Source organism: Ensifer sp. NPDC090286 (assembly GCF_044769565.1).
GTDB lineage: Bacteria > Pseudomonadota > Alphaproteobacteria > Rhizobiales > Rhizobiaceae > Ensifer.
The window spans coordinates 386,749-441,315 of record NZ_JBIVYF010000001.1; the positions used below are offsets into that span (position 1 = coordinate 386,749).

Below are 54,567 nucleotides of genomic sequence, written 5' to 3' on the forward strand. Positions count from 1 at the left end.
CGCGTGCCGGACCACGGCAAGCTCGCGCCCTGGCGCTTCATCGTCTATCGCGGCGAGGAGAGGGTGCGCATCAGCGCGAAGCTGAAGGCGATGGCGCTCGAGCTGAAGCCAGACCTGTCAGAAGAGATGATCAAGGTCGAGGAAACCCGCCTGTCGCGCGCGCCTGTGGTCGTCGCCGTCGTCAGCACCGCCGCGCCGCATTTCAAGATCCCGGAATGGGAGCAGGTCATGTCGGCGGGCGCCGTCTGCCTCAACCTGTTGATGGCCGCCAACGCTCTCGGTTATGCCTCCAACTGGCTGACCGAGTGGTATGCGTTCGACGAGCGCGCCTATCCGTTGTTGGGCGTGAAGCCGGGCGAGAAAATTGCCGGCTTCATCCACATCGGCACCGCCATGGTGCCGCCGACGGAGCGGCCGCGGCCGGAGCTTGCCGAGATCGTCACCTGGGTCGGCGAGGAAGCCTGATGTTTTACGATACGACCTCGAACAGTCACGGTCTGCCGCATGATCCCTTCAAGGCGATCGTTTCGCCGCGGCCGATCGGTTGGATTGGCACGCGGTCGGCCGAGGGCGCGCTGAACCTCGCGCCCTATTCCTTCTTCAACGCGATCAGCGACCGGCCAAAGCTCGTGATGTTTTCGTCCAGCGGCTACAAGGACTCGGTTCGCAATATCGAGGCGACCGGCGAGTTCACGGCGAGCTTCGCCAGTCGTGATCTGGCTGATGCCGTCAACAAGACCTCGATCCCCGCGCCGCATGGCGAGAGCGAATTCGAGATTGCCGGACTGACGCCGGTCGATGGCGCGCTGGTTGGCGCGCCTTTCGTCGGCGAAGCCTACGCCGCGCTCGAATGCCGGATGACCGAGATGTTCCAGCCGAAGGATCTGGACGGCGCATTGTCCGACAACTACGTCGTGATCGGCCAGGTCGTCGGGATCCACATTCGCGAGGATGCGATCCGCGAAGGCCGTTTCGACATGTCGACGGTCAAGCCGCTCGCCCGCCTCGGCTACATGGATTACTGCGACGGCGGCGACGTCTTTCAGATGACCCGCCCGACGCGCTGACGATTGCAGTGCAGGCTCGGCGTCATGCGCCGCCGGCGATGACTGCCTGCTCGGGCGAGCGGCAGACGACCGAAGCGAACCCGTCGTTCGTGCTTTGCGAAAGTGCCCAGCGCGTGGCCGCCGCGTCGGCCGTGGGCGGCAGCACCTCATAGGCGCGGACGCCAGCCTCATGGGCCCTCAGCACCACATTGGCGCGGCCGACGAGGATAGGCGCCGCCACGCCCTGATGCGGAGCGCTCGCCGGCTCCTTGCAGCCGACCGCCTTTGCCAGCGCCGAACCGTTGAAGATCAGGCCTTCCAATCTCTGCGAACATCCCGCCAGCGTGTGCGGCGACAGCAGGCCTTCGGGCGATGCGCCATATTCGGCGTAGATCCTGGTGCGGCCGGCCGGAAGGCCATTCCTTGCTTCGGCAACCCGCAGCATCATGTCGAGCCTCTGTATGTCCGCGCGGCCGCGGCATCCGATAAGCACGGCGCCCTCGATACCGCCGCCAAGCAGTCGGTTTAGTTCGTCTTCATGGAGCAGTTCGATCGGTTCGACGCGGGCGAGCAGCGCGAACGCGCGTCTCTCCATCTGGGAGAGGGCGGCGGTACGTGTTTCGTGACCGGAGCCGGCATCCAGGATGAGCCCGGCCAATGTGTTGAGGACACTCACGTCCAGGCTAAGCGCGTCGCCGTCGGCAAGCAGCAGCGGCCTTATGGTTTGGAGGCGGTTAACAGACATGGTGAACCAATCTTAAACCTTTGCTCGCTAGGCTCAGAACATCGGTGGCATTGGCGTGGTCTAGTGGGGCGTAGGTGATCATACAAGCATTTCTTCGCTGGGTGGAAACGGCGAGAACGGGTGAGCGAATTCGCGCCGCCAGCGCGCTCGGCCGCGCCTATGTTGATGCGCAGTTGAATGGCCTCGATCGTCGCGCCGCCGAAATGGCGATGACATTCCTGTTGGACGATCCGTCGCCGAAAGTTCGCCTTGCCTTGGCCGAAGCCCTTTGCAGTTGTTCCTCGGTGCCGCGCGCCATCATTCTTGGCCTCGCCGGCGATCAGCCTGAAATTGCCTATCTCGTCGTTTCGCATTCTCCTGTCCTGACCGACGACGACTTGGTCGACCTTGCCGCGCGCGGAACGCTGGAGACCCGCGCGCTGATTGCGGCGCGCAGTTTCGTTTCGCGCGGGGTCGCCGCTGCGATCGCCGAAATTGGCGACGAAGACGAAATGCTGATCCTGTTGGAAAACCCCGGCGCGCTTCTGTCGCGCCGATCGCTGAAGCGCATTGCCGAGCGCCTTGGCCATTCGGCTTCCGTTCGTGATCTGCTTCTTGCGCGCAACGACCTGCCGAGTGCCGCCCGCCACGCGCTTGTCGAAGAAGTCGGCGCAGCACTTGCCGCCTTTGGCCTCGTACAGGTAACGATTGGCGAAGCCCGCGTGCAGCGGGTCACCCGTGAGGCCTGCGATATCGCCGCCGTCGGCATGATTGGAGCGACAGCCGTCGAGGAACTGCCGGACCTCGTCACGCACCTGCGCGAGACCGGCCGACTGACACCGGCTTTTCTACTGCATGCGCTGGTGACCGGCCGCGCAGAGTTTTTCTCGGCGGTCATCGTCGACCTCTCGGGCGTTAGCGAAAAACGCGTGCGCTCCATTCTGTCCGGCGGACGCATCCACTCGATCCGTGCCTTGTTCGAAAGCGCCGGACTTGGACGCGACGTCAGCGAAACTTTTGCAACAGCCGTCCTCCTGTGGCGTCAGGACGGGCCGGCGGCAGTTGACGGCCATGCGACGGTCTCGGCAGAACTGCTCGCGCGCCTTCGACGCGGTGGCGCCAAGTCGCCGGCCGACGCCGCGATGATCGATCTGCTCGAGCGCCTGGCGTTTGCCGAGGAGCGCCAGTCGGCCCGCCACTACGCGGAGCTTGCCGCACGCCAGGCCGCCTGAGCGTCACCCGTTCCAGCGAGGTATGCACATATGAACGCGAGGACCGCGACCGTTGCCGTGACCGGAATTGGCGGTTTCGTCGGACGACACGTCGCGCTCGCCTTGCTGCGCGAGGGCTATCCCGTGCATGGCACGGTCCGAACGCTCGGGCGCGCCGGGGAGATCGAGCAATCCATTCGATCAGCCGGAGGAACCGATGCCGCGCGCCTGACGTTTGGTGAGGCGGATCTCCTGGAGGAGCGGGGCTGGGCCAAGGCCTTTGCCGATGTTTCTTACGTCGTCCACACCGCCTCGCCATTTCCGGCTCGCTTGCCCGCCAATGAAGGTGATCTGATCGGGCCGGCCCGTGACGGCACGCTGCGGGTGCTCAAGGCTGCCCATGCGGCCGGTGCCAAACGCGTCGTGCTCACGTCGTCGGTCGCCGCGGTCATCTACGGGTTAGGGCGAGCGCCGTTTACGGAGGAGGACTGGAGCGATCCGCAGTCTCCGCTTGCGACGCCCTATTACCGCTCCAAGACCTTTGCCGAACGCGCAGCCTGGGACTATGCGGCAGAAAGCGGCCTGCAGCTTGCGGTCGTCAATCCCGGCATGGTGCTCGGGCCGGTGCTTGGCCACGATATTGGCACATCCGTCGCCGTGGTGCGCAACCTGCTCAAGGGGAATTACCCAGCCTTGCCGAAGTTCGCCGTGCCTATTGTCGATGTGCGCGACGTGGCGGATGCGCATGTGCGGGCCCTGACCGTCGCCGCGGCAGCGGGCGAGCGCTTCTTGATCGCGGGAGAGACGCTTTCCCTTGCAGATATCACGGCTATCCTCCGGCGCCGGTTCCCTGAACACGCGGGCAGGCTTCCAAGGTTCGTCCTGCCCAATTGGCTGGCGGGACTTGCCGCACCTTTCGATGCGGGCTTGCGTCTCATCGTGCGCGAACTCGTGCATGACTCACGCATTTCCAACGAAAAGGCGCGACGCGTGCTCGGGTGGCGGCCACGCGCGGCGGAGGACGCGGTCGTCGCCTCGGCGAACAGCCTGATCTCGGCCGGCCTCGTCTGAGGCATGCAGGCGCGTCAGTCGGTAAAGCGGCGCGCGACCCAGGAATAGCCATCTTCGACATAGCGCACCGGCTTCGTCACGATGTTTTTCAGCTTTTCCCGATCGGGGATCGCGCCCGACAGGAAAGCCAGCGTGCGTTTCGGTAATCCTTGCTCGGGTTCTGCCTCCGTCGCCGGAACGGGCAGCGTCTGGTTCTGCTGGGCGCCCGGCGGCGGCGCGGGCATTTCGGCCACACTTGGCGCCGAGCTCTCGCAAACTGCGACGACAACCGGGTAGTTCGCATTGGAAAACTTCGGCAGTTGCGCGTTCGAATCCGTGTCGCACTGCGCGATCGATGGCCAGCTGCCGTTGACCGTCGAGATATACTGGCATTGGCTGACGTCGTGGTCGCAGCCGAGAATGGTCATGACTATCAGCGCCGCTTGCATCGCGTTCCCATCGTCTTTGCAGGTTGTGGTGGATCAACCTATGCCTGCATGATTCTCCTCGAAATAGGGCGATGTTGCCGGCAGCGCGGAACAAATTGTTTCAACCTGTTAGGCGGATTGATGGAGCGGCATGGGGACCTGCGCCATTTGACGTATTGGTCCGGGCGTGTGCCGGCAGTAGTTTGGCGCAAAGCAATTGAATGAAAAGGAAGAACCGATTGCCTGCCGTAACCATAGCCCTGGAGACGCCGCGCCAAGCTGACGTCCTGCGTCTCCTGGAACTCTCCGACGCTTACGCCGCCTCGCTCTATCCCGCCGAGAGCAATCACATGGTCGATCTGTCAAGCCTGGAAAAGCCGGAGGTATCGTTCTTCGTTGCAAGGCGTGACGGCGATATCGTCGGCTGCTGCGCCCTGGTACATGCCGGTGACGGGACGGCGGAGATCAAGCGCATGTTCGTCGATCCCGAGGCGAGGGGGCTCAGGGTCGGCAAGCTGTTGCTGCAGGCGCTGGAGGCGCGCGCAGAGCAAGTTGGATTATCGGCAATCCGTCTTGAAACCGGCATCTATCAGCCGGAAGCGATCGGCCTTTACAAGGCGGCCGGCTATGTCGAACGCCCGCCGTTCGGTGAATATCAGCCGGATCCGCTGAGCCTCTTCATGGAAAAATCCGTTCGCCCGACGGCATAAGGTCAGGCTGCCAACAATCCCAGTAAACGAAAACGGCGGCCGTTGGGCCGCCGTTTTGATTTGGACTGTTGTGATCCGAAAGGCTGGCTAAAGGCCGGCTCAGATGTCCAGGTTGTCCGCAAAGACGGCGCGTTCCTGGATGAAGCGGAAGCGCGCATCCGCCTTCGTGCCCATCAGGTTGTCGACCGCCTCGCGCGTGCCCTCGAAATCGACATCGTCGATCTCGACCTTGAGCAGCGTGCGGAACTTCGGATCCATCGTCGTTTCCTTGAGCTGCGCCGGCAGCATCTCGCCGAGACCTTTGAAACGGCCGATCTCGACCTTGCCGCGGCCGGCAAACTCGGTGCGCATCAGTTCTTCGCGGTGTGCGTCGTCGCGGGCATAGAGCGTCCTTGCGCCCTGGCTGATGCGATAGAGCGGCGGCACGGCGAGATAGAGATGACCGCCGCGGATCAGCTCGGGCATCTCCTGATAGAAGAAGGTGATCAGCAGCGAGGCGATATGCGCGCCGTCGACGTCGGCGTCGGTCATGACGACGATGCGCTCATAGCGCAGGTCCTCTTCGCGGTACTTGCTGCGGGTGCCGCAGCCAAGCGCCTGGATGAGGTCGGCGATCTGCTGGTTGGCGCCGAGCTTCTCGCGACCGGCGCTTGCGACGTTCAGGATCTTGCCGCGCAAGGGCAGGATTGCCTGGTTGGCGCGGTTGCGCGCCTGCTTCGCCGAGCCGCCTGCCGAGTCCCCTTCGACGATAAAGAGTTCGGCGCCTTCGGCGGTGTTCTGCGAGCAGTCGGCAAGCTTGCCGGGAAGGCGCAGCTTGCGCACGGCGGTCTTGCGGTTGACTTCCTTTTCCTTGCGCCGGCGCACGCGCTCCTCGGCGCGTTCGACCACCCAGTCGAGCAGTTTGTCGGCCTCTGCCGGATTGTCGGTCAGGTAGTGGTCGAAGGGATCGCGCAGCGCATTTTCGACGATGCGTTGCGCCTCGACGGTGGCGAGCTTGTCCTTGGTCTGGCCGACGAACTCCGGTTCGCGGATGAACACCGACAGCATGCCGGCGGCCGAGATCATCACGTCATCGGTGGTGATGAGCGCCGCGCGCTTGTTCTGCTTCAGTTCGGCATAGTTCTTCAGGCCCTTGGTCAGCGCGATGCGGAAACCCGCCTCGTGCGTACCGCCTTCAGGCGTCGGAATGGTGTTGCAGTAGGAATGAACCTGCTGGTCGCCGCCATACCAGGTGACCGCCCATTCGAGCGAGCCGTGGCCGTTGGCCTTCTCCGACTTGCCCGCGAAGATCTCGCGGGTGACGGTGAATTCCTTGCCGAGCGTTGCCGCCAGGTAATCCTTCAGGCCGCCCGGGAAATGGAAGACCGCCTTGTCCGGGATCTCCGAACCTTCCTGCAGCAATGACGGATCGCAGGACCAACGGATCTCGACGCCACCGAAGAGGTAGGCCTTCGAGCGAGCCATGCGGAAAAGCCGGCCGGGTTCGAAATGCGCGTGCGGTCCGAAAATGTCCGGGTCCGGATGGAAGCGGACGCGCGTGCCGCGGCGATTGTGCACGTCGCCGAGTTCCTCGAGCCCGCCCTGCGGAATGCCGCGGGAGAAGCGCTGGCGGTAGAGCTTGCGATTGCGGGCGACCTCGACTTCGAGCGCGTCGGAAAGCGCGTTGACGACGGAAACGCCGACGCCGTGCAGACCGCCCGAGGTTTCATAGGCCTTGCCGTCGAACTTGCCGCCGGCATGCAGCACCGTCATGACGACTTCGAGCGTCGATTTGCCGGGGAATTTCGGATGGTTTTCAACCGGGATGCCGCGGCCGTTGTCGGTGACGGTCAGGAACCCCTCGGCATCGAGATGGACCTCGATGAAGTTCGCATGGCCGGCGACGGCTTCGTCCATCGAGTTGTCGATGACTTCGGCAAAGAGATGGTGCAGCGCCTTCTCGTCGGTGCCGCCGATATACATGCCCGGACGACGGCGTACGGGCTCAAGGCCCTCGAGCACCTCGATCGCCGACGCATCGTAATCGCTGCCATCGCTGCCCTTCGGGGCAGGGCGCGGTTCTTCGCGCGCGATGGGGGCTGCAGCCACGGCCGGCTTGGCGCTCGGCTGAACGGGCTTCGGTTGCTCGGGCATTGAGAAGAGGTCGCTGTTGTCGTCCATGGGGCCGTTCGGATCGTTCCTGTCGTTCGGGAATGCCAGAGGCCTTAGCAAGCCCCAGGCTTTGCCGCCATCCCCCGGCGGTCGAATCACCTGAATTCTGCCAGACTCTCACAGGATACGCGAACAAAAGGAGAATTTCTGGCGCCGGCCGCCGGCGATTTTTCGCACGAACGGCCGTGTTTCTGGCCAAGTGTTGCTTTGCGGTGCGGCCAATGGCAAGGCTTGCGGCCAAAGAGGGAGCCCGTCATTTGGCCGTGTCCACAGTTGTTTTTCCGTTTCGCGCCTGCCTGTTCGCCCTGGCCCTGGCAATTGCCGCTTCGCCGGCAAAGGCTCAGACGCTCAAGCCCTACAAGGACGAACTGTTCTCCTATGCCAAAGTGCTCGGCCAGGAGGATGGCGGCGACGACATGACGGTCGACTACCAGGAACTGCGGGACATCAACGAGCGCGACGAAATCCCGGAGCGCCGGGTGAAGCGCGCCTATGTGTCGCTTGGCGTCAAGAGCGAGCAGGTCAACGAAACGCTCGATATCGGCGGCCGCGGGCTGGACGTGACCCGTGTCGGCCCCGATCGCGGCGCCGGGTTTTCGGTCATCTTCATCCATGGGCGCGGCGGCGACCGCCGGCTGGGCGCCAACGACTTTTCCTTCGGAGGAAACTTCAATCGGCTGAAGAATCTCGCCGTCGCCAATGGCGGCGTCTATTACGCCCCGAGCGTCCGGTCCTTCGATACGGCAGGGGCCGCCGATATCGCCGGCCTGGTCCGATACGCGTCCGAACGTTCCGGCGGCCGTCCGGTCGTGCTCGCCTGCGCGTCGATGGGAAGCTTCATCTGCTGGGGTGTCTCGCGCGACGCCTCCGCCGTCGCGGCACTCTCCGGCATGATGGTGATGGGCGGCGTCAGTGATCCGGACTTCACGAAAAGCGCCGCCTACAAGGCGAAGCTGCCGATGTTCTTCAGCCATGGCAGCCGCGACAGCGTCTATCCGGCCGAGGGCCAGAAGGCGCTCTATCGGTCGCTGAAAGCCAAGGGTTATCCGACGCGCCTCGTGCTTTTCGAAAGCGGCTCGCACGGAACGCCGGTGCGCATGACCGACTGGCGCGATGCGCTGAACTGGATCGGTGGTCATTAGGCGTCGCCCTGCTGCTGCGGATTTGTTAACCAGCCCGCCAATTTGCGAGCGAAACAGGGCCGCGCGTTTCCACTCTGGAAAGTTGAAGTCGTGATGATACCGGCAACTATGGCTGGGATAGACTTCATGGACGCGCGCACCGAGACACGGCACATTCCGCTGTGTGTGGATCTTGACGGCACTTTGCTGGCCGCCGACACCCTTTGGGAAGGGGCGGCGATCATCCTACTGCGCAATCCGCTGATGCTGTTTCCGATGCTGTTCTGGCTGGCAAAGGGCAAAGCACGGCTGAAGCATGAAGTGGCGCTTAGATCCGGCCGCCGGGCGGAAGACTGGCCTTACCGGCAAGCCGTCATCGACCGGCTCGCGGAGGAAAAGAAGAACGGGCGCGAACTTGTGCTCGTGACCGGCGCGGCACCGTCCGTGGCAAACGACATCGCCGCCCATGTCGGCATGTTCTCCTCGGTCATGCATTCGACCGACGCGCTCAACCTGACGAGCAGCAACAAGCGCCGGGCGCTGGTCGAGCGGTTCGGCGATGGCGCCTTCGACTACATGGGCAACAGCCGTGACGATATCGCCGTCTTCGAAGTGGCGCGCCGCGCAATCGTGGTCTCGCCCGACGCGGCCGCGGAAAAATGGCGTCGCAACCATGATGCCGAGCGGCTCGATACCGGCAAGGTCAGCGCGCTTGCACCGCTGAAGTCGATCCGCGTGCATCAATGGGCGAAGAACGTGCTCATCGGCGTGCCGATGATCCTCAACCACGAGGTGCTGCACTTCGATGCGATCGTCAGCGTCATCATCGCCTTCTTCGCCTTCAGTTTCCTTGCTTCCGCCGTCTACGTCATCAACGATCTCTCGGACCTTGCCAATGATCGCCGCCACGCAAAGAAGCGCTACCGGCCGCTCGCGAGCGGCCAGATGTCCGTGCCGACGGCGCTGGTTCTCGCCGGTTGCCTGATCGTCGCGTCGGTGGCGCTGACCCTTCTGTTGCCCTGGAAGTTTGCCGGGGTGCTGGCCTTCTACGCCTGCGCGACGACGGCCTATACCTTCGTGCTGAAGCGCAAGCTGCTCGTCGACGTGTTCACGCTTGCCGGCCTCTACACCACGCGCATCGTCGCCGGTGCAGCCGCGACCGGCACCGAACTCTCCTTCTGGCTGGTCTCCTTCGCGATCTTTTTCTTCCTCAGCCTCGCGCTGGTGAAGCGTTACGTCGAACTGCACGAGTTCGAGGACAAGGACGGCGGCAACGTGCCGGGACGTGGCTATCTGGCCGTCGACTTCGAGATGGTCGGTCAGGCCGGCGTTGCCTCGGCCTTCACCTCGGCCCTGGTTCTGGCGCTTTACGTGCACAGCAAGGAGCTGCAGGAGATGTACACCACGCCCTGGGCGTTGTGGCCGCTCTGCCCGTTGGTGCTCTATATGTTGCTGCGCATCTGGATGCTTGCGCGCCGCGGTATGCTGCATGAGGATCCGGTCGTCTTCATCATGCGCGACTGGCGCAGCCAACTGACCATGCTGATCGGCGCGCTGCTGATCCTATTTGGAGCCATCGGGCCGCAATGACCCTGCAAGACCATGAAAGCTGGGGCCGCATCGACAATCGCGTGCGGCCTGGAATTTCGCCTGACGACTATGAAGACCGGCTGGGCAGCCTTGAGGCCGATGGCTATCTGCCCTTCGGCAACGGACGCAGCTACGGCGACAGTTGCCACAACGATCGCGGAACGCTGATCGAAAGCAACCTTTACGGCCGCATCCTCGCCTTCGATCCCGGCACCGGCATGATGACCTGCGAGGCCGGCGTGACGCTGCGCCAGGTGCTGGAACGGGCGATCGAACATCGCTTCTTCCTGCCGGTGACGCCTGGCACGGCCTTTGTGACCGTCGGCGGCGCGGTCGCCAACGACGTACATGGCAAGAACCATCACGCGCGCGGCACCTTCGGCAATCACGTGACGCGTTTTACGTTGCTGCGTTCGACCGGCGAGCGGCTGACCTGCACGCCAGTCGAAAACCCGGAACTCTTCGCCGCGACCATCGGCGGCATGGGGCTGACCGGACTGATCCTGACCGTCGATATCCGGCTGATGAAGGTGCCGTCGCCGCATGTCCAGCAGCACGCGATCCGCTTCGAAAACCTGGACCGGTACTTTGCCCTCGTCGACGGCGTCGATGCCGAGCATGAATACTCCGTCGCCTGGATCGACCAGCTCGCCAGGGGATCTCGTATGGGCAGGGGGGTGCTGCTTGCCGGCGATCATGCCGATGGTTCCTGCGAACTGCCCGACATCCCCAAGGGATTGAAGCTGTCGGTGCCGTTTTCGCCGCCGTTCAACCTGCTCAACCGGGCAACGCTCAAAGGCTTCAACGAGTATTATTTCCGCAAGGTGAAGCCGGGCGAGACGGTGACGACCGTTCCCTGGACGTCCTATTTCTATCCGCTGGATGCGATCGGCGCCTGGAACCGGCTCTACGGTCCGCGCGGGCTTTACCAGCATCAGAGCGTCTATCCCGCAGAAAACGCGCCGGAGATCACGGCCAAGCTCATGGAAACCGCCCGTCAGGCCGGCCATGCGTCGTTTCTGACGATCCTGAAGCGGTTCGGCGATATCGGCTCCCGGGGCGTCCTGTCCTTCCCGCGTCCTGGTTTTACTTTGACGCTGGACTTCGCCAATCAAGGTGAACGAACAGTAAAGCTGCTCGATGCGCTCGATCGCATCGTGATCGAGGCAGGCGGTGCGATCAATCCGTACAAGGATGCTCGCATGACCCCGCAAGTCTTTGAAAAGTCTTTTCCTTTCTGGAGGAATCTCGAAACGTTGCGCGATCCGGCGCTGGTTTCGAACTTCTGGATGCGCACCGCTCTGGCTTTGCCAGAATGAGAATGCAGACAATTTTATTCAATTAAATGCGCAAACTTCACGGAATATCCGTCTCTTGCCCGTAAGTAGATTTTCGGGACTGGGAGTAAAACTATGAAATATATTCCATTCATTCTCTTTACCGTGCTCACCAATGCCGCCGCGCAGCTGATGCTGAAGCAGGGCATGATGACGCTCGGACCGATTTCGATGACGGCCGAAACCGCGATCGTCCGGTTGTTTCAGATCGTCTTCAACCCTTGGGTCTTTGCCGGTCTTGCGACCTTCGTCATCTCGATGGCGTCGCATCTCTACGTGCTGTCGAAGGTCGAGCTTTCCTTTGCCTATCCGTTCCTGAGCCTGGCTTACGTTCTCGTTGCCGTCTTCGCCTATTTCGTCTTTCGCGAAGACCTCAACGCCTGGCGCATCGCCGGCATCGCGCTGATCTGCGCCGGAACCGTTCTTATCGCCCAGTCGGGCATTTCATCCCATGCCGAAGACAAGCCGACTGAGGCCGCCGGGGTGAGCACCGCAGAATTCGGGAGCAAGTCATGAAACATATCATCTTTGGTGGCGATGGCTTTGTTGGCCGTCATCTGGCGGAACGCCTCGTCAAGGAAGGCGAGGAGGTCGTCGTCGCCGATATCGTCAAGTCCGACCTCCCGCATTACGGCCGCGTGCGCTTCGTCCATTGCGACGTCACCGATCTGGAGGCCGTCCAAAAGGTCGGCATCGGCGCCGACGACATGATCTACAACATGGCGGCCAAGATGCTGTCGCCGTTGCAGGTCCGCGCCAAGCGCTGGGAGTTCTTCTGGCCCGTCAACTATTACGGTGCCGAAAACATCATGAAGGCGATGGATGCCGCCGGCGCGTCGCGCCTGGTGCAGTTCACCACCGACATGATCTATGGCCACACGGTACAGTCGCCGCAGACCGAAGACCATCCGGCAAAGCCGCTCGGCGAATACGGCAAGTCGAAATGGGCGACCGAGCAGCTGGCCATGCAGTGGCGCAAGCAGGGCATGAACATTTCGATCTTCCGCCCGCGCCTGATCATCGGACCCGGCCGCCTCGGTATCTTGGAGAAACTGTTCAAGCTGATCGATTTGAACCTGCCGGTGCCGATGATCGGCTCGGGCAAGGTGCCCTACCAGTTCATCTCGGTGTTCGATTGCGCCGAAGCCGCGCGGCTTGCCTGGAAGGGCGGCGTTCCGAACGAAGCCTACAACCTCGGTTCCGACAATCCGCCGTCGGTGCGCGAGCTGCTCGGCAACCTGGTCAAGCATGCCGGCTCGAAGTCCATTCTGCTGCCGACGCCCGCCTTCGCGGTCAAGCAGACGCTCGCCTTCTTCGACCTGATCAACAAGCCGATCATGGACCCGGAACAGTATCTGATCGCCGACGAGATGTGCGTGCGCGAGACCGGCAAGCTCAAGCGCGAGCTTGGCTGGCGCGCGGAATACAACGATGGCGACATGCTGATTGCCGCCTATGACGAATATCGGGCCAAGAAGACGGGCGCCGTTTCGGCCGCTTCCGTCGTCGTGCCGGCCGAATGAGGGGACAGACCATGCTGGATAGACCGAACCGTATCGCCGTTTCCGCTCCGTCACTCGACGGCGGCGTTGCCAAGCCCAATCTCGTCACCGTTGAACAGGCGAAAGCCATGTCGATCGGCGACATCACCACGGCCTTCAAGGATCACCTGAACCCCGGCCAGCTGCATTTCATGAAGCTTCTCGGCTTTCACAAGGTGAAGATCGAGAGCGCCGAGGGCATGTTCTACACCGACCAGAACGGCCGCAAGATTCTCGATTTCTTCGGCGGCTTCGGCTCGCTCGCCTTCGGCCATAACCATCCGCGCATTCTCGACGCCCGCCAGAAGTTCCAGGACGAAAAGCGCCACGAGATCGCCATCGCCTTCATGTCGCAATATGCGGCAGCACTGGCGAAGAACATTGCGGCCTGCTCGCCGGGCGACCTTGACATGGTCTTCCTCGGCTCATCCGGCTCGGAGGCGATGGAAGCGGCGGTCAAGCTCGCCGAGCGTGCCGCCGGTCCGAAGCGGCCGAAGGTCGTCTATGCCGAGAACTCCTTCCACGGCAAGACCAAGGGCGTGCTCGCGATCACCGACGGCCAGCTTTACCGCGCCGATTTCAAGATCACCGACAACACGGTGCGGGTGCCTTTCGCCGACATCGACGCGGTCGAGAATGTCTTCAAGTCCGACCCGGAAATCGGTGTCATCGTGCTCGAAACCATCCAGGGCGGCGGCGGCATCATCCAGGCGCCGGCCGAATACTGGCAGAAACTGCGTGCGCTCTGCGACAAGTACGGCGTGCTCTGGGTCGCCGACGAAGTGCAGTGCGGCTATGGCCGCTCGGGCCGCTTCTATGCCTTCGAACATTACGGCGTCGTTCCTGACGTGACGGCGCTCGCAAAATCGCTCGGCGCCGGCAAGGCCGCCGTCGGCGCGATGATTGCCCGCCGCGACGTCTACATGAAGGCCTATGGCACCCCGAAGACGGCGATGATCCACGCGATGGCGACGTTTGGCGGCATGGGCGAGGCCTGCGTGACGGCGATCGAAGGCATCAACGTGCTTTACGACGAGCACCTGATCGATCGTGCCGCAGACAGTGGCGACTATCTGCTCGAACGCCTGCAGGCGCTGAAGGAGAAGTATCCGAAGATCATCAAGGACGTGCGCGGCAAGGGCCTGATGGTCGGGCTGGAATTCCAGGACTTCAGCCAGACGCTGCCGATGGTGCTGCGTCCTGTCGTCTCGATGCTGGACGACAAGCTCAAGGGCTCGCTCTCCGGCTTCATCGGCGCGCTGCTCTTGCGGGACTACGACGTGCTGGTGGCCTTCACCGAATACAATCGCAACGTCATCCGGCTCGAGCCGCCGCTGATCTGCGAGCGCGCCCATGTCGACCAGTTCATTGCAGCCCTCGACGACCTGCTCGGCCGCGGCATCGTGCGGATCGTCAAGGATTTCGTCGGAAGCCAGATCGGCTGACCGAGACGCCTATCGACTTGCAAGGGGCAGGGGCGTTCAGCGCCTCTGCCCTTTGATGTTCATGTCGAACTCGACGACGTTGGAATAGATCGGCGTGCCGACATCCATGCCGTAGGGTGACCGGTGGATATTGCCGCGGATGTTGAAGGCGATCGAGCCGCGGTTCCAGTCAAGCAGCGTCACCGAGAAGCGCTCCTTGCGCGACATGCCGCGCGCCGTCAGCGTTCCCTCGACCGCGGCTGTATCCGGCCCGGTCTGTTTCACGGTCGTCGAATGGAAGGTGACTGTGCTGAAGTTGGCGGTGTCGAAGACGGCGCTCGACTTCAGAAAGTCCTCGATCCGCTTTTCTCCGGTTTTCACGCTCTCGGGGTAAAGCGTGAACTCGACCGTCGAGTGGCCGACATCATTTCGGTCGATGCGGAAATTGCCGGAAAACTTGGCGAAGTCGCCGACAATGCCGCCGCCACCGGCTTGCGCCACGGTGAAATGGATACGCGAAGCTGGCGTGATGCCGTAGTTGCCGGCAGCATCGGCAAGGTCCGGTGCGGCTGCCGCAGCGGGCGACGGAATGCTCCCGAGCGCCAGCAGCAGCGTCAGGGAAATGGCCTTTGTTGGTGATTGCGAGTGCGGTGTCATGGTTTCTTCCTTCCGGCGATAACCGGATCCGAACCAGCCGCTTGGGAGGAAGCGCGTTGGCGTGAGCCGGTCTGAAGCATGCGGACGAGGACGTCGTCGCGGCGTGCGAAGTGGTGGTAGAGGGCGGCCAGGACGTGAAGCGCGACGAAGCAGAAGAGCAGATAGGCAAGCGTCATGTGGACGAGCGTCCATAGGTCTTCGGCCGCTTCCGATTTCGCCATCGGCAGATGGGGGATGACGATCCAGTTGAAATAGAAGCTCGGTATGTTCAGCGTCGATGTCGAGGCCACCGCCCAGCCGGCAAGCGGAACGGCAAGCGCGAGCATCATGAGCACGACATGGGTGGCGCTGGCCGCTCGGCGCTCAAGCGCGCTGAGGCCCGCGGGCGGACGCGGCCGAACCTCGACGAGGTGCCACAGGGCGCGGACCGTCGCCAGCCCGAGTGCGGTGAAGCCGAGCGACTTGTGCCACTGATAGAGCGAAAACTGCAGCGCCGGATCGACGGGCGTTCGCCGCATGACGAAGCCGAGGCCGAGCAGGGTAAGGATCAACGCCGCAATCGCCCAGTGAAGGACGATGGTGATCCACCCAAATCCGGTTTTGGCGTTGCGCAGCATGTCCGACCCCATGGTCGTTCGCCCGGCCATAATCGGCTCGGCGACTGCGGTAAGACTCATGAGCTTGCGCTTTTATTCGCCTAGAATACCATAAAATTGCACTGAGATCTTGTTGATCTCGGCAAGCTATGGTCCATTTGCTCGTGGAGGGGACACGGAGGGGTTGTTCCCGGGAGCATGTGGACTGGCGTACATGACAAAGAAGAAAACCACACCAATGAGCCCGCACGAGCGGGAAGCCTATGAACACGGCCGCACGGGCATCCGGCTTGGAACAGAAGGCAATTATGGCGAAGCGGTCGACGCTTGGCGTCTGGCATCGAACGTCGCCGATGTGCATCTTGCGCTCACGGATATGTATTATTGGGTCAAGAGTGGCTACGGCGCCGCCCTTTGCGATGCCGGGCACCATCGCGAGAGCATTGCCGTCTCCCTGCTCGCCCGTGAGTGGACGCTCGCGCGGCGCCAACCGCTCTCGTCGCTTTCGATCGCGCGCGCTTATCTGGCGCTCGGCGACGGCGAGGCGGCGGCACCCTATCTGCGCGAGGTTCACGCCCTGATCGGCGATGCGATCTTCGAGCAGTTCGACGAGGATGCGGAAGCCGACGTCCACGCGGCGATCGCCGGCTTGGAGAACGGCGGCAACCAGCCGACCGCCGGCCGCCCCAAGTAAGGGCGCGCGGATATCCTTGGTAATAGCGCTGCCGGAATCTGGCGGGATCTCGGCAATTCTGGCGTTGGCGTTTTCTCGCCATGATTTCATTTTATCGGCCGATTGCCCCTTTAGCGGGTGATTCGAGGTCCGCCGTTCTGGTTCGGGCCCTTTTTTAACATTTTGATTTTTCTAAGGAGTTTCCCATGAGTGAAACCGTATTGCCGTCTGATGCCGAAATTACCCTTCGGCGCATCTCAGCCCTGACCGTCTGCGACGTCTGCGAGCTCAGCGAAACGCTGAGCGAGGAACAGCGCAACATGGTGGCGGACAACGGCACCTCGATCGCCGAGGCGCATTTTTCCGAGAATGCCTGGTTCCGTGCGGTCTATGCCGATGAGACGCTCATTGGCTTCATCATGCTGCACGAAGGATCCGACTGGGACGACGGCATCGATTGCCCGGGTGTCTATCTCTGGCGCTTCATGATCGCCCGGCCGTTCCAGGGCAAGGGATATGGCAAGCAGGCGATCGCCCTTGTCGTGCGCGATCTGAAGGCTAGGGGCCTGCATGAGCTCTACACGAGCTACGGACAGGGCCCTGGCAGCCCCGAAGGCTTTTACCAAGGGCTGGGCTTCAAGCCGACGGGCGAGCACTATGACGATGAACTCGAAGCGGTGCTGAAATTCTAAGCGCACCAGGGGCACGGGAAAAACCTCCCGTGTCTCTCTCAGATGTTTAAGAGTGAAACATGAGTATTGATCTTCACGAGGCCAATCGCCTCTCCTGGAATGCCGCGACCGTCGCGCACAACAGCCATAAGGGCGACCAGGCCGCCTACTTCCGCGCCGGCGGCTCAACGCTTTATCCGGAAGAGATCGAGCTGCTCGGCGATATCGCCGGGCTCGACGTTCTCCATCTGCAATGCAATTCCGGCCAGGACAGCCTGAGTCTCGCGCGTCGCGGTGCGAACGTGACCGGCGTCGATATCTCAGACGAGGCGATAGCCTTTGCCACGCGGCTTTCGACGGAAAGCGGCATCGCCGCCACCTTCGAGCGGTCCGACCTTTTCGGCTGGTTCGACGATGCCCGTGCGAGCGGTCGGCGTTTCGATCGCGTCTTTGCGTCCTATGGCACCATTTGCTGGCTGTCGGACCTCGGGATCTGGGCGCGCGGCATCGCCGATGTGCTGAAGCCCGGCGGGAGTTTCGCCTTCGTCGAATTCCATCCCTTTGCGATGGTCTTCGATCCGGGTTGGAAGCTGCATTACGATTACGCCCCCAAGGAGCCGGTCGCGGAGGCAGGCGTCGGTGACTATGTCGCCGACTCGGGCGCAGGCCTTGCCCATGGCGGCTACCAGGAGGGCGTCGTGGGGTTCACCAATCCGCACCCTTCCTTCGAGTTCAACTGGGGTATCGCAGATGTCGTGCAGGCCCTGATCGACACTGGGCTCCGGATTGAAGTCCTGAAAGAATATCCCTATGCCAATGGCTGGGTGGCGTTCGAAGGCATGCGCGACCTTGGCGGCGGGCGGATGGCGCCGCCTGCGGGCATGCCGAGCCTGCCGCTGATGTATGCGATTGCGGCCGCAAAGGCTGGGCCGGCGGCGGAAGATGGCGAAAAGGCAAGGCGTCCTTCGGCATGATGCTGGCGACGCGCTGGGCTTGACGATCCTTGCGGCGGGCCGGGGCAACCGGCCCCGCCCATGAATAATCGCCGGCGGTGCTTTTATTTGCCGGCTGCATTTGCTAGGCCGCTTCCGGAGAAAAGTACCCGGAGGAAATTGCATGACGCCCGATATCCGCCCGCTCGTCGCCGGCAACTGGAAGATGAACGGAACCCGCGCTTCGCTCGATCAGATCAAGGCGATGGCCGAAGGGGTCAAGGGCGAACTCTCCGCCAAGGTCGAAACGCTGATCTGCCCGCCGGCAACGCTGCTCTACGTGGCGACGGCGCTTTGCGACGACAGCCCGCTCCTGATCGGCGCGCAGGATTGCCATCAAAAGCAGTCAGGCGCCCATACCGGCGACCTTTCCGCCGAGATGATCGCCGATTGCTTCGGCACCCACGTCATTGTCGGCCATTCCGAGCGCCGCACCGACCACGCCGAAAGCGATGCGCTGGTACGCGCAAAGACGGAAGCGGCGCATGCCGCCGAACTCGTCGCTATCGTCTGCATCGGCGAGACCGGCGACGAGCGCAAGGCGGGCAAGACGCTCGATGTTTTGAAGCGTCAGCTCGCCGAAAGCCTGCCGGATGCAGCAACTGCGGAAAACACCGTGATTGCCTATGAGCCCGTCTGGGCGATCGGCACCGGCCTGACGCCGACGGCTACTGACGTCGAGGAAGCCCATGCCTTCATGCGCAAGGAGCTGGTCGCGCGCTTTGCCGACGCCGGCGCCAAGATGCGCATCCTCTATGGCGGCTCGGTCAAGCCGTCCAATGCGAAGGAATTGATGGGCGTCGCCAATGTCGACGGCGCCCTGATCGGTGGCGCAAGCTTGAAAGCCGAAGACTTCCTCGCCATCTACCGGGCTTATGAAGAATTGACGGCCTGATCGCCCGGGTTACCGGGCAGGGGCTTGGAATGGCGCACGGCATGGTATAAAGAGGCGCGAAAATTGCGCCCGGCCATGCCGAGTTTGCGCAGGGTTTGATTCGTGTGCCCCAAGGGCAGGACTGGAAGCTGATGCAGACCGTACTACTCGTCATCTATCTCATGGTCGTCGTCGCCCTGATCGGCGTCGTACTCATTCAGCGTTCCGAAGGCGGTGGTCTCGGCATCGGCGGCGGCTCGGGCTTCATGTCCGCGCGCGGCACGGCCAATGCGCTGACCCGCACGACGGCGATCCTTGCAGCGCTGTTCTTCGTCCTGGCACTCGGCATGGGCATTCTCGCGCGTTACCAGCCGCAGGCGACCGACATCCTCGACCGTATCCCGGGCACCAGCTCGAACGGTGGTGGCGTTCTCAATTCGCTCGGTGGCGGCGCTCCGGCTCCGGCTGGCGGCGCGACTGGACAGCAGCCGGCAACCGGCAACCCCGCTCCCGCCGACAACGGCGTTCCGTCGACCGCCGCACCGGCAACGACGGGCGAAGCCCCGGCCGGCGGCGCAACGACTCCGGCGCCCGCCGCTGGCGCCAACAGCAATACGGGATCGCAAGTTCCCAGCGGCCAGTAAGGTCGCAATTCTGAAGAACCCGCCGGCGGATGTTTCATCCGCCGGTTTTGTTTTGTGTGAAATCTGCCTCCATCCCAAGACGAAAAGTTCTGGAACATGAATTTTTCGGTGGCGGAATCATTTGTTAAAAGGTATCCGGTGACTCCCATGGCGCGATATGTATTCATCACAGGCGGCGTGGTTTCCTCCCTCGGAAAAGGCATCGCTGCAGCGGCTCTCGGAGCACTGCTGCAGGCGCGTGGCTACCGGGTGAGACTGCGCAAGCTCGACCCCTATCTCAACGTTGACCCGGGCACCATGAGCCCGACCCAGCACGGTGAGGTTTTCGTAACCGACGATGGCGCGGAGACCGATCTCGATCTCGGCCACTATGAACGCTTCACGGGGCGTTCGGCGACGAAGACCGACAACATCACCACGGGCCGGATCTACAAGAACATCATCGACAAGGAACGTCGCGGCGACTATCTCGGCGCAACCGTTCAGGTGATCCCGCACGTTACCAACGAAATCAAGAACTTCGTCACCGAAGGCAATGACGACTACGACTTCGTCCTCTGCGAAATCGGCGGCACCGTCGGCGACATCGAGGCGATGCCGTTCATGGAGGCGATCCGCCAGCTCGGCAACGACCTGCCGCGCGGCACCGCCGTCTACGTCCATCTCACCCTGATGCCCTATATCCCGGCGGCCGGCGAACTGAAGACCAAGCCGACGCAGCATTCTGTCAAGGAACTGCAGGCCCTCGGCATCCACCCCGATATCCTGCTCGTTCGCGCCGACCGCGAAATTCCGGAAGCCGAGCGTCGCAAGCTCTCGCTCTTCTGCAACGTCCGCCAGTCGGCGGTCATCCAGGCGCTCGACGTGGCATCGATCTACGACGTTCCGATCGCCTACCACAAGGAAGGCCTCGACAACGAAGTGCTGGCAGCCTTCGGCATCGAGCCGGCGCCGAAGCCGCGCATGGACGCCTGGGAACGGGTTGCCGATCGCATCCGCACGCCGGAAGGCGAAGTCACGATCGCGATCGTCGGCAAGTACACCGGCCTCAAGGATGCCTACAAGTCGCTGATCGAAGCGCTTTACCATGGCGGCATCGCCAACCGGGTGAAGGTCAAGCTCGAGTGGATCGAATCGGAGGTCTTCGAGAAGGAAGACGCAGCACCCTACCTCGAGAAGGTGCACGGCATTCTCGTTCCCGGCGGTTTCGGCGAACGTGGTTCCGAGGGCAAGATCAACGCGGCGCGCTTTGCCCGCGAACGCAAGGTGCCTTACTTCGGTATCTGCTTCGGCATGCAGATGGCGGTCGTTGAAGCGGCCCGCAACCTCGCCGGCATCGAGAAGGCGTCCTCCACCGAGTTCGGCCCGACCAAGGAACCGGTCGTTGGTCTGATGACGGAATGGGTGAAGGGCAACGAGCTCGAGAAGCGCTCTGCATCGGGTGATCTCGGCGGCACGATGCGCCTCGGCGCCTATCGCGCAGCCCTGAAGGCCGACACCAAGATTGCCGAGATCTACGGTTCGACCGAGATTTTCGAGCGTCACCGGCACCGCTACGAGGTCAACGTCGACTACAAGGATCGCCTCGAGTCCTGCGGCCTCGTCTTCTCGGGCATGTCGCCGGACGGCATCCTGCCGGAAACGGTCGAGTACCCGGATCATCCGTGGTTCATCGGCGTTCAGTACCATCCGGAACTGAAGTCGCGTCCGCTCGATCCGCACCCGCTGTTTGCAAGCTTCATCGAAGCGGCGCTTGAACAATCCCGCCTCGTCTGAGGCGCACAGGAAAGACAAACGAAAAAGGCCGGTCGCAAGACCGGCCTTTTTTTGTACTTTCCGTCGAGGCGTGACTCACGTTCCGCGAAATCAACCACGCGTCAGTCGGCGGTAGCTCTCGACTGCGGCGCCGTGGTGTGCCGAATTGAAAGCCGCGCGCCTTGCGAGTTACGAGAGCGTTGAAGCGGTAAACGGTATGCTCGATGCGTTGCTGACGCGACCCGTGCCGTCGGATGTCCGCGCTGGTGATCACCGGCACCAGGGATGTGGTAGATTCGGAGCCAGCGCTTCGCCGTGAGCTTGGCGGGCGTCTGCCTCAGGTGCGTTTCGTCGTGTTCGAGGGCGTCGGCCATTTCTCGCCGATCGAAGCACCGGCCGAGGTCGCCGCGGCAATCGCGACCTTCCTGGCGACGCTCGACCTCTAAGCGGATTGAGGCGCCGTCGGACAAGATGGCGCCTCCGATCCCAACGGACCGAGTGATGCGAAATCGATGCCCTTCAGCGCGCCTCGGCCGGCCGGCGCCATTGCGGCATGCGGCCGATGGTGATGAAGCGCAGAATCCACTCGAGCGGTCCATAGGCGAAGCGGGCCATCCACCAGCGGCTGATGACGACCTGAGCGGCAAAGATCGCAAGCGCGATCAGCATGGTTGCCAGCGGCGACACCTGGCCGATGAGAGCAAGGCCGTAGCCATGAAAGATCAGGGCCATGAGCAAGGACTGCATCAGGTAGTTGGAAAGGGCCATGCGGCCGGCAGGCGCCAGCAGGTTGCGCAGCCCGTGGCCGGCTTTGGATCCGAAAAGCAGCATCATGCCGCCGACATAGGCGCCGGTGAGAAGCGGGCCGGTGGCGAGGCCGATCGAAAGTGCGATGACCGCGATCGGCGATTCGGGCATCTCGACGCTGACATAGGCATAGATGACGGCACCAGGCAGGCCGCCCCAGAGGCCGGTGCGAACGAGGCGCTGGAACAATGCCGTGTTCTCCTCCGGCCGCGCCAGGGTCTTGCGACGTCCGGCGATCAGGCCGAGCAGGAACATCGCCAGCGCGCACGGCGCTTGCAGCAGGACGAGGATGATCCAGACCGAGTTGAGCTCCGTCAGGTGCTGACCGATGATGGCCTGCCAGTCGCCGCGGAAAGCAAGCTCGGCCGCCCCCGCAGCGGAGAGAATGGTGGACCGATCGAGCGGCACCGGATCCAGCGTGATGAGGATGCCGAGTGCGCCCCAGACGAGTGCAAGGAGAAGGACCAGCCATTTGGCTAGCCGGAAGAGGCCTGCATCGCTGCGGTTTCTGAGGATCAGGAGGGCGATGCCAAGCACCGCGTAGGTGGTGAGAATATCGCCATGGAAAAGCAGAACCGCATGGGCAAGCCCGATCAGCCAGAGGCCCATCTGTCGGCGCAAAAGCCTGGGCACGAAGGCCTCGCCGGATTTTTCCGCCGAGCGCATTTGCAGGGTGAAGCTGTAGCCGAACAGGAACGAGAAGAGCAGGTAGAATTTCATCTCGAAGAACAGCGCGATCACGAAATGCACGCTGCGATCGAGGACGCCGCCGAAGGCTGGGTCGGCGATTTCCAGTCCGTAGAAGGCAGAAGCGAAAGCCATGATGTTGACCAGGAGGATGCCGAGCAAGGCAAAGCCGCGCAATGCGTCGACGTCGTCGATGCGGTCCAGGGTAGTCATTCGTGTTCTCCGTAACGGGAGGCGCTGTAGTTTTGCGCCGTAACCGATTGAAAAAGTTCGCTTTCAGGAGGCGGCGATCACGGGTCTGATCGCCGCCGATCTCGGCGCGCGCGAGCATTCGTTCATCGGTGGCGCTCGCGGCGTTTAATAAATAGACTAATCTATCTAATAATTGACGTAGGTACACGTCAAGGGGGCGGCGCCATGTTGCGGCGGCCTTGTTCACGATGCGTGAAGAGGGTGTTTAGCCTTTGTTGGGCGCGTTTTTCCGAAGCCAGGCAATCTGGCGACGGGCGCGCAGGCCGGCCGTCAGCGCTGCCCCGATCGAAATCGCAAGAAGCGCGATCCACAGCACTTCGCCATCGCCGAGCCAGAGGCCTTCAAAGGCCGAAAGAACGGCGGCGAGCGTCATCGCCGCCATGCGGTGCTGTTTGGCCATCGGGCCGGAGAAGTCGCTCGGCGCACCGTTGGCACGGCCGAGTTCGCGCACATAGGCAGTCAGCACGCCGAAGGTGGCTGCAGCAAAACCGAGAGCCGGCACGCCGATGGCGAAACCTGCGCCGACGAAGATGAAGACGTCGGCGATGCGGTCGGGAAATTCGTTCCAGAAGGGACCGTCGGCCTCGCCCTTGCCGCCCTCGACGGCGACCATGCCGTCGAAGAGGTTGCAGAGCAGACGCAACTGGCAAAAGAGGGCGGCAGTGATGAACAGGCTCGCCCTTGCGCCATCCTCGCTTTCGCCCGCGAGCCAGAAGGCAAGGCCGGCAAGGGCGGCCGCCAGCATGCTCGCCTGCGAGATCCGGTTCGGCGTGAGGTTCATCGATGCCAGGCGGCGTGCGATGGCCTGCGCCCAGCGGGTGTTGCGACTTGCGAGCGGCCTGCGGTCACCGGTCTCGGTCATGTTCGCCTCGGCTGATGGAATAGTTGTAGATGGCGGCGTAGGTGGTCGAAACCGTAAGCGGCAGCGCGATCGTTTTCAGGATCTCGGGCGTGCCGCTGGCCGCGTGGATCGCGACAAGTACAGCCGAGGAGCCAAGGCAGGCGATAAGTGGTGGCAGGACCAGGCGCCAGGCGCCGCTGAACCGCTTGGAAAGCGCGTCGATCGCCGTCTTGAGGTAGAGCGTCAGCAGCGCCGAAAGCGTCCCCTGGACGAGCCCGGCAACAAGCGGCTTCGGCATCGGGTGATGGCGGTTGGCGAAAAGCGCCCAGCCGCCCATGGCGAAAAAGGCGAAGGCCACATGAACGACGCCGCTTGATGCCAGCCCCTTCAGTTTGGCGCTCATGTCAGCGACCACCAGTAGCGCGTCAGATGGAAGAAGATCGGGGCGGAAAAGACGACGGAATCGAGCCGGTCGATGAGCCCGCCATGGCCTTCGATCAGATGGCCCCAGTCCTTGACGCCGCGATCCCGCTTGATTGCCGACATGACGAGGCCGCCGAAGAAGCCCATCAGGGTGATGATGAGTGACATCAGCGCCGCCTGCGCCGGCGTGAACGGGGTAATCCACCAGAGCGAGGCGCCGATCAGGGTAGCGCTCGCAACGCCGCCGACGAAGCCCTCGACCGTCTTCGACGGCGAAAGGGTGGGCGCGATCTTGGTTTTGCCGAAGAGCTTGCCCCAGACATATTGCAGCACGTCGCTCGACTGAACGACGATGACGAGGAAGGCGATGAGGAGCACGTTGCGTCCCTCATAGCCTGGGATTTGCAGCGTGAGCAGCGCCGGCACGTGCGAGGCGCAGAAGACGCAGATCATCAGCGCCCATTGCACCTCGGAGATCCGGACCAGGAAGTCGCGGGTGTCGCCGCGAAGGACCGCGACGATCGGCATCAGCAGGAAGGCATAGACCGGCACGAAGATCGAATAGATTCCGTATTGCTCGGCCCAGAGCAGGAAGTAGTTGATCGGCAGGACGACGAAGAAGGCGGCGGCGATCGCCCAGTGGTCGCCGCGGCGCGTGTTGATGAGCGTGATGAATTCGCGCAACGCTGCAAACGAGCAGAAGGCAAAGAGCAGCAACACGCCGACCCGGCCGGCAACGAAGGCGATGGCGATCAGGACCACCATCGCCCACCACGCCTTGATGCGGGCGTTGAGGTTCTCGATCGCGCCGTTCGACCCGTCAGGCGAAAGCTTCTGCTTAAGCACGTAGCCGACGCTCGACGCCAGCACGAGAACGCCGCCGACGCCGGAGAGCAGCTTGAGCATGTCCAGGCTGGCTGTGCTCATACGCGGTCATCCGTCGATGACGGCGCGAGCGAAAGCAGCGCGGCTTCGGCACGGGCGATGAATTCTTCCTTCGTCTCCTGCGCCTTGAGGCGCATCGGTTCGCCGAAATTGACGGTGCAGATGAGCGGGATCGGCACGAACTCCCCCTTGGGCATGACGCGATTGAGATTGTTGATCCATACGGGCACCAGCGCCACGTCCGGGCGCTTGCAGGCGAGGTGGAAGAGCCCGCTCTTGAACGGCAAAAGGCGTGCTTCGGTCTGGTTGCGCGTTCCCTCGGGAAAGAGAATGAGCGACGATCCGTCGTTGAGCACGGCCGCCATCTGCTCGACCGGATCCTGCGTGCGCGCTTCCGGGTCGCGCTCGATCAGCAGCGCATCGAACACGTCACGGCCGATGAAGCTCGAAAGCTTCGATTTCAGCCAGTACTCGGCGCCCGCGACCGGCCGGGCGCGTTCCCTGAGCCAGGGCGGCAGGACCGCCCAGATCAGCACGAAATCGCCGTGGCTGGAATGGTTGGCGAAGTAGATGCTCTGCTTTGGCGGCAGGCCGGTCTCATGCCAGATGGCACGCGCCGCCGTCAGCGCCCGCGCGAACATCATGATGGCGATGGAAGCCAGCTTGGCCATCATCTCGCGCATCATGTGAATGCGTGCCCGATTGGAAGCCAGGCCAGCGTCCTGGTGCGCCGTTTGGCGTCCCTCGGCCATGCCCGGATGCGTTGCTTGTCCTGCAAGTCGATAATCAAATGCTGCCCCTCAGCCTGCTGCCCGGCATAACTCCAGGCTGCATTGGTGAATTTTACGCAATTGTGACGGCTTCTCAAGCGGTTGAAATCATAGGCAACATGATAACGTGCAGACCGTGCCGGATATTCGTTGGCCGGGGCGATTGGACAAAACCCTTGCGGCCGCAAGCCGCACGGCATGGACCTCTGTTTGCGTTGACCACCCGCAACCCGGCCGCTAGCGTGCGGCTTCCAGCAAGAGGAGCGTCGTCCAATGCGCCAGTAATGCCCGGTGAAAACCGAATCGCCTCAACTTCGCTTGCGAAGGGGATGGACGATGGCATTGCTGCGATCCGCATCGACGGACGAACGCCACGGCATATCTGCCTGCGATCTCCATTCGCCTTCATGAGCGGTCACATCAGGACAAAGTTTCCAGGGACCGAACATGCAAGATATTTCCTCCTCCAATCTCGATATCATCGATCACAATCGCCGGGCGTGGGACCGGCAGGCAAGCCAGGACTGCGAATGGTCGCGCCCGGTCACGCCGGAGATGATCGCCGATGCCCGCAAGGGTCAGTGGCAGGCGCGGCTGACGCCCGGCGACTTGCCTGAGGGGTGGTTGCCCGACGTCAAGGGTAAGAGCATCCTCTGCCTGGCTTCCGCCGGTGGGCAGCAGGCGCCGATTCTGGCTGCGGCCGGTGCCGACGTAACGGTCTTCGACATCTCCGAGGGACAGCTCGAACAGGATCGGCGCGTCGCCAAACGCGAAGGGTTGCCGCTTTTGGCCGTGCAGGGCGACATGCGCGACCTCTCTGTCTTTGCCGACGAAACCTTCGATATCGTCTTTCACCCCATCTCGAACCTCTACGTTCCGGATATCCGACCGGTCTGGCGGGAGAGCCACCGGGTGCTGAAAACCGGCGGTCGGCTGCTTTCGAGCTTCTACAATCCGATCGTTTTCGTCGGCGACCGCGATCCGGCCCATGCGGAAAAGGGTCTTATCCGCCCGGCCTACCGGCTCCCCTTTGCCGAAGCGGAGCATCTCCCTCCCGATGTCGTGCAGGCCAAGGTCGGGCGCGGCGAGGCCCTGGTGTTCGGGCATAGCCTTTCTCAGCAAATCGAGGGGCAATTGCAGGCCGGTTTCCGGTTGGCCGGCTTTCACGAGGATTGGCAGCCGTCGGCTCGTTTCCTGATCGACAGGTTTGTGCCGACCTTCATCGCCACCTTCGCCATCAAGAGCGATCGTCGCCCCTGATGGAGTGAGCCCGGCGTCCCGGCCGGGCCGAAGGCTTACGCGCAACAAGAGCAACCGCAGCGGCCGGTAGGGGGCTGCGGTTGTCGAACCCGGCTTCGTCGTCGCCTTTTTACCTCGCGTTACTGTTACGTACTCGCCAAAGCATCGGTTTCGTACTTTCCTGTTCGTCAGCGAAACTGGAAAGGGGTCAATCCGTATGCGCTTCATCGCTTTGTTGTTCGTGCCTTTGGCGGTCGCCGTGCTGGGGCTCTCGGGTTGTGCCTCGACGTCCTCGACCAACACGTCCTACACGCAGCCCCAGACGTTCGCCCCCGGTCTCGGTGCGGGGAACACGGCCAACGCCACGACGGCGCCGGGCTACTACTGACCTTCCGGCCGTTCTTCTGCTGGCGACAGGCATAATCCGCGGCGGGTGCAGCCGGCCGCGGATGGTTCGCGTTTGTGGCAACGGCCCGAGACCGGACCGTCGATCCGCTCCCTGGCGGTGACCGGCTTGCATTCGCCGGCCAAAAGTTGCAAACAGCGGCGAACCATCAGGGAACACGCCATGAGCCTCTCCAAGCGCACCACCCGCCCGCTCGATCACCTCGTGCTGCCGGTGGATACGCTTACCCAGGCGCGGCGTCGGCTTTCCGATCTCGGCTTTACCGTCGCCGACGATGCCCGCCATCCCTTCGGCACCGAAAATGCCTGCGTCTTCTTTGCCGACGGCACCTATCTCGAGCCGCTCGCCATAGCGTCCCGCGAGGAATGCGAGGCGGCCGCACTCGACGGCAATGCCTTTGTCGCGCGCGATCAGGCTTTCCGGTTTCGCCAAGGCCCGGAAGGTCTCTCGGCGCTGGTCTTCGGCACCGAGGATGCGGCGAGCGACCACATCCGTTTCCGGGCGAGGGGCATCTCCGGCGGCGACATGCTGGAATTTTCCCGGCCGATGAAGCTGCCCGATGGCCGTGAAGGACTGGGCTCGTTCCGTCTTTCCTTTGCCGCGGATCTTCGCGCGCCGGATCTCTTTCTTTTCAACTGTCAGCGCGTCCGTGCGCTCCCCACCGATCGGGCGCCGCTGGAGCGGCACGAAAACGGCGTGGTCGGCATCAGCGAAGTGGTGCTGTCGGAAGCCAATCCGACCGATTTCCAGTATCTGCTGCAGGAAGCGGTCGATGAGCGCGAGGTTTCGGCGCATTCCTTCGGCATGGATGTCGCGACCACCAACGCCAAGATCTCGGTGCTGAACGCCGCCGGGATGGAGGCCTTCTTCGGTCGCTCGGTGCGCAATGCCGAACGGGGCTTGCGCGGACGGGCAATCGTCTTCCGGGTTGCCGATCTCGAAGCGACGCGGGCGCTGTTTGCCGACAACGATATCGAATTTGCAGAAATGGGCGGGCGCCTCATTGTTCCCGAAATGCCGGGGCAAGGGGTGATCTTCGCGTTTGGAGCTTGATGATGAAAACCAATGCCAGAGTCGTGGTCGGGGAGGGTGCCCGCCAGGTCGCCTTCGCACAGACCGAGAAGTTGTCGCTGATCGCCGGCCCCTGCCAGATGGAGAGCCGTGAACACGCCTTCATGATGGCGGGCGCGCTCTCGGAACTCTGCGACGAGCTCGGGCTCGGCCTCGTCTACAAGTCCTCCTTCGACAAGGCCAACCGCACGTCGCTTTCGGGCAAGCGTGGCATCGGCCTCGAAAAGGCGATGGAAATCTTCGCCGACCTCAAGAAGGAATTCGGCTTCCCGGTCCTGACCGACATCCACACCGAAGAGCAATGCGCGCTGGTCGCCCCGACGGTCGACATTCTGCAGATCCCGGCCTTCCTGTCGCGGCAAACCGATCTTCTGGTCGCGGCCGCCAAGACCGGCCGCGCGATCAACGTCAAGAAGGGCCAGTTCCTGGCGCCCTGGGACATGAAGAACGTGCTGGCGAAGTTCACCGAGAGTGGCAACCCCAATGTCATGCTCTGTGAGCGCGGCGCCTCCTTCGGCTATAACACGCTGGTCTCCGACATGCGCTCGCTGCCGATCATGGCTTCACTCGGCGCGCCCGTCGTTTTCGATGCGACTCATTCGGTTCAGCAGCCGGGCGGGCAGGGCGGTTCGACCGGCGGCCAGCGTGAATTCGTCGAGACGCTGGCGCGTGCGGCCGTTGCCGTTGGCGTCGCCGGTCTGTTCGTCGAGACGCACGAAGATCCGGACAATGCTCCGTCCGATGGCCCGAACATGGTGCATCTGAAGGACATGCCGCGTCTGCTCGAAAAGCTGCTGGCTTTCGACGCGATCGCCAAGGGCTGAGCCCGGCGACGCTTCGTGAAATTTTCATGAACCGCAATGGCGCAGTTGTTTTTGCATATTGCGCGCCATTGTAATTTCGAGGCCTTGGCGTATGACAGGCCCCGACCACCCACCGTCCTCAACAGGGAAGAGATCATGACTGCAATCATCGACATCATCGGCCGAGAAATTCTGGACAGCCGCGGCAACCCGACCGTCGAGGTCGACGTGTACCTGGAAGACGGAAGCTTCGGTCGCGCGGCAGTCCCGTCGGGCGCCTCGACCGGTGCGCATGAGGCTGTCGAGCTGCGCGATGGTGGAACGCGTTACCTCGGCAAGGGCGTCGAGCGCGCCGTCGAAGCCGTCAACGGCGAGATCTTCGAAGCGATCGGCGGCCTCGATGCCGAGAACCAGATCCAGATCGACAAGACCATGATCGAGCTCGACGGCACGGCGAACAAGTCGCGCCTCGGCGCCAACGCCATTCTCGGCGTTTCGCTTGCCGTTTCCAAGGCCGCCGCTGAAGCTGCTGGCCTGCCGCTCTACCGTTACGTCGGCGGCCCGAACGCCCACGTGCTGCCGGTTCCGATGATGAACATCATCAACGGCGGCGCGCATGCCGACAACCCGATCGACTTCCAGGAATTCATGATCGTTCCGGTTGGCGCCGACACGATGCGTGATGCCGTGCGCATGGGCTCGGAAGTGTTCCACACCCTGAAGAAGCAGCTCGCAGCCGACGGCCACAATACCAATGTCGGCGACGAAGGCGGCTTCGCGCCGGGTCTCGCCTCTGCTCCGGCAGCCCTCGACTTCATCATGAAGTCGATCGAAAAGGCTGGCTACAAGCCGGGCGAAGACATGTTCATCGCGCTCGATTGCGCAGCGACGGAATTCTTCAAGGACGGCAAGTACGTTCTCGAAGGTGAAGGCCGCACGCTCGAGCCGGGCGCCATGGCTGAATACCTGGCGGAACTCGCTGCCAAGTACCCGATCTTCTCGATCGAAGACGGTATGGCCGAAGACGACTGGGATGGCTGGAAGGCCGTGACCGACCTCATCGGCAACAAGTGCCAGCTCGTCGGCGACGACCTGTTCGTCACCAACTCGGCCCGCCTGCGCGACGGCATCAAGATGGGCGTCGCCAACTCAATCCTCGTCAAGGTCAACCAGATCGGCTCGCTGTCGGAAACGCTCGACGCCGTCGAGACCGCGCACAAGGCACGCTACACCGCCGTCATGTCGCACCGCTCGGGCGAAACCGAAGACGCGACGATCGCCGATCTCGCGGTCGCCACCAACTGCGGCCAGATCAAGACCGGCTCGCTCGCCCGTTCGGACCGGCTCGCAAAGTACAACCAGCTGATCCGCATCGAAGAGCAGCTCGGCCTGCAGGCGAAGTACGCCGGCCGTTCGATCCTGCGCGGCTGATCGCTGCCTGATATTCGTGTGAAAAACGAACCCGCCCACACGGCCCCGTGTGGGCGGGTTTCTATTTTCCTGCCGTTCATGGTCAACGGTCGGTTAATCAATCGCCGCTAATCTGATTGCCGTACTGCGTATCAGGGCGTGAATGCATGTGGACACGGCATCATAAGAAACGGAAACTGGGACGGCTGGTGATGCCGCTGATCGCGGTCGCCTTTCTCTCCTACTTCGGCTATCATTCCATTCACGGCGGCTATGGCCTGAAGGCGACCGAGCAATTCGATCGCCAGATTGTCGAGCGGCAGGCGCGGCTGGATAAGCTCACGAAACAGCGGTTGATCCTTGAAAAGGAGGTTCAGCTGATGAGTGATGGGTCGCTGGAAAGGGACATGCTGGATGAAAAGGCTCGCCTCGCGCTCAACATGTCGCGAAGTGACGAGATCGTTATTTTTCACCGCGCCGCAAATTAACCTGAATTCAGTTAATTGAAATTTGTAAAGTAAAATCAATTGTTTGCATGGAATGTGAGCCATGCAAATATGGCATTGCTGTGTCTGCTTTCTTTCCCTATGGTAACCGCAAAAGGCTAACCATTGGGAGGAACGAATGGCTCCGCGAAAATCCGCGTCCGTTTCCAGCCGCAAGAGTGCCGCAAAGCCGGCGAAGAAAGACTTCAATGGCGGCACGTTCGCCGAATTCTCCAAACAGGAAGATCTGAGCGCCTACCGCGAAATGCTGCTGATCCGGCGTTTCGAGGAGAAGGCCGGCCAGCTCTATGGCATGGGCTTCATCGGCGGCTTCTGTCACCTCTACATCGGCCAGGAAGCTGTCGTCGTCGGCATGCAGATGGCGCTGAAAGAAGGCGACCAGGTCATCACAGCCTACCGTGACCATGGCCACATGCTGGCCTGCGGCATGAGCGCCCGCGGCGTCATGGCCGAACTCACCGGTCGTCGCAGCGGTCTTTCCAAGGGGAAGGGCGGCTCGATGCACATGTTCTCCAAGGAAAAGCACTTCTACGGCGGTCACGGCATCGTCGGCGCCCAGGTGTCGCTCGGCACCGGTCTTGCTTTCGCCAACCGCTATCGCGGCAACGACAACGTGTCCGTTGCCTATTTCGGTGACGGTGCTGCCAACCAGGGCCAGGTCTACGAAAGCTTCAACATGGCGCAGCTCTGGAAGCTGCCGGTGATCTACGTGATCGAGAACAACCGCTACGCCATGGGTACGTCCGTTTCGCGCGCTTCGGCGCAGACCGACTTCTCGCAGCGCGGTGTCTCCTTCAACATTCCCGGCTTCCAGGTCGACGGCATGGACGTGCGTGCGGTCAAGGCCGCCGGCGACGAGGCTGTTGAGCATTGCCGTTCGGGCAAGGGTCCGATCATCCTCGAGATGCAGACCTATCGCTATCGCGGTCACTCGATGTCCGACCCGGCGAAGTATCGCTCGAAGGACGAAGTGCAGAAGATGCGCTCTGAGCATGACCCGATCGAGCAGGTGAAGGCGCGTCTGACCGAAAAGGGTTGGGCGAACGAGGACGAACTGAAGCAGATCGACAAGGAAGTCCGCGACATCGTTGCCGACAGCGCCGATTTTGCCCAGGCCGATCCGGAGCCGGATGCATCCGAGCTCTACACCGACATCCTGCTTTGATCCGGGGAGGGACAAACATGCCAGTAGAAATTCTTATGCCTGCCCTTTCCCCGACCATGGAGGAAGGCACGCTCTCGAAATGGCTGAAAAACGAAGGCGACAAGGTCACCTCCGGTGACGTCATTGCCGAGATCGAGACCGACAAGGCGACGATGGAAGTCGAAGCCGTTGACGAAGGCACGATCGGCAAGCTCCTGATCGCTGCCGGCACCGAAGGCGTCAAGGTCAATACCCCGATCGCCGTGCTGCTGCAGGACGGCGAAGGCGCAGGCGATATCGCCGCTCCGAAGGCCGAAGCACCGAAGGCAGCTGCTGCCGAAGCGCCCGCCGCTTCCGCGCCGGCTCCGGTTGCAGCCCAGCCGAAGGTCGAAGTTGCCGCTGATCCGGCGATCCCGGCCGGCACCGAAATGGTCACCATGACCGTTCGTGAAGCGCTTCGTGACGCCATGGCCGAAGAAATGCGCGCCAGCGACGACGTCTTCGTCATGGGCGAAGAAGTCGCCGAATACCAGGGCGCCTACAAGATCACCCAGGGCCTCTTGCAGGAATTCGGTGCACGTCGCGTCATCGATACCCCGATCACCGAGCACGGCTTTGCCGGCGTCGGCGTCGGCGCTGCCATGACCGGTCTGCGCCCGATCGTCGAGTTCATGACCTTCAACTTCGCCATGCAGGCGATCGACCAGATCATCAACTCCGCTGCCAAGACGCTCTACATGTCCGGTGGCCAGATGGGCGCGCCGATCGTCTTCCGTGGCCCGAGCGGTGCCGCTGCCCGCGTGGCCGCCCAGCACTCGCAGTGCTACGCCGCCTGGTACAGCCATATCCCGGGTCTGAAAGTCGTCATGCCCTACACGGCTGCCGACGCCAAGGGCCTGCTCAAGGCTGCGATCCGCGATCCGAACCCGGTCATCTTCCTCGAAAACGAAATCCTCTACGGTCACTCGTTCGAAGTGCCGAAGCTTGACGATTTCGTTCTGCCGATCGGCAAGGCTCGTATCCACAAGGTCGGCAAGGACGCGACGATCGTCTCCTTCGGCATCGGCATGACCTACGCCGTCAAGGCAGTTGCCGAACTCGAAGCGCAAGGCATCGACGTCGAACTGATCGACCTGCGCACGATCCGTCCGATGGACCTGCCGACGGTCATCGAATCCGTCAAGAAGACCGGCCGTCTCGTCACCGTTGAAGAAGGCTACCCGCAGTCGTCCGTCGGCACCGAAATCGCGACCCGCGTCATGCAGCAGGCCTTCGACTACCTTGACGCCCCGATCCTGACGATCGCCGGCAAGGACGTGCCGATGCCTTACGCCGCGAACCTCGAGAAGCTGGCGCTTCCGAACGTCGCAGAGGTTGTCGATGCGGTGAAAGCCGTTTGCTACAAATAAGGGGAGGGCCCTTCGATGCCTATCAACATCACAATGCCTGCCCTCTCCCCGACGATGGAAGAAGGCAATCTGGCCAAGTGGCTGGTCAAGGAAGGCGATAAGGTCAAGTCCGGCGACGTGATCGCCGAGATCGAGACCGACAAGGCGACGATGGAAGTCGAAGCCGTCGACGAAGGCACCGTTGCCAAGCTCGTCGTCCCCGCCGGCACCGAAGGCGTCAAGGTCAACGCGCTGATCGCCGTTCTCGCCGCCGATGGCGAGGATGTCGCTGCTGCCGCCAAGGGCGGCAACGGCGCGGCAGCACCGGCACCTGCCGCCAAGGCTGAAGCGCCTGCACCGGCAGCGCCGAGCGCTCCGGCTGCGGCGCCAGCCGCTGCACCAGCTGCAGCCCAGCCGGCCAAGGCTGAGGGCGGCGCCCGCGTCTTCTCTTCGCCGCTCGCTCGTCGTCTGGCCAAGGACGCCGGTATCGACCTTTCGGCGATCGCCGGTTCGGGTCCGCATGGCCGCGTCATCAAGAAGGACGTCGAAGCTGCCGTCTCCGGTGGCACTGCCAAGCCCGCCGCCGCACCGGCCGCCGGCGCTGCTGCTCCTGCAGCCGCTCCGCTCGCCAAGGGCCCGTCGGACGAAGCCGTTCTCAAGCTGTTCGAGCCGGGTTCCTACGAACTCGTGCCGCATGACGGCATGCGCAAGACGATCGCCAAGCGTCTCGTCGAATCCAAGCAGACGATCCCGCACTTCTACGTGTCGGTCGATTGCGAACTCGACGCGCTGCTGGCGCTGCGTGCACAGCTCAATGCCGCTGCTCCCGAGCAGGGCGGCAAGCCTGTCTACAAGCTCTCCGTCAACGACATGGTCATCAAGGCCCTGGCGCTGGCACTGCGCGACGTTCCGAACGCGAACGTTTCCTGGACCGAAAGCAACATGGTCAAGCACAAGCACGCCGACGTCGGTGTTGCCGTGTCGATCCCCGGCGGCCTGATCACCCCGATCGTGCGCCAGGCGGACCTGAAGAGCCTGTCGGCCATCTCCAACGAGATGAAGGACCTCGGCCAGCGCGCCAAGGACCGCAAGCTGAAGCCCGAGGAATACCAGGGCGGCACCACTGCCGTCTCGAACATGGGCATGATGGGCGTCAAGAACTTCGCCGCCGTCGTCAACCCGCCGCACGCCACGATCCTCGCGATCGGTGCCGGCGAGGAACGCGTCGTCGTGAAGAACAAGCAGATGGTCATCGCCAATGTCATGACCGTCACGCTCTCGACCGACCATCGCGCCGTCGATGGCGCGCTCGGTGCCGAACTGCTCGGTGCCTTCAAGCGCTACATCGAAAACCCGATGGGCATGCTGGTCTGAGTTGGATAAGGACCGGCCTTCGGGCCGGTCCGTTCCTTTTCGCGCAGTCGAAGGCGGGCCCGGACGATGAAAACAGTTCTCTGCTATGGCGACAGTTTGACCTGGGGCTATGATGCTACCGATGGCGGGCGTCATGCGCTTGCCGATCGCTGGCCAAGCGTATTGCAGAAGGCACTCGGCCCGGATGTCCAGGTCATTGCCGAAGGGTTGAACGGTCGCACCACCGCCTATGACGATCATCTCGCCGATTGCGACCGCAACGGCGCCAAGGTGCTGCCGACGGTGCTGCACAGCCACGCCCCGCTCGATCTCGTCATTCTGCTGCTCGGCGCCAACGACATGAAGCCGATCATTCATGGGACCGCTTTCGGTGCCGTGCAAGGGATCGAGCGTCTCGTCAGCCTGGTGCGCCGGCATGATTGGCCGGTCGCTGGCGAAGAAGGCCCGGAGATCCTGATCGTATCACCGCCGCAGCTCTGCGAAACGGCCGATGCCGGGTTTGCTGCCATGTTTGCCGGCGGCATCGAACAGTCGGCGATGCTGGCGCCACTTTACCGTGACCTCGCCGACGAACTCGATTGCGGCTTCTTCGACGCTGGCTCGGTGGCGGAGACCACGCCGCTCGATGGCGTACATCTCGATGCGGAAAATACGCGAGCGATCGGCCGCGGCCTGGAACCGGTCGTGCGGATGATGCTCGGGGTCTGAGCATGGTGGGGGGCGTCACCATACGTCCGGCGGAAAGACGTGAGGCGGCGGAACTCGCCATCCTCGTCGACATCGCCGCGCATGGCTTTGCCTCTTGGCTTTGGTACGGCGCGGTTCAGCATGGGGTGACGGATACGGCCTTCGAGCGCGGCCGTAACAAGTTGCGCGAAGAGCCGGGTCCAGGGAACTGGCGGGATGCGCTGGTTGCCGAGGTCGATGACGAAGTTTCGGGACTGTCGGTCGGCTATGGGATTGGGCCGGGAGCGGCTGAGATTGTTGCCAGGCACCCGGTTCTCGAGCCCCTGCTGGCGCTGCAGAGGCAGATCGTCGGCCACTGGTTCATCGAGAGCCTCGGCGTCTATCGCCATCAGCGCGGTCGCGGGATCGGCAGGGCGCTCTTGGCAAGTGAATTCGAACGCGCCGGATCGGCGCCGGTGAGCCTGATCACCGAAAGCCACAATGTGAGGGCGCAGGCACTATACAGGGCAAACGGCTTCGGCGAGGTAGCGCGCGTCGAAGCCGTTCCGCTCTTTGAGGAAAGCAAGAAACACGACTGGGTGCTCTTCACCCGCAAGGTCGCTTGAGACAAAGGCAGGAAACACATGGCTGAGAATTACGACGTCATCGTCATCGGTTCGGGTCCGGGGGGCTACATCGCCGCCATTCGTGCGGCACAGTTGGGTCTCAAGACCGCGGTCGTCGAGCGCGAGCATCTGGCCGGCATCTGCTCCAACTGGGGCTGTATCCCGACCAAGGCGCTGCTGCGCTCCGCCGAGGTTCTTCATTATGCCCAGCATCCGGGCGCCTATGGCATCAAGATCGAAGGCACGGTAACGCCGGACCTGAAGGCGATCGTCGCCCGTTCGCGCGGCATTGCCGAGCGCATGAACGGCGGCGTCGGCTTCCTGATGAAGAAGAACAAGGTCGACGTGATCTGGGGCGAAGCCAAGCTGACGAAGCCGGGCGAGATCGTCGTCGGCAAGTCGACGAAGCCCGTCGTCCAGCCGCAGGCGCCGCTGCCGAAGAACACCAAGGGCGAGGGCACCTACACCGCCAAGCACATCATCATTGCGACCGGCGCCCGTCCGCGCGCGCTGCCGGGCATCGAGCCCGACGGCAAGCTGATCTGGACCTATTTCGAGGCGATGAAGCCCGAAGAAATGCCGAAGTCGCTGTTGGTTATGGGCTCGGGCGCGATCGGCATCGAATTCGCCTCGTTCTACCGCACCATGGGCGTCGACGTGACGGTCGTCGAAGTCATGCCGAACGTCATGCCGGTCGAAGACGCCGAGATCTCGAACATTGCCAAGAAGCAGTTCGAGAAGCAGGGCATGAAGATCCATCTCCAGGCCAAGGTGACGAAGGTCGAGAAGGGTGCCAACTCGATCACCGCCCATGTCGAGATGAAGGATGGCAAGGTCGAAAAGATCACCGCCGATCGCATGATCTCGGCCGTCGGCGTCCAGGGCAACATTGAGAACCTCGGCCTCGAAACGCTCGGCGTGAAGACCGACCGCGGCTGCATCGTCATCGACGGCTACGGCAAGACCAACGTTCCCGGCGTCTACGCGATCGGTGACGTTGCCGGCCCGCCGATGCTCGCTCACAAGGCCGAGCACGAAGCCGTCATCTGCGTTGAAAAGATCGCGGGCCTGCCGAACGTCCACCCGATGGACAAGCTGAAGATCCCGGGCTGCACCTATTGCCACCCGCAGGTCGCTTCGGTCGGTCTGACGGAAGCCAAGGCCAAGGAACTCGGCCGCGATATCCGCGTCGGCCGCTTCCCGTTTGTTGCCAATGGCAAGGCGATTGCGCTCGGCGAAGACCAGGGTCTGGTCAAGACGATCTTCGACAAGAAGACCGGCGAGCTGCTCGGCGCGCACATGGTCGGCGCTGAAGTCACCGAATTGATCCAGGGCTTCGTCGTCGCGATGAACCTCGAGACGACCGAGGAAGACCTGATGCACACTATCTTCCCGCATCCGACGATCTCGGAGACGATGAAGGAAAGCGTGCTCGACGCATACGGCCGCGCGCTCAACGCCTGATAGTTTCGGCGGCCGCGCTTTTTGTGTATTTTCGGTATTGTTAATGAACTCGTTTTCAATGCACGGAGACCAAAATGAGCGTGAACGGCGTCGGTATTCTGGCTGCGATCATCATCGGCGGGTTGGCCGGGTGGCTCGCGGAGAAATTCATGAGCAGCAGCATGGGTCTGTTCATGAACATACTGCTCGGCATCATCGGCGCGGTGGTGCTGAACTTCATCCTGGCGTCCTTCGGCATGGCATATGCCGGCTGGCTCGCCTACCTGATCATCGGCTTCATCGGCGCCTGCCTGTTGATCGCCGTTGGTCGAGTTGTGAAACGATAGCCTGCCGGGCCATCTGCGCTTCCGTCGGGCGTGATATGAAGACGGCCTGACATTTGCCATCGGGCCGTCTATATAGAGCGAAAATGGGTCACCCGGCCTGATGCCGGCCCCGCCGCGACGAGGAAGACAGTATGGTAACGGTATTCGATGCCGTCTCTGATCGGGCGCAACGCGTCCGCCACCCGGAAAAGGCGCACAAGCCCGACACGGAAGTGATGCGCAAGCCGGAGTGGATCCGCGTCAAGGCGCCGATGTCCAAGGGCTATCAGGAGACCCGCGAGCTGGTGCGGTCGCACAAGCTCGTGACCGTGTGCGAAGAAGCCGGCTGCCCGAACATCGGCGAGTGCTGGGACAAGAAGCACGCGACCTTCATGATCATGGGTGAGATCTGTACCCGCGCCTGCGCCTTCTGCAACGTCGCGACCGGCAAGCCGAATGCGCTCGACATGGAAGAGCCGGCTAACATCGCCAAGGCCGTCAAGCAGATGGGCCTCAGCCACGTGGTCATCACCTCGGTCGACCGCGACGACCTGGAAGACGGTGGCGCCGAACACTTCGAGAAGGTGATCTGGGCGATCCGCGAAGCATCGCCTTCAACGACCATCGAGATCCTGACGCCGGATTTCCTGAAGAAGCCGGGCGCGCTGGAGCGTGTCGTTGCCGCCAAGCCCGACGTCTTCAACCACAACATGGAAACCGTACCCGGCAACTACCTGACGGTTCGTCCGGGTGCACGCTACTTCCACTCCGTCCGCCTGCTGCAGCGCGTGAAGGAACTGGACCCGACCATGTTTACCAAATCCGGCATCATGGTTGGCCTCGGTGAAGAGCGCAACGAAGTGCTGCAACTGATGGATGACCTTCGAACCGCCGATGTCGACTTCCTGACGATCGGCCAGTACCTGCAGCCGACCCGCAAGCACCACAAGGTCGAAGCGTTCGTGACGCCTGAGGAGTTCAAGTCCTACGAGACCGTCGCCTACACCAAGGGCTTCCTGATGGTGTCGTCGAGCCCGCTGACGCGCTCCTCGCACCACGCCGGCGACGACTTCGCCCGTCTGCGCGCGGCTCGCGAGAAGAAGCTGGCGGCCGCGGCAGGCTGACCAACAAATACCGAAACTCCGGCCCCGTGCCGGAGTTTCGCATTGGGTTTCGTTCTTCCCGAATTCCGCGGGAGTCTCCATGAACCAGCCGTCAAAACCGGCAATCGTCAACTATGTCGACGATGCCGTTGCCGCCGACCATATTCGCAGGGCCAGGCGTATCCTCGTTGTCGGGTGCTCCGGCGGCGGCAAGTCGACTCTTTCACTGAAGCTCGCCCGTCAGTTTCAGCTAACTTATATTTCGATCGATCGGGATATCCGCTGGTTGCCGGGTTGGGCCGAGCGTGACCGGACGGAACAGCGCCAGCGCATTGTCGAGAGGATCGCCGCCGATCGCTGGGTCATGGATGGCACCAGTCCGTCCTCATTCGATATCCGGGTGCCAAAAAGCGACATCGTGATCTGGGTGCGCATGCCGCGGCTTGTCTGCATACGCGGCGTCGTTACCCGCTGGCTGAAACACTTCGGCCGCACCCGCCCGGAGATGGCGCCGGGGTGCATCGAAAAGGTCGATTGGGATTTCCTTCAGTTCATCTGGACGTTCGAGCAGAAATTTACGCCGCACATCGTCGCAGGTCTGGCAAAGCACGGCCCCGACGTGCCGGTTCTGCAGTTGAAATCGCGGCGCCAGATGCGCAGGCTCCTTGATCTTCTCGGTTCTCCCGCTTAACTCCCCTTTATGCCGCATTTCGAAACCAACCACGTCGTCAAGCACACCGCAGACCAGATGTTTGATCTCGTTGCCGACGTCGAACAGTATCCGCAGTTTCTGCCGCTCTGCGAGGCGCTGAAAGTACGTTCCCGCAAGGAGCGCGACGGCAAGGTGCTGCTGCTTGCCGACATGACCGTCGGTTACAAGGCGATCCGCGAGACCTTCACGACGCAGGTGCTCTTGAACAAGGCCGAGCGCACCATCGATGTAAAGTACATCGACGGGCCGTTCAAATATCTCGACAACCGCTGGCGCTTCGAGCCGTCGGGCGAGGGGCAGTCGGTCGTGCACTTCGATATCGACTACGAGTTCAAGAGCCGCATTCTCGGCGCCCTGATGGGCACGATGTTCGATCGCGCATTCCGCATGTTCTCCGACGCCTTCGAAAAGCGCGCCGACAGCATCTATTCCGCCTGAGCGATTTCCGTCAGCATGTCGAGCGCGGTGCGCACGGTTGCAAGCCGGATCTTGCTGCGGCCGATATCGCCGTAACGCATTTCCCGATGCAGCAATGCGCCGTTTCGTCCGGATGCCGCAAGGTGCACGAGGCCGACGGGTTTTTCGACAGAGCCGCCGCCCGGGCCGGCAATGCCGGTGACGGCAACGGCGAAATCGGCTGCCGAATGCGCGACGGCGCCCTGCGCCATCTCGATTGCCGTCTGTCGTGACACCGCGCCATGGGCGATGAGGGTCGCCGCCTCGACGCCGAGCATCGCCACCTTCGCCTCGTTGGAATAGGTGACAAAGCCGCGATCGACGACCGCTGACGAGCCGGAGATCTCGGTCAAGGCGCCGGCGATCAGGCCGCCGGTGCAGGATTCGGCGGTCGCGACCTTGAGGCCGCGCGCCGTGAACGCGGCGATGATTTCACCGGCCTTCACTTCGATATCGGCGGGCCACATCACGAAAGGCTCCCATAGACGACGGTCGCCGTGGCGATGGCGGCGATGCCTTCGTCGCGACCGACGAAACCGAGGCGTTCGTTGGTCGTTGCCTTGACCGAGCAGCGGTCGAGCGAAATGCCCAGCATGTCCGCGAGGTTCTCGCGCATCGTCAGCCGGTGCGGCCCGACCTTCGGCGCTTCGGCGATGAGCGAAACGTCCGCGTTGGTGATGATGCCGCCGCGCTCGCGCACGATCCTGGCCGCATGCTCCAGGAAAATGCGCGACGCCGCGCCCTTCCATTGCGGGTCGGACGGCGGGAAATGATCGCCGATGTCGCCGGCGCCGCAGGTGGCGAGCAGCGCATCTGTGAGCGCGTGCAGCGCCACGTCGGCATCGGAATGGCCGGAGAGTTTCTTGGTGTGCGCAATGAAGACGCCGCAGAGCGTGACGCCGTCGCCCTCGACGAGCTGGTGCACGTCGTAGCCGTTGCCCGTGCGCACATCGGGCAGGGCAATGCGCTTGAGTTTCTCGTCGGCCATGGCGATATCCCTTTTCAGCGTAAGCTTGACATTATCGACGGCGCCTTCGACGAGCACGACCTTGAGGCCGGCCCATTCGGCGATCGACGCGTCGTCGGTGAAATCCATGCGGCCGCTTCTTGCCGCATCCCGGTGGGCGGCAAGAATGGCCCGGAGGTCGAAGGTCTGCGGCGTCTGCGCGCCATAGAGGCCGTCGCGCGGCACGGTTTCCGTGACCATGCCATCCTTGCCGGCACGCTTCAGCGTGTCTGCAACGGCGACTGCCGGCAGCACGGCCTTGACGTCTTCACTCAATGCCGCAGCGCAGCGCGACAGCAGTGCGTGATCGGCAAAGGGGCGCACCGCGTCGTGGATCATCACGCGGCGCGCGCCGATATCCGCCAGGGCCTCTAGGCCGGCGAGCACTGATATCTGCCGGGTGGCGCCGCCATGGACGATGATCACATCGCCGGCCGCAGAGTGCTTGCGTGCGGCGTCGAACAGCGCCTCGTCGTCCGGATGGATGACGACGACGATCGGGCCGGCGTCCGGCCATGTCGCGAAAGTGTCAAGCGTATGGGCGATAACGGGGCGGTCGCCGATGGTTCGGTACTGCTTCGGACCCTCGGCCGATTGTCCGGCGCGTTCGCCGCGTCCTGCCGCAACGATAACGACGCCGCACTTGAGCTGTTCTTGAGGCTGCATTTTCTGTATGAGGTCCCGCATTCGCCGATCTTCGCCGTGATGTACCGCGAAGGGTCGTGCTTTGCCAGCCGAGCTGGGAATTTTGCGCGCCGCGCCGAAATCGCTTGGCAAGTCCGAGAACAGTGTCTAAAAATAGTGCAGGAACAACATGTGCCTGAAAGATATGCATTTGCCAATTCCGGCTCTTTCGTCTCCGCTCCGCATCGGATCCATCGAATTCCGCAACCGGGTTGCGCTCGCGCCGATGTCCGGCGTCACCGACCTTCCATTCCGGCGTCTTGCCTGGCGCTTTGGCGCGGGTTTCGTCGTCACCGAAATGGTGGCGAGCCGTGAACTGGTCGGCAATGCCCAGGAATCCTGGGCGCGGCTGAAGAATTCCGGGATCAAGCCGCATATCGTCCAGCTTGCGGGCCGCGAGGCCCATTGGATGGCGGAGGCGGCGAAGATCGCCGCTGACAACGGCGCCGATATCATCGACATCAACATGGGCTGCCCGGCAAAGAAGGTGACGGGCGGTTATTCTGGCTCAGCGTTGATGCGCGACCCCGATCACGCTTTGTCGCTGGTCGAGGCGACCGTCAACGCCGTCGATGTGCCGGTGACGCTGAAGATGCGGCTTGGATGGGACGAAAACTCGATCAACGCGCCGCTGATTGCCAAGCGCGCCGAAGAAGCGGGCGTGAAGGCAATCACCGTGCACGGCCGCACGCGCATGCAGTTCTACAACGGCAAGGCGGATTGGGATGCGATCCGGCTGGTTCGTGAGGTGGTCACCGTGCCGCTGGTCGCCAATGGTGATGTGGAGACGGTCGCCGACGCCCAGGAGATCCTTCGCCGATCTGGCGCGGACGCCGTCATGGCCGGCCGTTCCTCCCAGGGGCGCCCGTGGCACGTCGGCTTCCTTGCCGGCGCCGTGAAGCATCCTTCGCCGGCGGAGGTCGCGGATATCTTTGCGGAGCACTACGAAATGATGCTCGAATTCTATGGCGTCGAGGTCGGTCTTCGGCATGCCCGCAAGCATGTTGCATGGTACCTCGATCGCACCGCTCCCGACATGGCGGGAGCTGAAAAGGCTGCAATCCTGACATCGACCGATGCCCGTTTCGTCCGCGACAGGGCCCGTGCGGCAATGCTCGACGCAGCCCCGGGCAAGCCGGAAGGCGAGGCGGTCGCAGAAGGGATCGCCGCATGACCGAGAAACCGAGCATGCCTGACGCCGTCGCCAACGGCCTGTCGATGGCGGTTTTGAACGCCATCCAGAACCCGGTGATCATGGTCGATGCCAAGGGTCTCGTCGCTTTTGCCAACTGGGAGGCCGAATCGTTTTTCGGCGCCAGCGCCAACCACCTGGCGCGCCACGACATCAGCGCCTTCATTCCCTTTGGTAGCCCGCTGCTGACGCTGATCGAGCAGGTGCGCGAGCGCAAGGCGCCGGTCAACGAGTATCGCGTCGACCTGAGTTCGCCGCGCCTTGGCGCCGACAAGCTGGTCGATCTCTATGTCGCCCCTGTACTGTCCGAGCCGGGTGCGGTCGTTGTCGTCTTCCAGGAGCGCTCGATGGCCGACAAGATCGACCGGCAGCTGACGCATCGCGGCGCTGCCCGTTCGGTCACCGGCCTTGCCTCGATGCTGGCGCATGAAATCAAGAACCCGCTCTCGGGCATCCGCGGTGCGGCGCAGCTGCTGGAGACTTCGGCGAACGACGAGGACCGAGCGCTGACGCGGCTGATCTGCGACGAGACCGACCGCATCGTTTCGCTGGTCGATCGCATGGAGGTGTTTTCCGACGAACGCCCCGTCGATCGCGTTCCGCTTAACATCCATTCGGTGCTCGACCACGTGAAGGCGATCGCCAAGGCCGGGTTTGCCCGCCACATCAAGTTCGCCGAGCACTACGATCCGTCGCTGCCGCCGGTCTATGCCAACCGCGACCAGCTGGTTCAGGTGTTCCTGAACCTGATCAAGAACGCGGCCGAAGCGATCGGCGAACGCCACGACGGCGAAATCCTGCTGACGACCGCCTACCGGCCGGGCATTCGCCTGTCGGTTGCCGGAACGCGCGAGAAGATCTCGCTGCCGCTGGAATTCTGTGTGCACGACAACGGGCCGGGCGTCCCTCAGGACCTGCTGCCGCTCTTGTTTGATCCCTTCATCACCACCAAGACCAACGGTTCCGGCCTGGGTCTCGCTCTGGTTGCCAAGATCATCGGCGGCCACGGCGGGATCGTCGAATGCGACAGCCAGCAGAACCGCACCACCTTCCGCGTGCTGATGCCGGCCTCCAAGGGCCAGGCCGCGGATGACGACGACATGCCGATGACAAAAGGAAACCTTGCATGACCGGTGCCACGATCCTCGTCGCGGATGACGACGCCGCCATTCGCACCGTGCTGAACCAGGCATTGAGCCGCGCCGGCTACGATGTCCGCATCACCTCCAACGCGGCGACGCTGTGGCGCTGGATTGCGGCGGGCGATGGCGATCTGGTCGTGACCGACGTGGTGATGCCGGACGAAAACGCCTTCGATCTTCTGCCGCGCATCAAGAAGGCGCGTCCCGACCTGCCGGTGCTGGTCATGAGCGCCCAGAACACTTTTATGACGGCGATCAAGGCTTCGGAGAAGGGAGCCTACGACTATCTGCCGAAGCCTTTCGACCTGACCGAACTGATCGGCATCATCGGCCGGGCGCTGTCGGAGCCGAAGCGCCGGCCGGCAAAACTCGACGATGACACCCAGGACGGCATGCCACTGGTCGGCCGATCGGCGGCGATGCAGGAGATCTACCGGGTGCTTGCGCGCCTGATGCAGACCGACCTGACGCTGATGATCACCGGCGAGTCCGGTACCGGTAAGGAGTTGGTTGCCCGCGCTCTGCATGATTATGGCAAGCGCCGCAACGGCCCGTTCGTCGCGATCAACATGGCGGCGATCCCGCGCGACCTGATCGAATCGGAACTCTTTGGCCATGAGAAGGGTGCCTTTACCGGCGCGCAGATGCGCTCGACCGGACGTTTCGAACAGGCTGAGGGCGGCACGCTCTTCCTCGACGAAATCGGCGACATGCCGATGGACGCGCAGACGCGTCTTTTGCGCGTGCTGCAGCAAGGGGAATATACGACCGTTGGCGGGCGTACGCCGATCCGCTCTGACGTGCGTATCGTCGCGGCGACCAACAAGGACCTGAAACAGTCGATCAATCAGGGCCTGTTTCGCGAAGATCTCTATTATCGCCTGAACGTGGTGCCGCTGCGGCTGCCGCCGCTGCGCGACCGTGCCGAGGACATTCCGGACCTCGTGCGCCACTTCGTCCAGCAAGCCGAGAAGGAGGGCTTGGACGTCAAGCGCTTCGACCATGAGGCGCTGGAACTGATGAAGGCGCATCCCTGGCCGGGCAATGTGCGCGAGCTGGAGAACCTGGTACGGCGCCTGACGGCACTTTATCCACAGGACGTCATCAGCCGTGAGATCATCGAAAACGAGCTTCGCTCGGAGATCCCGGACAGCCCGATCGAGAAAGCGGCGGCACGCCCCGGCTCGCTGACGATTTCGCAGGCGGTCGAAGAAAACATGCGCCAGTATTTCGCAAGCTTTGGCGAGGCCTTGCCGCCGGCCGGCCTTTACGACCGGGTGCTTGCGGAAATGGAGTATCCGCTGATCCTTGCGGCGCTTACCGCCACCCGCGGCAACCAGATCAAGGCGGCCGATCTGCTCGGCCTCAACCGCAACACGCTGCGCAAGAAGATCCGCGAGCTCGGCGTTTCGGTCTATCGCAGCTCACGCAGCGCTTGACTTGGTCACACCCACCGTTGCATTTTCGCCACAATGCGTTGCTTGAACGGATAACGGCCGCCGAATCGCGCGTCGTTGCCGTCCTGTTCAATCGATTTGACCCAATCGATTGACGGGGGTGCAGCGCGGCAGCCCAGCTGGGTGGTGAGGTCAACCTTTGACCCGAGAATGCAAGCAAGAGATGCCGCCGCCGGCCGGCGACGGTTGGGGGAACGCTTTTCATGGTGGACGCAATGGCCTTGCCGCTGGGCACAGATGAGGGACTGGCGGCGCAGGATCGCCGTGGGTCCTTTGCCCTGCCGGGCCTGATGTTGGCAACCGGCGCGCTGATCTGCGCGACCGTGTCCCTGCTCGTGCTCCTTGGCCTGACGCCCATCAAGCTCGAACGAAATGTCGTCATCGCCTGCGCGGCGATCAATAGCCTCTTCGTCGTCGGCCTCATCTATCTGATTGCCCGTGAAATCCTGCGTCTCCTGCGCGCCCGCCACAAGGGGCGCGCGGCTGCACGCCTGCACGTGCGCATCGTCGCGCTGTTTTCTATCGTCGCGATCACGCCGGCGGTGCTCGTCGCGATCTTTGCCAGCATCACGCTCGATGTCGGCCTCGACCGCTGGTTCTCGCTCCGAACCCAGGCGATCGTCCGCTCCTCGATCAACGTCGCGCAGGCCTATGTGCTCGAAAATGCGAGCTATCTGCAGGGCCAGACCGTGTCGATGGCCAACGACCTCGAACGCAATCGCCAGCTCTACAGCCTCGACCGTACGGGCTTTGCAGAGCTGATGACGCGCCAGGCGCGGGGACGCGGCATGCTGGGCGCCTTTCTTGTGCGCGCCGACGGCAGCCCCATCGTGCAGGCCAGCATCTCGACCGACCGCCCGCTACCGGCCATTCCTCCGGATGCATTGAAGAGCTCCGTCTCCGGCCAGCCGACCCTGATCCCGCCGGGCATTACCAATCTTGTCGGCGCGGTCATCCCGCTTGACGACATTCCCGGCACCTTCCTCTACACGGTTCGCAACGTCGATCCGGAGGTGATGCGTTCGCTCCGGCTGATGGAGGAGAACACCGCCGAGTACAAGATGCTCGAAGCCGGGCGGACCTTCACCCAGATCGCCTTCGGCGTGCTCTATATCGGCTTTGCCCTCATCGTATTGCTTGCCGCGATCTGGACCGCGATCGCGGTCGCCGACCGGATTGTCCGGCCCATCCGCCAGCTCATCGGTGCCGCCGACAGCGTTGCCTCCGGTAATCTTGACGTCGTCGTGCCGGTGCGCGCCGTCGATGGCGACGTCGGTAATCTGTCGCGAACCTTCAACAAGATGGTTTCGGAGATCCGCAGCCAGCAGGAGCAGATCCTCGAGGCCAAGGACGAAGTCGACCACCGCCGCCGCTTCATCGAGGCCGTTCTTTCGGGCGTGACTGCGGCCGTCATCGGTGTCGGGCGCGATCGCCAGATCACCATCGCCAATCCGTCGTCCGAGGATTTCCTGAAGAAAGCCGCGCCGGATCTTCTCGGTGCTGACCTGCGGGAGGTCGCACCGGAGATCGAGGAGGTCCTGGTCGAGGCCGAAGGGCGCCACCGCAACGATTACCGCAAGCAGATCAACGTCATGCGCGGCGGAACCGAGCGCACGTTGAACGTTCAGGTGACGCGGGAAGAAGGCGGTGAAGCGAACGAATCCTACGTCATCACCATCGACGACATCACCGATCTCGTCATCGCCCAGCGCTCGACCGCCTGGGCCGACGTGGCGCGCCGCATCGCGCACGAGATCAAGAACCCGCTGACGCCGATCCAGCTTTCCGCCGAGCGCCTGAAGCGGCGCTACGGCAAGCAGATCAATCAGGACGACAAGGCCGTTTTCGATCAATGCACCGATACGATCGTGCGCCAGGTGGAAGACATCGGCCGCATGGTGGACGAATTCTCGGCCTTCGCGCGCATGCCGAAGCCGACAAAGGAACGGGCGGATCTTCGCGCGATCCTGAAGGATGCAGTGTTCCTGCGCGAAATGGGCAACAACCACATCAACTTCGTGCGCGACTTTGGCGAGGAGCCGCTTGAGGGCCTGTTCGACGAGCGCATGCTCGGCCAAGCCTTCGGCAACATCGTCAAGAACGCCGTCGAATCGATCGAGGCGGTGCCGTCGGAAGCTGTCCGCGGCCAGCCTGTTATCGTGGCGCGTGCGCGAAGCGATGCGGCGACAGGCCGGTTCGTCGTCGATATCATCGACAACGGCAAGGGCCTGCCCACGGAAAACCGGCACCGTATTTTGGAGCCATACATGACGATGCGCGAGAAGGGCACGGGCCTGGGTCTCGCCATCGTCAAGAAGATCATCGAGGACCATGGCGGACAATTGGAATTGCACGACGCGCCTGCCGAATACGACGGCGGTGTCGGGGCGATGATCCGCGTGATCCTGCCGCCTGCCGGAGAAACCGGGGGCGAAGAGAGTTTGAAGGATAAGGGTGCGAGCGATGGCCGCTGATATTCTGGTTGTGGACGATGAGGAAGATATCCGCGAGATCGTGTCGGGTATCCTGTCCGACGAGGGGCACGAAACGCGCACCGCCTTCGACAGTGACAGCGCGCTGGCGGCGATCAGCGATCGTGTGCCGCGGCTGGTCTTCCTCGACATCTGGATGCAGGGAAGCCGCCTCGACGGTCTGGCGCTGCTCGACGAGATCAAGGGACGCCACCCGGATCTGCCGGTCGTCATGATTTCCGGCCACGGCAACATCGAAACCGCCGTCAACGCCATCAAGCGTGGCGCCTATGATTTCATCGAGAAGCCTTTCAAGGCAGACCGCCTGATCCTTATCGCCGAGCGGGCGCTGGAGAACTCCAAGCTCAAGCGCGAAGTCTCGGAACTGAAGAAGAAGTCCGGCGACCCGGTCGAACTGATCGGCACGTCCGTTGCCGTCTCGCAGCTTCGCCAGACGGTCGAAAAGGTTGCGCCGACCAACAGCCGCATCATGATCCAGGGGCCCTCGGGTTCCGGCAAGGAACTGGTCGCGCGCATGATCCACCGCAAGTCGACGCGGTCCGCTGGGCCGTTCGTGGCGCTGAACGCTGCGGCGATCACGCCGGACCGGATGGAAATCGCGCTGTTCGGGACCGAAGGCACGCCGGGCCAGCCGCGCCGCACGGGCGCGCTTGAGGAAGCCCATGGCGGCATTCTCTATCTCGACGAGATCGGCGAGATGCCGCGCGAGACGCAGAACAAGATCCTGCGCGTGCTCGTCGACCAGCAGTTCGAGCGTGTCGGCGGCACCAAGCGCGTGAAGGTCGATGTGCGCATCATCTCGTCGACCGCCTACAACCTCGAAAACATGATCTCCGAGGGCCTCTTCCGCGAAGACCTCTTCCACCGGCTGGCCGTCATTCCGGTTCGCGTGCCGGCGTTGGCCGAACGGCGCGAGGATATTCCGTTCCTCGTCGACATGTTCATGCGCCAGGTCAGCGAGCAGGCCGGCATCCGTCCGCGCAAGATCGGCGACGATGCGCTGGCCGTGCTTCAGGCGCATGACTGGCCGGGCAACATCCGGCAGCTTCGCAACAACATCGAGCGGCTGATGATCCTTGCGCGCAGCGACGGTCCGGATACGCCGATCTCGGCCGACATGCTGCCGACGGAAGTGGGCGACACGCTGCCGAAGATCTCGGCCCAGGGCGACCAGCACATCATGACGCTGCCGTTGCGCGAGGCTCGCGAAATGTTCGAACGTGATTATCTGATCGCGCAGATCAACCGATTCGGCGGCAACATTTCGCGCACGGCGGAATTTGTCGGCATGGAGCGGTCGGCACTGCATCGGAAGCTGAAGTCGCTGGGTGTGTGAACCGGAATTCCCGGCCAACCCGCCCGCGCTCGCATGTGAAAGAACGACATGAAGGTAGTCATTTGTGGCGCGGGGCAGGTCGGCTACGGCATTGCCGAGCGGCTGGCGCAGGAAGATAACGACGTTTCGGTGATCGATACGTCGGCGGCGCTGATCGCCAACATTACCGAGAGCCTCGACGTGCGCGGCTATGTCGGCCACGGTGCGCACCCGGACGTGCTGGCAAAGGCAGGTGCTGACCAGGCCGACATGCTGATTGCGGTGACACTGTCCGACGAAGTCAACATCGTTGCCTGTGAAGTGGCGCACGCGATCTTCAACGTGCCGACCAAGGTCGCGCGAATTCGGGCGCAGAGCTATCTCGCGCCGGAATATGCAAACCTGTTTTCGCGCGAGAACGTGCCGATCGACGTCACCATTTCGCCCGAAGTCGAAGTCGGGCGGCTGGTGCTGCGGCGCATTTCCTTTCCCGGCGCGATCGACGTCGTGCGCTTCGCCGATGATCGCATCGCCATGGTCGCCTTCGAATGCCTGGAGGATTGCCCTGTCGTCGGCACGCCGCTGCAGCAGTTGAGCGAACTGTTTCCGGATTTGCTTGCCACCGTCACCGGCATTTTCCGTAACGGCAAGGTGATCGTGCCGCATTCCGACGACCAGTTGCAGGCGGGCGATATCGCCTATGTCGTCTGCGATCGCGATCATGCGCGGCGCACGCTGGCGCTCTTCGGCCACGAAGAGCAGGAAGCGCGGCGCATCATCATTTTCGGCGGCGGCAATGTCGGATATTTCGTTGCCAAGGCGATCGAGGACCACCAGTCGCGCACGCGGGTGAAGCTGATCGAGAGCGACCGTGACCGCGCCGTGATGATGGCCGACAAGCTGAGCAGCACGGTCGTGCTCAACGGCTCGGCCATGGACCAGCGGATCCTCGCCCAGGCCGATGTCCAGGATGCCGATCTCGTGGTGGCGCTGACCAACAACGACCAGATCAACATCCTCGGCAGCATGATGGCGAAGCACTTGGGTGCAAAGTCCACGCTCGTCCTCATCAACGAGCCGTCCTACCAGGATTTCGCTGCGACCGCCGGCGTCGATGCCTATGTGAACCCGCGCGCCGTGACGATCTCGCGCGTGCTGCAGCATGTCCGCAAGGGCCGCATCCGCTCGGTCTACGCAGTGCAGAAGGGCATGGCCGAAGTCATCGAGGCCGAGGCTCTCGAAACGTCGCCGCTCGTCGGCAAGGCCCTGCGCGATCTCGAGCTGCCCGACGGCATCCGCATCGGCGCGCTCTATCGCGACAAGACGTTCATCCGTCCTGATGGTGCCACCCGGATCAAGGCGAAGGATCGCGTCGTGCTCTTCGCCACCGCCGATGCGGTGCGCCATGTCGAGCAACTGTTCCGCGTCAGCATCCAGTATTTCTAAAGGCGAGACGATGTCCCGAATTGCCTATGTCAACGGCGCCTACGTGCCGCACGCAGACGCCAGCGTCCATATCGAGGACCGCGGCTACCAGTTTGCCGACGGCGTCTACGAGGTCTGCGAGGTGCGACACGGCTATATCGTCGACCTCACCCGTCATCTCGACCGCCTTGGCCGGTCGCTCAGCGAGCTGCGCATCGATTGGCCGATGAACAGGGCGGCGCTCGTCCACGTGATCCGCGAAGTCGTCCGGCGCAACTGGGTAAGGAACGGCCTGTTCTACATGCAGGTCACGCGCGGCGTGGCGCGCCGCGACCACGTCTTTCCGGCGGCGGAAATCCGCCCGTCCATCGTCGTGACGGCGAAGCGTACCGACGCCGCGGCCATTGCCAGGAAGGCGACCCACGGAATTGCGGCGATCACGGTGCCGGAAAACCGCTGGAACCGGGTGGACATCAAGTCGGTCGGGCTTCTGCCCAACGTGCTGGCGCGCCAGAAGGCCAGGGAAGAGGGCGCGCAGGAGGCGATCTTCGTCGATGCCGACGGCACGGTGAAGGAGGGGGCGGCGACCAATGTCTGGATCGTCGATCGTGACGGAAGCTTGCGTACGCGGCTGGCGGAACACGGCATCCTCAAGGGAATCACCCGCACCACCTTGATGGATGTGGCGGTGCCGCTCGGGCTCAAAATCGAGGAGAGGGCGTTCTCGGTGGATGAGATGCTCGCGGCGCGCGAAGTCTTCATCACGGCTGCCACCAGCATCTGTTTTCCGGTCATTTCGGTCGACGGCAAGCCGATCGGCAATGGTCATCCGGGAAGCATAGCACAGAATATTCGCGAAGCCTTTTTCGGCGTTGCGGAAAAGACATTGATTTGATACCAACTCTGAAGAGGTGTCGGGGAAGGTACTTGTGGCGCCTCTGATTGCTGAATTTGACAAAAATGCACCGGCGCGAAACGCCGGCAAATAAGAAAGAAGCGGCGCGATGGCGGAACGTTCTCAAAACTTGCAGGATCTCTTTCTCAATACGGTCCGCAAGCAAAAGATTTCATTGACAATTTTTCTTATCAACGGCGTCAAGCTTACCGGCGTTGTGACCTCGTTCGACAACTTCTGCGTCCTGCTGCGTCGCGATGGCCACTCGCAGCTGGTCTACAAGCACGCGATCTCGACCATCATGCCCGGCCAGCCGCTGCAGATGTTCGAGAACGAAGAAGCCGCATCCTGACGGGACGTTAGGCACATTACCAAGCGTGATTCAAAATTGTCGTCGATCATTCCGGAGCTCGAGAAGCTCCGCGACGACATGCGCGCGGTCGTTATCGTTCCGGTCTTGAAAAAGACCGGACGGCAGTCCGCAGATATCCTCTCGACCACCACGACGCGCTCGGACGAAAGTCGTCTCGAAGAGGCGACTGGCCTCGCCATGGCGATCGACCTTGAGGTCGTGCACGGCGCCATCGTTCCGGTGGCGCAGCCGAAGCCCGGCACATTGCTCGGCACCGGCAAGATCGAAGAGATCGGCCATATCCTCGTCGAGCTCGACGCCGGCCTTGTCATCGTCGACCATCCGCTGACGCCGGTGCAGCAGCGCAATCTCGAGAAGGAATGGAACGCCAAGGTCATCGACCGCACCGGCCTCATTCTCGAGATCTTCGGCCGCCGTGCCTCCACCAAGGAAGGCACGCTGCAGGTCGATCTCGCGCACCTCAATTATCAGAAGGGCCGCCTGGTCCGAAGCTGGACCCACCTTGAGCGCCAGCGCGGCGGTGGCGGCTTCATGGGCGGTCCGGGTGAAACCCAGATCGAAGCGGACCGGCGCTTGCTGCAGGATCGCATCGTCAAGCTTGAGCGCGAGCTGGAGCAGGTGCGCCGCACACGGCAGCTGCATCGCTCCAAGCGCAAGAAAGTGCCGCACCCGATCGTCGCTCTCGTCGGCTACACCAATGCCGGCAAGTCGACGCTGTTCAACCGCATGACCGGGGCAGGCGTTCTTGCCGAGGACATGCTGTTTGCGACGCTCGACCCGACGCTTCGGCGCCTGAAGCTGCCGCATGGCCGCATGGTCATCCTCTCCGACACTGTCGGCTTCATTTCCGACCTGCCGACGCACCTCGTCGCCGCGTTCCGCGCGACCCTCGAGGAGGTGTTGGAGGCGGATCTGATCCTGCACGTGCGCGACCTTTCTGACCCGGACAACCAGGCTCAGGCAAGCGACGTTCTCAGGATCCTTTCCGATCTCGGCATCGACGAGAAGGAAGCCTCCGAGCGCCTGATCGAGGTCTGGAACAAGATCGACCGGCTCGACGACGAATCGCGCGAGGCATTGCGCGGCAAGGCGGCGACGTCCAACAACACGGTAGCCGTTTCGGCGATCACCGGTGACGGCGTCGACGAACTGCTCGCCGAAATCGGCCGCCGTCTTTCCGGTGTTCTGACGGAATGCACGGTCGTTCTCGGCATCGATCAGCTGCAGCTTCTGCCCTGGGTCTACCAGCACGCGATCGTCGATGGTCGTGAAGACCTGGAAGATGGCCGCGTGAGCCTTGATCTCAGGTTGACCGAGAACGAGGCCTCCGAGCTGGAGCGTCGCCTCGGAAATGGGCCGAAGCCGGTCGCGGAAGACTGGTAAGCCATAGCTTTCCCGGGCTCGGCGACTGTCGGCCTCGGCTTTGGGTAAGGGGACGCATGCGAGCACGCGTCCCGCTCGCTCTAGCCCAGTTGCCGTTCGATCGCCTTCGCCGCCTGCCAGAGCTCTTCCATCCGCTCCAGCGTTGCCTCATCCAGCGTCTCGCCGGCCGCGCCGAGCTCGCGCTCGATATGGGCGAAGCGGCGGCGGAACTTGGTGTTGGTGCCGCGAAGCGCCATCTCCGGATCGGTGCCGACATGGCGGCCGATGTTGACGACGGCGAAGATCAGGTCGCCCAGTTCGTCGCTGACCTTGGAGCGGTCCTTTTCGCGCAACGCCTGGCGCAACTCGCCGATCTCCTCCTCGATCTTGTCGAGGATTGGTTCCGGTTCCGACCAGTCGAAACCCACCTTTGCAGCGCGCTCCTGCAGCTTCAGGGCTTCTACGAGCGCCGGAAATGAGCGCTGCACCGAGCCCAGATGGTTTGCGGCTGCATCAGGCGCGAGGCCGCGCTTGGCGCGCCTTTCCTGGCGCTCGGCTTTCTCGGCCTGCTTGATCTCATCCCATTGCAGCTTCACCGCCTCGGGCGTATCGGCGTCGGAGCGGGCAAAGACATGCGGATGGCGGCGGATCATCTTGCGGGTAACCGCTTCGACGACGTCGCCAAAGGCGA

Annotated in this window: 56 protein-coding genes (2 of these 56 cut by a window edge); 43 read left to right on the forward strand and 13 right to left on the reverse strand. The window is 62.8% G+C overall.

What is annotated here, in order from left to right:
• A protein-coding gene (locus tag ACIQUG_RS01955; protein WP_034795936.1) for a nitroreductase crosses the window boundary here: on the forward strand, positions 1 to 465 show its 3' portion. The gene continues 120 nt to the left of window position 1, outside the view; only the last 465 of its 585 coding nucleotides appear in the window; its start codon lies off the left edge, out of view; the stop codon is at positions 463 to 465.
• On the forward strand, positions 465 to 1,067 hold the full coding sequence (locus tag ACIQUG_RS01960) for a flavin reductase family protein (protein ID WP_192445974.1): 603 nt from the start codon (positions 465 to 467) through the stop codon (positions 1,065 to 1,067). The genes ACIQUG_RS01955 and ACIQUG_RS01960 overlap by 1 nt, the downstream gene beginning before the upstream one ends.
• A gap of 22 nt (positions 1,068 to 1,089) precedes the next feature.
• Here ACIQUG_RS01960 and ACIQUG_RS01965 read toward each other — a convergent pair whose 3' ends face one another.
• Positions 1,090 to 1,791: an aldolase gene (locus tag ACIQUG_RS01965; RefSeq protein ID WP_402316821.1), complete on the reverse strand. Its 702-nt coding sequence runs from the start codon at positions 1,789 to 1,791 to the stop codon at positions 1,090 to 1,092.
• 74 nt (positions 1,792 to 1,865) lie between these two features.
• Between ACIQUG_RS01965 and ACIQUG_RS01970 the strand changes: the two genes are divergently transcribed.
• The gene (locus tag ACIQUG_RS01970; RefSeq protein WP_402316824.1) at positions 1,866 to 3,002 is read left to right on the forward strand and encodes a DUF2336 domain-containing protein; all 1,137 of its coding nucleotides are present in this window, start codon (positions 1,866 to 1,868) and stop codon (positions 3,000 to 3,002) included.
• Positions 3,003 to 3,032: 30 nt separating this feature from the next.
• Positions 3,033 to 4,052, forward strand: coding sequence for an SDR family oxidoreductase (locus ACIQUG_RS01975; RefSeq protein WP_402316827.1), 1,020 nt, complete (start codon positions 3,033 to 3,035; stop codon positions 4,050 to 4,052).
• A 14-nt stretch (positions 4,053 to 4,066) separates the two neighbouring features.
• Here the strand turns inward: ACIQUG_RS01975 and ACIQUG_RS01980 are convergent, their stop codons facing one another.
• Entirely contained in the window at positions 4,067 to 4,480 is a 414-nt protein-coding gene (locus tag ACIQUG_RS01980) for a hypothetical protein (protein ID WP_402316830.1), read from the reverse strand.
• 218 nt (positions 4,481 to 4,698) lie between these two features.
• Between ACIQUG_RS01980 and ACIQUG_RS01985 the strand changes: the two genes are divergently transcribed.
• Positions 4,699 to 5,169 (forward strand): GNAT family N-acetyltransferase, encoded by a 471-nt coding sequence (locus tag ACIQUG_RS01985; RefSeq protein WP_402316833.1) that lies wholly within the window; start codon positions 4,699 to 4,701, stop codon positions 5,167 to 5,169.
• A gap of 99 nt (positions 5,170 to 5,268) precedes the next feature.
• Here the strand turns inward: ACIQUG_RS01985 and parE are convergent, their stop codons facing one another.
• Positions 5,269 to 7,329 carry a DNA topoisomerase IV subunit B gene (gene parE / locus ACIQUG_RS01990; RefSeq protein WP_043616536.1) on the reverse strand — a complete coding sequence of 687 codons (2,061 nt, stop codon included), beginning with the start codon at positions 7,327 to 7,329 and terminating at the stop codon, positions 5,269 to 5,271.
• Between the two features lie 212 nt (positions 7,330 to 7,541).
• On the opposite strand from parE, the gene ACIQUG_RS01995 reads away from it, so the two are divergent.
• The 6 genes from ACIQUG_RS01995 to ACIQUG_RS02020 all read left to right on the forward strand — a co-directional run bounded on the left by ACIQUG_RS01995 (position 7,542) and on the right by ACIQUG_RS02020 (position 14,354).
• Positions 7,542 to 8,462, forward strand: a complete 921-nt coding sequence (locus ACIQUG_RS01995) for an alpha/beta hydrolase (RefSeq protein WP_402316836.1) — start codon at positions 7,542 to 7,544, stop codon at positions 8,460 to 8,462.
• 126 nt (positions 8,463 to 8,588) lie between these two features.
• Complete coding sequence (locus tag ACIQUG_RS02000) at positions 8,589 to 10,031, forward strand: UbiA family prenyltransferase (protein ID WP_402316839.1); 1,443 nt, start codon at positions 8,589 to 8,591, stop codon at positions 10,029 to 10,031.
• On the forward strand, positions 10,028 to 11,350 hold the full coding sequence (locus ACIQUG_RS02005; RefSeq protein WP_402316842.1) for an FAD-binding protein: 1,323 nt from the start codon (positions 10,028 to 10,030) through the stop codon (positions 11,348 to 11,350). The genes ACIQUG_RS02000 and ACIQUG_RS02005 overlap by 4 nt, the downstream gene beginning before the upstream one ends.
• Before the next feature lie 93 nt (positions 11,351 to 11,443).
• Positions 11,444 to 11,884 (forward strand): EamA family transporter, encoded by a 441-nt coding sequence (locus ACIQUG_RS02010; RefSeq protein ID WP_402316845.1) that lies wholly within the window; start codon positions 11,444 to 11,446, stop codon positions 11,882 to 11,884.
• Positions 11,881 to 12,891: an NAD-dependent epimerase/dehydratase family protein gene (locus ACIQUG_RS02015; protein WP_402316849.1), complete on the forward strand. Its 1,011-nt coding sequence runs from the start codon at positions 11,881 to 11,883 to the stop codon at positions 12,889 to 12,891. The genes ACIQUG_RS02010 and ACIQUG_RS02015 overlap by 4 nt, the downstream gene beginning before the upstream one ends.
• Positions 12,892 to 12,902: 11 nt before the next feature.
• Complete coding sequence (locus ACIQUG_RS02020; protein ID WP_402316852.1) at positions 12,903 to 14,354, forward strand: aspartate aminotransferase family protein; 1,452 nt, start codon at positions 12,903 to 12,905, stop codon at positions 14,352 to 14,354.
• Between the two features lie 36 nt (positions 14,355 to 14,390).
• On the opposite strand, the gene ACIQUG_RS02025 is transcribed toward ACIQUG_RS02020, so the two are convergent.
• Both ACIQUG_RS02025 and ACIQUG_RS02030 read right to left on the reverse strand, forming a co-directional pair.
• On the reverse strand, positions 14,391 to 14,990 hold the full coding sequence (locus tag ACIQUG_RS02025; RefSeq protein WP_402316855.1) for a YceI family protein: 600 nt from the start codon (positions 14,988 to 14,990) through the stop codon (positions 14,391 to 14,393).
• Entirely contained in the window at positions 14,987 to 15,607 is a 621-nt protein-coding gene (locus tag ACIQUG_RS02030) for a cytochrome b (protein ID WP_402320507.1), read from the reverse strand. The genes ACIQUG_RS02025 and ACIQUG_RS02030 overlap by 4 nt, the downstream gene beginning before the upstream one ends.
• 193 nt (positions 15,608 to 15,800) lie before the next feature.
• Here ACIQUG_RS02030 and ACIQUG_RS02035 point away from each other — a divergent pair, with 193 nt between their 5' ends.
• The 7 genes from ACIQUG_RS02035 to ACIQUG_RS02065 all read left to right on the forward strand — a co-directional run bounded on the left by ACIQUG_RS02035 (position 15,801) and on the right by ACIQUG_RS02065 (position 21,641).
• Positions 15,801 to 16,280, forward strand: coding sequence for a hypothetical protein (locus ACIQUG_RS02035; protein ID WP_156134116.1), 480 nt, complete (start codon positions 15,801 to 15,803; stop codon positions 16,278 to 16,280).
• Between the two features lie 185 nt (positions 16,281 to 16,465).
• The gene (locus ACIQUG_RS02040; RefSeq protein WP_402316858.1) at positions 16,466 to 16,951 is read left to right on the forward strand and encodes a GNAT family N-acetyltransferase; all 486 of its coding nucleotides are present in this window, start codon (positions 16,466 to 16,468) and stop codon (positions 16,949 to 16,951) included.
• A gap of 59 nt (positions 16,952 to 17,010) precedes the next feature.
• Positions 17,011 to 17,904, forward strand: coding sequence for a class I SAM-dependent methyltransferase (locus ACIQUG_RS02045; protein WP_402316861.1), 894 nt, complete (start codon positions 17,011 to 17,013; stop codon positions 17,902 to 17,904).
• A 142-nt stretch (positions 17,905 to 18,046) separates the two neighbouring features.
• Complete coding sequence (gene tpiA, locus ACIQUG_RS02050) at positions 18,047 to 18,817, forward strand: triose-phosphate isomerase (protein WP_402316864.1); 771 nt, start codon at positions 18,047 to 18,049, stop codon at positions 18,815 to 18,817.
• Between the two features lie 131 nt (positions 18,818 to 18,948).
• Positions 18,949 to 19,440 (forward strand): preprotein translocase subunit SecG, encoded by a 492-nt coding sequence (gene secG, locus ACIQUG_RS02055; RefSeq protein ID WP_043617978.1) that lies wholly within the window; start codon positions 18,949 to 18,951, stop codon positions 19,438 to 19,440.
• A gap of 138 nt (positions 19,441 to 19,578) precedes the next feature.
• On the forward strand, positions 19,579 to 21,216 hold the full coding sequence (locus tag ACIQUG_RS02060) for a CTP synthase (RefSeq protein WP_305877765.1): 1,638 nt from the start codon (positions 19,579 to 19,581) through the stop codon (positions 21,214 to 21,216).
• 233 nt (positions 21,217 to 21,449) lie between these two features.
• A complete protein-coding gene (locus ACIQUG_RS02065) occupies positions 21,450 to 21,641 on the forward strand; it encodes an alpha/beta fold hydrolase (RefSeq protein WP_402316869.1) in 192 nt (63 codons plus the stop codon).
• Positions 21,642 to 21,714: 73 nt separating this feature from the next.
• Here ACIQUG_RS02065 and ACIQUG_RS02070 read toward each other — a convergent pair whose 3' ends face one another.
• From ACIQUG_RS02070 to ACIQUG_RS02090, 5 genes are all read right to left on the reverse strand, one after another.
• Positions 21,715 to 22,902, reverse strand: a complete 1,188-nt coding sequence (locus ACIQUG_RS02070) for a DUF418 domain-containing protein (RefSeq protein ID WP_402316872.1) — start codon at positions 22,900 to 22,902, stop codon at positions 21,715 to 21,717.
• A 244-nt stretch (positions 22,903 to 23,146) separates the two neighbouring features.
• Positions 23,147 to 23,803, reverse strand: coding sequence for a CDP-alcohol phosphatidyltransferase family protein (locus ACIQUG_RS02075; RefSeq protein ID WP_402316875.1), 657 nt, complete (start codon positions 23,801 to 23,803; stop codon positions 23,147 to 23,149).
• The gene (locus ACIQUG_RS02080) at positions 23,787 to 24,185 is read right to left on the reverse strand and encodes a hypothetical protein (protein WP_402316878.1); all 399 of its coding nucleotides are present in this window, start codon (positions 24,183 to 24,185) and stop codon (positions 23,787 to 23,789) included. Before ACIQUG_RS02080 ends, ACIQUG_RS02075 begins: the two co-directional genes overlap by 17 nt.
• Positions 24,182 to 25,132 carry a phosphatidate cytidylyltransferase gene (locus tag ACIQUG_RS02085; RefSeq protein WP_043617993.1) on the reverse strand — a complete coding sequence of 317 codons (951 nt, stop codon included), beginning with the start codon at positions 25,130 to 25,132 and terminating at the stop codon, positions 24,182 to 24,184. The genes ACIQUG_RS02080 and ACIQUG_RS02085 overlap by 4 nt, the downstream gene beginning before the upstream one ends.
• Positions 25,129 to 25,773 (reverse strand): lysophospholipid acyltransferase family protein, encoded by a 645-nt coding sequence (locus ACIQUG_RS02090; protein ID WP_402320510.1) that lies wholly within the window; start codon positions 25,771 to 25,773, stop codon positions 25,129 to 25,131. Before ACIQUG_RS02090 ends, ACIQUG_RS02085 begins: the two co-directional genes overlap by 4 nt.
• A gap of 534 nt (positions 25,774 to 26,307) precedes the next feature.
• Here ACIQUG_RS02090 and ACIQUG_RS02095 point away from each other — a divergent pair.
• The 16 genes from ACIQUG_RS02095 (at position 26,308) to ACIQUG_RS02170 (ending at position 40,515) form a co-directional block, all read left to right on the forward strand.
• Positions 26,308 to 27,120, forward strand: a complete 813-nt coding sequence (locus tag ACIQUG_RS02095; RefSeq protein ID WP_402316882.1) for a class I SAM-dependent methyltransferase — start codon at positions 26,308 to 26,310, stop codon at positions 27,118 to 27,120.
• A 196-nt stretch (positions 27,121 to 27,316) separates the two neighbouring features.
• A complete protein-coding gene (locus ACIQUG_RS02100; protein ID WP_156134117.1) occupies positions 27,317 to 27,487 on the forward strand; it encodes a hypothetical protein in 171 nt (56 codons plus the stop codon).
• Between the two features lie 180 nt (positions 27,488 to 27,667).
• Positions 27,668 to 28,558 (forward strand): VOC family protein, encoded by an 891-nt coding sequence (locus ACIQUG_RS02105; protein ID WP_402316886.1) that lies wholly within the window; start codon positions 27,668 to 27,670, stop codon positions 28,556 to 28,558.
• Complete coding sequence (kdsA, locus tag ACIQUG_RS02110) at positions 28,558 to 29,400, forward strand: 3-deoxy-8-phosphooctulonate synthase (RefSeq protein ID WP_402316889.1); 843 nt, start codon at positions 28,558 to 28,560, stop codon at positions 29,398 to 29,400. Before ACIQUG_RS02105 ends, kdsA begins: the two co-directional genes overlap by 1 nt.
• Positions 29,401 to 29,535: 135 nt before the next feature.
• Positions 29,536 to 30,810, forward strand: a complete 1,275-nt coding sequence (gene eno / locus ACIQUG_RS02115) for a phosphopyruvate hydratase (RefSeq protein WP_034795843.1) — start codon at positions 29,536 to 29,538, stop codon at positions 30,808 to 30,810.
• Positions 30,811 to 30,956: 146 nt separating this feature from the next.
• Complete coding sequence (locus ACIQUG_RS02120; RefSeq protein ID WP_192447137.1) at positions 30,957 to 31,277, forward strand: septum formation initiator family protein; 321 nt, start codon at positions 30,957 to 30,959, stop codon at positions 31,275 to 31,277.
• A 136-nt stretch (positions 31,278 to 31,413) separates the two neighbouring features.
• A complete protein-coding gene (gene pdhA, locus ACIQUG_RS02125) occupies positions 31,414 to 32,460 on the forward strand; it encodes a pyruvate dehydrogenase (acetyl-transferring) E1 component subunit alpha (protein WP_043618011.1) in 1,047 nt (348 codons plus the stop codon).
• A 17-nt stretch (positions 32,461 to 32,477) separates the two neighbouring features.
• Positions 32,478 to 33,848, forward strand: coding sequence for a pyruvate dehydrogenase complex E1 component subunit beta (locus ACIQUG_RS02130; RefSeq protein ID WP_043618014.1), 1,371 nt, complete (start codon positions 32,478 to 32,480; stop codon positions 33,846 to 33,848).
• A gap of 33 nt (positions 33,849 to 33,881) precedes the next feature.
• Entirely contained in the window at positions 33,882 to 35,201 is a 1,320-nt protein-coding gene (locus tag ACIQUG_RS02135; RefSeq protein WP_402320514.1) for a pyruvate dehydrogenase complex dihydrolipoamide acetyltransferase, read from the forward strand.
• A 66-nt stretch (positions 35,202 to 35,267) separates the two neighbouring features.
• The gene (locus tag ACIQUG_RS02140; protein ID WP_402316894.1) at positions 35,268 to 35,909 is read left to right on the forward strand and encodes an SGNH/GDSL hydrolase family protein; all 642 of its coding nucleotides are present in this window, start codon (positions 35,268 to 35,270) and stop codon (positions 35,907 to 35,909) included.
• Positions 35,910 to 35,911: 2 nt separating this feature from the next.
• Positions 35,912 to 36,493 (forward strand): GNAT family N-acetyltransferase, encoded by a 582-nt coding sequence (locus ACIQUG_RS02145; RefSeq protein ID WP_402316897.1) that lies wholly within the window; start codon positions 35,912 to 35,914, stop codon positions 36,491 to 36,493.
• Positions 36,494 to 36,511: 18 nt separating this feature from the next.
• Positions 36,512 to 37,957 carry a dihydrolipoyl dehydrogenase gene (lpdA, locus tag ACIQUG_RS02150; protein ID WP_402316900.1) on the forward strand — a complete coding sequence of 482 codons (1,446 nt, stop codon included), beginning with the start codon at positions 36,512 to 36,514 and terminating at the stop codon, positions 37,955 to 37,957.
• A gap of 74 nt (positions 37,958 to 38,031) precedes the next feature.
• A complete protein-coding gene (locus tag ACIQUG_RS02155) occupies positions 38,032 to 38,283 on the forward strand; it encodes a GlsB/YeaQ/YmgE family stress response membrane protein (RefSeq protein ID WP_402316902.1) in 252 nt (83 codons plus the stop codon).
• A gap of 131 nt (positions 38,284 to 38,414) precedes the next feature.
• The gene (lipA, locus tag ACIQUG_RS02160) at positions 38,415 to 39,386 is read left to right on the forward strand and encodes a lipoyl synthase (protein ID WP_402316905.1); all 972 of its coding nucleotides are present in this window, start codon (positions 38,415 to 38,417) and stop codon (positions 39,384 to 39,386) included.
• A 79-nt stretch (positions 39,387 to 39,465) separates the two neighbouring features.
• Positions 39,466 to 40,056, forward strand: a complete 591-nt coding sequence (locus ACIQUG_RS02165) for an AAA family ATPase (RefSeq protein ID WP_402316907.1) — start codon at positions 39,466 to 39,468, stop codon at positions 40,054 to 40,056.
• Positions 40,057 to 40,065: 9 nt separating this feature from the next.
• Positions 40,066 to 40,515, forward strand: a complete 450-nt coding sequence (locus ACIQUG_RS02170; protein WP_043622054.1) for a type II toxin-antitoxin system RatA family toxin — start codon at positions 40,066 to 40,068, stop codon at positions 40,513 to 40,515.
• On the opposite strand, the gene ACIQUG_RS02175 is transcribed toward ACIQUG_RS02170, so the two are convergent.
• Positions 40,503 to 41,000 (reverse strand): CinA family protein, encoded by a 498-nt coding sequence (locus ACIQUG_RS02175; RefSeq protein WP_402320517.1) that lies wholly within the window; start codon positions 40,998 to 41,000, stop codon positions 40,503 to 40,505. The two genes, ACIQUG_RS02170 and ACIQUG_RS02175, sit on opposite strands and share 13 nt — an antisense overlap.
• Complete coding sequence (locus ACIQUG_RS02180) at positions 41,000 to 42,205, reverse strand: bifunctional 2-C-methyl-D-erythritol 4-phosphate cytidylyltransferase/2-C-methyl-D-erythritol 2,4-cyclodiphosphate synthase (protein WP_402320520.1); 1,206 nt, start codon at positions 42,203 to 42,205, stop codon at positions 41,000 to 41,002. The genes ACIQUG_RS02175 and ACIQUG_RS02180 overlap by 1 nt, the downstream gene beginning before the upstream one ends.
• Positions 42,206 to 42,353: 148 nt before the next feature.
• On the opposite strand from ACIQUG_RS02180, the gene dusB reads away from it, so the two are divergent.
• From dusB to hflX, 9 genes are all read left to right on the forward strand, one after another.
• The gene (gene dusB / locus ACIQUG_RS02185; RefSeq protein ID WP_402316911.1) at positions 42,354 to 43,397 is read left to right on the forward strand and encodes a tRNA dihydrouridine synthase DusB; all 1,044 of its coding nucleotides are present in this window, start codon (positions 42,354 to 42,356) and stop codon (positions 43,395 to 43,397) included.
• Complete coding sequence (locus tag ACIQUG_RS02190; RefSeq protein WP_034795779.1) at positions 43,394 to 44,545, forward strand: nitrogen regulation protein NR(II); 1,152 nt, start codon at positions 43,394 to 43,396, stop codon at positions 44,543 to 44,545. Before dusB ends, ACIQUG_RS02190 begins: the two co-directional genes overlap by 4 nt.
• Positions 44,542 to 45,996, forward strand: a complete 1,455-nt coding sequence (gene ntrC / locus ACIQUG_RS02195; RefSeq protein ID WP_034795776.1) for a nitrogen regulation protein NR(I) — start codon at positions 44,542 to 44,544, stop codon at positions 45,994 to 45,996. Before ACIQUG_RS02190 ends, ntrC begins: the two co-directional genes overlap by 4 nt.
• Positions 45,997 to 46,217: 221 nt before the next feature.
• On the forward strand, positions 46,218 to 48,488 hold the full coding sequence (locus ACIQUG_RS02200; protein WP_402316915.1) for an ATP-binding protein: 2,271 nt from the start codon (positions 46,218 to 46,220) through the stop codon (positions 48,486 to 48,488).
• The gene (ntrX, locus tag ACIQUG_RS02205; protein ID WP_043622069.1) at positions 48,478 to 49,842 is read left to right on the forward strand and encodes a two-component system response regulator NtrX; all 1,365 of its coding nucleotides are present in this window, start codon (positions 48,478 to 48,480) and stop codon (positions 49,840 to 49,842) included. Before ACIQUG_RS02200 ends, ntrX begins: the two co-directional genes overlap by 11 nt.
• A 48-nt stretch (positions 49,843 to 49,890) precedes the next feature.
• Complete coding sequence (gene trkA / locus ACIQUG_RS02210) at positions 49,891 to 51,267, forward strand: Trk system potassium transporter TrkA (protein WP_043622072.1); 1,377 nt, start codon at positions 49,891 to 49,893, stop codon at positions 51,265 to 51,267.
• A 10-nt stretch (positions 51,268 to 51,277) separates the two neighbouring features.
• Complete coding sequence (locus tag ACIQUG_RS02215; protein ID WP_402316920.1) at positions 51,278 to 52,141, forward strand: D-amino-acid transaminase; 864 nt, start codon at positions 51,278 to 51,280, stop codon at positions 52,139 to 52,141.
• Between the two features lie 109 nt (positions 52,142 to 52,250).
• On the forward strand, positions 52,251 to 52,493 hold the full coding sequence (gene hfq, locus ACIQUG_RS02220) for an RNA chaperone Hfq (RefSeq protein WP_003535434.1): 243 nt from the start codon (positions 52,251 to 52,253) through the stop codon (positions 52,491 to 52,493).
• 78 nt (positions 52,494 to 52,571) lie between these two features.
• The gene (gene hflX, locus ACIQUG_RS02225; RefSeq protein WP_043622194.1) at positions 52,572 to 53,897 is read left to right on the forward strand and encodes a GTPase HflX; all 1,326 of its coding nucleotides are present in this window, start codon (positions 52,572 to 52,574) and stop codon (positions 53,895 to 53,897) included.
• Between the two features lie 80 nt (positions 53,898 to 53,977).
• On the opposite strand, the gene mazG is transcribed toward hflX, so the two are convergent.
• Positions 53,978 to 54,567: the 3' portion of a nucleoside triphosphate pyrophosphohydrolase gene (mazG, locus tag ACIQUG_RS02230; RefSeq protein WP_402316930.1), read on the reverse strand. 244 nt of this gene lie beyond the right edge of the window; the window shows 590 of its 834 coding nt (coding positions 245–834); its start codon lies beyond the right edge, outside the window; its stop codon occupies positions 53,978 to 53,980.

What these genes read in the sequence shown, in the direction of transcription:
- ACIQUG_RS01960 (WP_192445974.1), top strand. Translation starts at nt 465, where the DNA reads ATGTTTTACGATACGACCTCGAACAGTCACGGTCTGCCGCATGATCCC.
- ACIQUG_RS01965 (WP_402316821.1), bottom strand. Translation starts at nt 1,791, where the DNA reads ATGTCTGTTAACCGCCTCCAAACCATAAGGCCGCTGCTGCTTGCCGAC.
- ACIQUG_RS01975 (WP_402316827.1), top strand. Translation starts at nt 3,033, where the DNA reads ATGAACGCGAGGACCGCGACCGTTGCCGTGACCGGAATTGGCGGTTTC.
- ACIQUG_RS01980 (WP_402316830.1), bottom strand. Translation starts at nt 4,480, where the DNA reads ATGCAAGCGGCGCTGATAGTCATGACCATTCTCGGCTGCGACCACGAC.
- parE (WP_043616536.1), bottom strand. Translation starts at nt 7,329, where the DNA reads ATGGACGACAACAGCGACCTCTTCTCAATGCCCGAGCAACCGAAGCCC.
- ACIQUG_RS01995 (WP_402316836.1), top strand. Translation starts at nt 7,542, where the DNA reads ATGGCAAGGCTTGCGGCCAAAGAGGGAGCCCGTCATTTGGCCGTGTCC.
- ACIQUG_RS02000 (WP_402316839.1), top strand. Translation starts at nt 8,589, where the DNA reads ATGGACGCGCGCACCGAGACACGGCACATTCCGCTGTGTGTGGATCTT.
- ACIQUG_RS02005 (WP_402316842.1), top strand. Translation starts at nt 10,028, where the DNA reads ATGACCCTGCAAGACCATGAAAGCTGGGGCCGCATCGACAATCGCGTG.
- ACIQUG_RS02010 (WP_402316845.1), top strand. Translation starts at nt 11,444, where the DNA reads ATGAAATATATTCCATTCATTCTCTTTACCGTGCTCACCAATGCCGCC.
- ACIQUG_RS02015 (WP_402316849.1), top strand. Translation starts at nt 11,881, where the DNA reads ATGAAACATATCATCTTTGGTGGCGATGGCTTTGTTGGCCGTCATCTG.
- ACIQUG_RS02020 (WP_402316852.1), top strand. Translation starts at nt 12,903, where the DNA reads ATGCTGGATAGACCGAACCGTATCGCCGTTTCCGCTCCGTCACTCGAC.
- ACIQUG_RS02025 (WP_402316855.1), bottom strand. Translation starts at nt 14,990, where the DNA reads ATGACACCGCACTCGCAATCACCAACAAAGGCCATTTCCCTGACGCTG.
- ACIQUG_RS02030 (WP_402320507.1), bottom strand. Translation starts at nt 15,607, where the DNA reads ATGCTGCGCAACGCCAAAACCGGATTTGGGTGGATCACCATCGTCCTT.
- ACIQUG_RS02035 (WP_156134116.1), top strand. Translation starts at nt 15,801, where the DNA reads ATGACAAAGAAGAAAACCACACCAATGAGCCCGCACGAGCGGGAAGCC.
- ACIQUG_RS02040 (WP_402316858.1), top strand. Translation starts at nt 16,466, where the DNA reads ATGAGTGAAACCGTATTGCCGTCTGATGCCGAAATTACCCTTCGGCGC.
- ACIQUG_RS02045 (WP_402316861.1), top strand. Translation starts at nt 17,011, where the DNA reads ATGAGTATTGATCTTCACGAGGCCAATCGCCTCTCCTGGAATGCCGCG.
- tpiA (WP_402316864.1), top strand. Translation starts at nt 18,047, where the DNA reads ATGACGCCCGATATCCGCCCGCTCGTCGCCGGCAACTGGAAGATGAAC.
- secG (WP_043617978.1), top strand. Translation starts at nt 18,949, where the DNA reads ATGCAGACCGTACTACTCGTCATCTATCTCATGGTCGTCGTCGCCCTG.
- ACIQUG_RS02065 (WP_402316869.1), top strand. Translation starts at nt 21,450, where the DNA reads ATGTCCGCGCTGGTGATCACCGGCACCAGGGATGTGGTAGATTCGGAG.
- ACIQUG_RS02070 (WP_402316872.1), bottom strand. Translation starts at nt 22,902, where the DNA reads ATGACTACCCTGGACCGCATCGACGACGTCGACGCATTGCGCGGCTTT.
- ACIQUG_RS02075 (WP_402316875.1), bottom strand. Translation starts at nt 23,803, where the DNA reads ATGACCGAGACCGGTGACCGCAGGCCGCTCGCAAGTCGCAACACCCGC.
- ACIQUG_RS02080 (WP_402316878.1), bottom strand. Translation starts at nt 24,185, where the DNA reads ATGAGCGCCAAACTGAAGGGGCTGGCATCAAGCGGCGTCGTTCATGTG.
- ACIQUG_RS02085 (WP_043617993.1), bottom strand. Translation starts at nt 25,132, where the DNA reads ATGAGCACAGCCAGCCTGGACATGCTCAAGCTGCTCTCCGGCGTCGGC.
- ACIQUG_RS02090 (WP_402320510.1), bottom strand. Translation starts at nt 25,773, where the DNA reads ATGCGCGAGATGATGGCCAAGCTGGCTTCCATCGCCATCATGATGTTC.
- ACIQUG_RS02095 (WP_402316882.1), top strand. Translation starts at nt 26,308, where the DNA reads ATGCAAGATATTTCCTCCTCCAATCTCGATATCATCGATCACAATCGC.
- ACIQUG_RS02100 (WP_156134117.1), top strand. Translation starts at nt 27,317, where the DNA reads ATGCGCTTCATCGCTTTGTTGTTCGTGCCTTTGGCGGTCGCCGTGCTG.
- ACIQUG_RS02105 (WP_402316886.1), top strand. Translation starts at nt 27,668, where the DNA reads ATGAGCCTCTCCAAGCGCACCACCCGCCCGCTCGATCACCTCGTGCTG.
- kdsA (WP_402316889.1), top strand. Translation starts at nt 28,558, where the DNA reads ATGATGAAAACCAATGCCAGAGTCGTGGTCGGGGAGGGTGCCCGCCAG.
- eno (WP_034795843.1), top strand. Translation starts at nt 29,536, where the DNA reads ATGACTGCAATCATCGACATCATCGGCCGAGAAATTCTGGACAGCCGC.
- ACIQUG_RS02120 (WP_192447137.1), top strand. Translation starts at nt 30,957, where the DNA reads ATGTGGACACGGCATCATAAGAAACGGAAACTGGGACGGCTGGTGATG.
- pdhA (WP_043618011.1), top strand. Translation starts at nt 31,414, where the DNA reads ATGGCTCCGCGAAAATCCGCGTCCGTTTCCAGCCGCAAGAGTGCCGCA.
- ACIQUG_RS02130 (WP_043618014.1), top strand. Translation starts at nt 32,478, where the DNA reads ATGCCAGTAGAAATTCTTATGCCTGCCCTTTCCCCGACCATGGAGGAA.
- ACIQUG_RS02135 (WP_402320514.1), top strand. Translation starts at nt 33,882, where the DNA reads ATGCCTGCCCTCTCCCCGACGATGGAAGAAGGCAATCTGGCCAAGTGG.
- ACIQUG_RS02140 (WP_402316894.1), top strand. Translation starts at nt 35,268, where the DNA reads ATGAAAACAGTTCTCTGCTATGGCGACAGTTTGACCTGGGGCTATGAT.
- ACIQUG_RS02145 (WP_402316897.1), top strand. Translation starts at nt 35,912, where the DNA reads ATGGTGGGGGGCGTCACCATACGTCCGGCGGAAAGACGTGAGGCGGCG.
- lpdA (WP_402316900.1), top strand. Translation starts at nt 36,512, where the DNA reads ATGGCTGAGAATTACGACGTCATCGTCATCGGTTCGGGTCCGGGGGGC.
- ACIQUG_RS02155 (WP_402316902.1), top strand. Translation starts at nt 38,032, where the DNA reads ATGAGCGTGAACGGCGTCGGTATTCTGGCTGCGATCATCATCGGCGGG.
- lipA (WP_402316905.1), top strand. Translation starts at nt 38,415, where the DNA reads ATGGTAACGGTATTCGATGCCGTCTCTGATCGGGCGCAACGCGTCCGC.
- ACIQUG_RS02165 (WP_402316907.1), top strand. Translation starts at nt 39,466, where the DNA reads ATGAACCAGCCGTCAAAACCGGCAATCGTCAACTATGTCGACGATGCC.
- ACIQUG_RS02170 (WP_043622054.1), top strand. Translation starts at nt 40,066, where the DNA reads ATGCCGCATTTCGAAACCAACCACGTCGTCAAGCACACCGCAGACCAG.
- ACIQUG_RS02175 (WP_402320517.1), bottom strand. Translation starts at nt 41,000, where the DNA reads ATGTGGCCCGCCGATATCGAAGTGAAGGCCGGTGAAATCATCGCCGCG.
- ACIQUG_RS02180 (WP_402320520.1), bottom strand. Translation starts at nt 42,205, where the DNA reads ATGCAGCCTCAAGAACAGCTCAAGTGCGGCGTCGTTATCGTTGCGGCA.
- dusB (WP_402316911.1), top strand. Translation starts at nt 42,354, where the DNA reads ATGTGCCTGAAAGATATGCATTTGCCAATTCCGGCTCTTTCGTCTCCG.
- ACIQUG_RS02190 (WP_034795779.1), top strand. Translation starts at nt 43,394, where the DNA reads ATGACCGAGAAACCGAGCATGCCTGACGCCGTCGCCAACGGCCTGTCG.
- ntrC (WP_034795776.1), top strand. Translation starts at nt 44,542, where the DNA reads ATGACCGGTGCCACGATCCTCGTCGCGGATGACGACGCCGCCATTCGC.
- ACIQUG_RS02200 (WP_402316915.1), top strand. Translation starts at nt 46,218, where the DNA reads ATGGTGGACGCAATGGCCTTGCCGCTGGGCACAGATGAGGGACTGGCG.
- ntrX (WP_043622069.1), top strand. Translation starts at nt 48,478, where the DNA reads ATGGCCGCTGATATTCTGGTTGTGGACGATGAGGAAGATATCCGCGAG.
- trkA (WP_043622072.1), top strand. Translation starts at nt 49,891, where the DNA reads ATGAAGGTAGTCATTTGTGGCGCGGGGCAGGTCGGCTACGGCATTGCC.
- ACIQUG_RS02215 (WP_402316920.1), top strand. Translation starts at nt 51,278, where the DNA reads ATGTCCCGAATTGCCTATGTCAACGGCGCCTACGTGCCGCACGCAGAC.
- hfq (WP_003535434.1), top strand. Translation starts at nt 52,251, where the DNA reads ATGGCGGAACGTTCTCAAAACTTGCAGGATCTCTTTCTCAATACGGTC.
- hflX (WP_043622194.1), top strand. Translation starts at nt 52,572, where the DNA reads ATGCGCGCGGTCGTTATCGTTCCGGTCTTGAAAAAGACCGGACGGCAG.